Genomic DNA, 55,121 nt, shown 5'->3' with positions numbered 1-55,121 from the left:
TGGCCTATCGGTTTTCGCTAAAGCTGGCTTCTGCCGAGATGAGCGAACAGATTTTGCGCGAAATAGCGGATGAGGCGTTTGCGGCAGATGAAAAGCTTGGTCAATATGCGCGTGCCGATATTACCGCTGTCCTAGACCGCGATCCCGCATGCAATCGTTACTTGCAACCTTTGCTTTTCTTCAAAGGATATCAAGCTGTTCAGGCCTACCGGATTGGCCACTGGCTTTGGCAACAAGGTCGGCGCGATCTGGCCTATTTTGTACAAATGCGGGTTTCCGAGGTATTTGGCGTCGACATTCATCCTGCGGCAAAACTCGGCCGTGGCTTGATGATCGACCACGCCCATTCAATCGTGATTGGCGAAACGGCTGTTGTTGGTGACAATGTTTCGATGCTGCATTCCGTAACGCTTGGCGGGACAGGCAAGGAAGATGGCGACCGCCATCCGAAAATCGGCAACGGCGTATTGATTGGTGCAGGGGCCAAAATTCTTGGGAATATCCGGGTCGGGAATTGCTGCCGAATCGCGGCGGGGTCGGTCGTTCTTCAAGACATTCCAAATTGCAAAACCGTCGCCGGGGTGCCTGCCCGAGTGGTCGGAGAGGCGGGCTGCGACCAACCCGCCGTGATGATGGACCAGATGTTCGAACGCGAAGCCTGAAAGAACTTACAATTCAACTAAAAAGGCCGGGCAATTTCTGCCCGGCCTTTTGTCATTTTAACGCGGCAATGTCATGCCAGCATCGACATCGGGTTTTCCAGATTTTCGATAACAGCTTTCAGGAAAGCTGCACCCAAAGCCCCATCAATGACCCTGTGATCGACGGATAGCGTCATCGACATCACCGTCGCCACCACAATCTCGCCGGCCGCATTGACGACGGGCTTTTTCACACCCGCCCCGACGGCCAAGATAGACCCGTGCGGCGGGTTGATGACGGCATCAAAATTCTCAACGCCCATCATGCCAAGGTTTGAAATCGCAAAGCTGCCGCCTTGATATTCATGCGGCGCCAGTTTTTTGGTTTTTGCGCGGCCCGCCAGATCCTTCATCTCGGCCGAAAGCGCAGACAAGGATTTTTGATGTGCATCGCGCAGCACAGGTGTGAACAAACCGCCCTCAATCGCGACAGCCACAGCCACGTCCGAAGGTTTCAACTTCAATATCCGGTCACCCGCCCAAACGGCATTGCAGTCAGGAACGGCTTGCAAAGCGTTTGCGCAGGCTTTGATGATGAAGTCATTGACAGACAGCTTTACCCCACGCCCTTCCAACTGCTTGTTCAGCGTGGCGCGGAACTGCATCAGTGCATCCAACTGCACATCGCGGCGCAAGTAGAAGTGTGGGATGGTTTGCTTGGCTTCGGTCAAGCGGGCGGCAATGGTCTTGCGCATGCCGTCCAGCGCAACCTCGGTATAATCGCGGTCTGCGAACATCTTTTTGACCGTATCCGCCGTGGCACCGGTTGCAATTGCAGGTGCTGCCTTTACGGGCGCAGGCTCTGCCGAAACTGCCGCCGCAGCTCCGGGTTTCGCACCCTCAACATCGGCCTTAACAATACGACCATGCGGGCCAGTACCGGAAATGCCTGTCAAATCAATGCCTTTCTCGGCAGCAATCCGGCGGGCAAGGGGGGATGCAAACACGCGCGCACCAGCGCCTTTGGCAGGTGCAGGTGCAGTGGCAGCCGTAGGTGCCGCAGGCGTAGGAGACGGTGCAGCCTCTTTGGGCGCAGCATTCGCTTTCGGTGCCGCAGCAGCAGGAACCGCCGACGCATCCTCGCCTTCCTCAACCAGCACCGCAATCGGCGTGTTCACCTTCACACCTGCCGTGCCTTCGGCGACCAGAATTTTACCGACGATACCTTCATCAACGGCTTCAAATTCCATCGTCGCTTTATCGGTTTCAATCTCGGCCATGATGTCGCCGGATTTCACCGTGTCGCCCTCTTTCACCAGCCATTTGGCCAATGTGCCTTCTTCCATCGTGGGCGAAAGCGCGGGCATTAAGATTTGTGTCGCCATGAACTTTCTCCTTACCGGTAGCAGACGGATTTAACGGCCTCGACCACTTCCGCGGTCGTGATCAATGCGTGTTTTTCAAGGTTGGCGGCATAGGGCATCGGCACATCTTTGCCCGTGCAGTTGATCACCGGCGCATCGAGATAATCAAACGCGCGCTCCATGATCGTGGCCGACAGGTGGTTGCCGATAGAGCCGACAGGCCAGCCTTCCTCGACAGTCACGCAGCGGTTGGTTTTTTGCACAGAAGCCAAAACCGTATCGTAATCAATCGGGCGCAGCGTGCGCAGATCAATCACTTCCGCCGAAATCCCGTCTTCGGCCAGCTTGTCCGCAGCCTCTAGCGCATAAGTCATGCCAATGCCAAAAGACACGATCGTCACATCTGTGCCTTCACGCCAGATGCGGGCCTTACCGAATGGAATGGTAAAATCTTCCAGATCCGGCACTTCGAACGACTTGCCATACATGATCTCGTTTTCCAGGAAAATCACAGGGTTCGGGTCGCGAATAGCCTGTTTCAACAAACCCTTAGCATCCGCAGCCGAATAGGGCATCACAACTTTCAGCCCCGGCACCATCGCATACCATGCCGCGAAATCCTGGCTGTGCTGTGCGCCTACCCGCGCGGCGGCACCGTTGGCACCTCGGAACACAATCGGGCAACCCATCTGCCCGCCCGACATATACAGCGTCTTGGCGGCCGAGTTCAGCAAATGGTCAATCGCCTGTAGCGCAAAGTTAAAGGTCATAAACTCGACAATCGGGTTCAGCCCAGCAAAGGCCGAACCGACAGCGATACCGGCAAAGCCATGCTCGGTGATCGGCGTGTCAACCACGCGGCGCGGCCCGAATTCATCCAGCAAACCTTGGCTGATTTTATAGGCGCCTTGGTATTCGCCCACTTCCTCGCCCATCAGGTAAACCAGCTCGTTCGCACGCATTTCTTCGGCCATCGCCTCGCGCAAGGCTTCACGCACGGTCATGGTTTTCATCTTTGTGCCTTCGGGCCAATCGGGCGAGGCGTTGGATTTCACAGCAACGGGCGCCGCAGCTGGCGCGGCTGCTGGCTTTGCGGCTTCGGGTTGGGACGTTTCCGCTGGGGCAGGTGCCGCCACATCGTCCGCGCTTTCGCCTTCCTCAACCAAGACAGCAATCGGCGTGTTCACCTTAACATTTGCCGTGCCTTCGGCGACCAAAATTTTGCCAACAATACCTTCATCGACGGCTTCAAATTCCATCGTCGCTTTGTCGGTTTCAATCTCGGCCATGATCTGGCCGGATTTTACTTCGTCGCCCGCTTTGACCAGCCATTTGGCCAAGGTGCCCTCTTCCATCGTGGGCGAAAGGGCCGGCATCAGGATTTGCGTTGCCATATGTCTGTTCCCCCTCAGGCGTAAATATCTGTCCAGAGCTCTTCCAACGCGGGCTCTGGGCTGTTTTTGGCGAATTCGGCACTTTCATTGACGATCGCCTTAATCTCTTTGTCGATGGCTTTCAGATCGTCATCCGAGGCATGGCCGCCTTGCACCAACAAGTCACGAACGTGGTCGATCGGGTCTTTCTCATCGCGCATCTTTTGCACCTCTTCACGGGTGCGGTACTTTGCCGGATCCGACATCGAGTGCCCGCGATAGCGGTAGGTGTTCATTTCCAGAATATAGGGGCCTTCACCCGCGCGGCACACGGCAACTGCCTTTTCGGCAGCCGCTTTAACAGCCAGCACATCCATGCCGTCCACCGCTTCGCCTTTAATGCCATAGGCAGCGCCGCGTTCCCACAAAGACGGTGATTTGGTTGACCGCTTCATGCTGGTGCCCATGGCGTATTGGTTGTTTTCAATCACAAAAACCACCGGCAGGTTCCAAAGCTCGGCCATGTTATAGGTCTCATAGACCTGGCCCTGGTTGGCAGCACCATCGCCGAAATAAGCAAAGGAAACGTTGTCATTACCCAAGTATTTGTCGGCAAATGCCAGCCCTGCGCCCAAAGGCACCTGTGCGCCAACAATTCCGTGCCCGCCGTAGAAATGCTTCTCTTTCGAGAACATGTGCATCGAGCCGCCCTTACCCTTGGAATAGCCGCCCTCACGCCCTGTCAATTCGGCCATCACGCCTTTCGGGTCCATGCCACAGGCCAGCATATGGCCGTGGTCGCGGTAGGATGTAATGCGCTTGTCGCCTTCTTTGGCAGCGGCCTCAATGCCCACGACAACAGCCTCTTGGCCAATGTACAAATGGCAAAACCCGCCAATCAGCCCCATGCCATACAATTGGCCTGCCTTTTCCTCGAATCGACGGATCAACAGCATCTCACGGTAAAATCCCATGAGTTCTTCTTTGGATGTATTTGATTTTGTGGGTTTCTTTGCCGCAGCCATGAAACGCAACCTCCCGCATCTGTGAAAGTAGTTCAGTGTTAAACTACCTAGGGCGATACGGAAAAACAAGGCGGAATTGGATAGGCCAAAGCAAATGCGCCGCAAACGGCGGCGCTTTGGTCAGTGTAAAGAGCAATGGATTAGCGAATGACGATCTCATCCGCGCGCAGATAGCCCAGCACATCTCTTGCCTGTTCATCCAGCAGATCAAGGTCAAGATAGGTGTCTGACAGGCGCAACGTCAGGTTTTGCATTTTGGCAAGCTCGACCTTGAGCGCATCGCGCTGCGCGACCAACGCACGTTCTTCGGCACGCAACTGCACTTGCCGGAACACGCCGTAATCGCCCTGCACCGCAGCAAAGGTAAAATAGCCCCCAAGAATAACCGCCAAGGTCATCAGCAAAAGCGAAGCTATCGCGGGGCGTTGTTTTTGGGTGTGCATCGGGCGCCTCTCACCCCTCTGCAATGGGGGTTTTAGGCAATATGACACAAGTGATTCGCAAAGGGAATCCCCCACAAGCGGGAAATTCCCATATTTTTAGGCCTTTTAGCCAGCAATCGATGCCGCGTGAATGCTATCGATCGCTTGAACCAGAATTGCATCAAATTCCGCGTCGGTCTGGTTTGCATTCAGTCCTTCCGACAAGGCGCGGCTAAAGCTGGCAATAACACCACTGTTCTGCGCAAGGATTTTGTTTGCCTCGGCACGGTTATACCCGCCCGAAAGCGCCACCACCTTCATCACTGCCGGATGATCCACCAAAGGTTTGTAAAGATTGGCTTTTGTCGGCAAGGTCAGCTTTAGCATCACTTGCTCACCCTTGGGCAGTTTGTCCAAATGGCGCAAGATCGCTGCGAGCAGCAGATCTTCTGCCTCGGCTTTGTCGGCGATCGAGATGGTTACTTCGGGTTCCAGGATCGGCATCAACCCTGCGGCTTTTACCTCGGCGCCAAGTGCGAATTGCTGGGCGACCAGCGCCTCAATCCCGGCGGCATTTGCGGCGTTCACGACCGAACGTTCTTTGGTGCCAAAAATCCCGGCTTTGACAGCACGCGCAAGCAGCGCCTGCAGGCCCGGAATAGGTTTCAGCATTTGCACGCCGTCAGCTTCAGCCTCTAGCCCTTTGTCGATTTTCAAGAACGGGACGACACCGCGTTTTTCCCACAGGTAGTTTGCGGTAGGGATGCCGTCGATGTCACGATCCATGGTTTGTTCAAACAGAATGGCAGCAATAACTTTATCACCCGTAAACGCCGGCGATTTAATAATCCGTGACCGCATTTGGTGGATCAGGTCGTACATCTCGCTTTCCGAGCTGTAGGCGCTTTCTTCAACGCCATAGAGGCGCAGAGCTTTGGGGGTGGAACCGCCACTTTGGTCTAGTGCCGCGATAAAGCCTGCGCCACGCTGCATTTGTTCGGTCTGTTTGCTGTTTGGCATCTCGTTAACCTCATGTCCCTTGTTTTAGGGGGCCAAAGCCCCGTTAACAAACGGCATAGCGGTATGCGGAACGTCGATCAATTATGTTGGCGCTAACAGTCTGAAATTACGCTTAAACCACCGTTCTTCTGCGTCAAATTGCGGAAAATATGGCCAGTATTTGCTGCCCAAGCCCTTGCAGGCACAGCACTTTCAAATCACAGGCGCATTTTGGTGATTTGAGGCGTGTATTGGTCATGCCTAATTTCCGCGCAGTCATGACCCTAACAAATCAGAACCGCGCGGCAGGTGTTGCGGCTTTGCGCCTCTACTCTTGTATCAAAGATAGGGGCGCAAAGTATCAGCCTTTCAGGGCCGCAACGCCCGGCAGGTCTTTACCTTCCATCCACTCAAGGAATGCGCCGCCTGCGCTGGAGATATAGGTAAACTGATCGGCCACACCGGCCTTGTTCAGTGCAGCCACGGTATCGCCACCCCCTGCAACCGAGATCAACGCCCCTTCGGCAGTCAAGGCGCCTGCCTTTTGCGCCGCTGCATTGGTCGCCGCATCAAAGGGTTCAATCTCAAACGCGCCAAGCGGACCGTTCCAGATCAGCGTCCGCGAGGCGCTGAACACTTCGGTAATATTGGCCACCGTGGCAGGCCCCGCATCCAGGATCATCGCATCCGCAGGGCATTCCGTCACGGGCAGAACCTCGGACGCCGCACCCGCCTTGAATTCGCGCGCAACAACGATGTCTTTGGGCAGGTGAATGGCACAGCCCGATTGGTCAGCTTTGGCCAAAATCGCCAATGCCGTTTCGGCCATATCGCGTTCAGCAAGGCTTTTGCCAACCTCGATCCCTTGGGCGACCAGAAACGTGTTGGCCATACCGCCGCCGATAATCAGGTGGTTCACCTTGGTCACCAGATTGCCCAGCAGGTCAAGTTTTGTCGAAACTTTGGCCCCACCCACAACGGCCACAACTGGGCGCTGCGGTGTGCCAAGTGCGGCCTCAAGCGCCGAAAGTTCGGCTTGCATCAATCGGCCGGCACAGCTTGGCAGCAGGCGGGCGATGCCTTCGGTGCTGGCATGGGCGCGGTGGGCGGCGGAAAAGGCGTCGTTCACATAAACCTCGCCCAAGGCCGCCAGACTTGCCGCCAGCATCGGGTCGTTTTTTTCCTCGCCCGCGTGGAAACGGGTGTTTTCCAGCAAGACCACCTCATTGTCGCCCATCTCGGCAATCGCTATTTTTGCGGGCCCGCCGATGCAATCGCTGGCAAAAGTGACCTTAATGCCGGGCAGGGCGGCTTGCAGCGCGGGGACAACCTGGCGCAGGCTCATTTCCGGCACGACCTTGCCTTTGGGGCGATCGAAATGCGCCAACAAAACCGGCTTGCCGCCTTTGGCCAGAATATCGGTGATCGTCGGCACGATCCGTTCAATTCGGGTGGCATCGGTGACTTTGCCGTTTTCCATCGGTACGTTCACATCAACCCGCACCAGTGCGACCTTGCCGGCCAAGTCCATGTCATCCAGCGTCTTCCAAGCCATAACAGCCTCCACAGTTTCATTTGCTTCCTTCGACCCTATCCCAAAGGCTTCGTCAATGGTTAGCCCTTTCCAACCGCGCTTTGGATGATTAAGTTGCGCCTCAGCAAATTATAGGAGCGCCAGATGGCTGATATCAAAGACCCGGAAAACACAATCTTGATGGAATTGAAGGGCGGCACCGTCACGATCGAACTGCTGGCCGATGTGGCGCCCAAGCATACCGCCCGCATGAAAGAGCTGGCACGTGCCGGTGCTTATGACAACGTTTGCTTTCACCGCGTGATTGACGGCTTTATGGCCCAGACCGGCGATGTTGAGCATGGCGATATGGAAGACGGTTTCAACCTGCGCCGCGCGGGTACGGGTGGGTCTGATCTGCCCGATCTTCCGGCCGAATTTTCCAAGCTGCCGCATGCGCGCGGAACTTTGGGTGCGGCGCGGTCCAGCAACCCGAACTCGGCCAACAGCCAGTTCTTCATCAACTTCAAAGACAATGATTTCCTGAACGGGCAATACACGGTTTATGGCCGCGTGATTTCGGGCATGGAGCATGTTGACGCGATCGTTCGGGGCGAGCCGCCAGCGACGCCGGATCGTATGATCTCGGTCAAGGTGGCCGCAGATGCGTAAGGAAACCTTGGTCGCAGGCGGTTTCTTCGCGCTTGGTTTGGCGGTTTTGGGTGGCTATGCCCTGTCTCAATCCGCGACGCCAGCGATGGCGCAGGCTGTGGATGGGCCGGGCCCGAACCTTGTGATTGAGGTTGCGGGGGAGGCGAAGGGTGAGGTTGTCATCGATTTGCTGCCCGATCTTGCGCCGAAACATGTGGCCCAGATCACGGCTTTGGCCGAGGCTGGCAATTATGATGGTGTGGTGTTTCACCGCGTGATTGATGGCTTCATGGCCCAGACGGGTGACGTCAAGTTTGGCAAAAAGGGCGGTGATACGTCGCGGGCTGGGATGGGGGGCTCGGATTTGCCGAACATTCCGGCAGAGTTTTCCCAGGAAACCTTTGACCGTGGTGTCGTCGGGATGGCCCGCAGCCAGAGCCCTGATTCTGCGAACAGCCAGTTTTTCATCATGTTCGCGCCGGGTCCGTTTTTGGACGGGCAATACACGGTCGTGGGCCGCGTGATTTCTGGCATGGACGTGGTTGATAAAATCAAGCGCGGCGCGGGTGGAAATGGTGAGGTTTCCGACCCCGACCAGATGGAAAAAGTGACCGTCGTGAAATAAAACTCTGGCCCGCCTTGCAAGTTGCGGGGCGGGCCGGGTTCAGGGATGAAATTGCGGGATGACCGCGCGCGGACAAAACGCTATCCTGTTGATATCACACTGTATTCGCAGGGCAATTTACCAAATATTAACCTGCGAACCCGCGTGATTTAGGGGTGGTCGAACCGGCCAAGATCGGTGTTTTTGTTCAGCGCTGTTGCGGCAAAAACGCGGCCGTTCATGACGCCCCAAACCCCTGCACCCAACACTTGCGCGGCGATGATTGCGCCGCCGATGTTGAACTCGGCATCCGATCTTTGCAAGGAAAAGGGCCGCATGGCCCCGCTAAGTACCACCGTTTTACCGGCAACCGACGGCGCCAGAAACCGCGCGGTTTCGCCCATTGTGCCGGTGCCGTGGGTCACGACGATGGCTGTTTCGGGGGCGCGCAAAATGGCCTGCAAAATAGCATCACGGTCGGCGTCATCAAAATAGAGACTGTCTTTCAGCATCAACAGCTCGACAGTTGGAAAATGGCATCGCGCGGTTTTCAACAGTTCGGGCAGATGGGTGGTGCCATCGGGGGCAAAGCCAAGCCCCTCGGTCTGGGTGTCATGGATCTTATCCAACGTGCCGCCGGTGACGATGATGCGCAGTTTTTCCAAGGGTGTTTCCTTTTGGCTATGTCTGCGCCCGTGTAGCCGGCCACGCGGTGATAACGCAATAACTACTGGCCCGTGGCGTGGAATTGCGCCAAGCTTGGGGGCAAGAATAGACCTGAGGATGTTTGAATGCCCGATCTGCCGCTGTTTGCGTTTGACAATAGTTTTGCCCGCGAAATGCAAGGGTTTTTCGTGGAATGGCAAGGCGATAAAGTGCCAGAGCCGCAGGTTTTGCGGCTGAACCGCGGGCTTGCCGAACAGCTGGGGCTGGATGCGGACGCGCTGATGGGCGCAGGTGCCGTGCTGGCGGGGGCAGAGGTGCCTGCGGGGGCGCAGCCACTGGCGATGGCCTATGCGGGGCATCAGTTTGGCGGGTTTTCACCGCAGCTGGGTGACGGGCGGGCGCTGTTGCTGGGCGAGATTTTGGACAAGCAGGGCAAGCGGTTCGATCTGCATTTGAAGGGATCAGGCCGCACGCCGTTTTCGCGCGGCGGTGATGGCAAGGCAGTGCTGGGGCCAGTGTTGCGCGAATATCTGTTCGGCGAGGCAATGGCGGCTTTGGGCATTGCGACCACGCGGGCGCTGGCAGCGGTGACCACGGGCGAGCAGATCATGCGCGATGGCCCGCAGCAGGGTGCGGTTTTGGCGCGGATTGCGGCGTCACATCTGCGGGTGGGGACGTTTCAGTTTTTTGCCGCGCGGGGCGAATTGGACCGTGTGCGGCAGCTTGCCGACTATGCGATTGCGCGGCATTTTCCGCAGGTTGCGACCAGTGATGCACCCTATTTGCGGCTGTTCGAGGCGGTGGTCGATGCGCAAGCGGCCTTGGTGGCAAAATGGGCTTTGGTGGGGTTTGTGCATGGGGTGATGAACACCGACAACACCTCTATTTCCGGTGAGACGATTGATTATGGCCCTTGCGCGTTCATCGATGCCTATGATCCGGCGAAGGTGTTCAGCTCGATCGACCGTAACGGGCGCTATGCCTATGGCAACCAGCCTGCGGTGCTGCATTGGAACCTGTCAAAGCTGGCCGAGACGTTGATTGATCTTGTTAATCCGGCAGATGGTGATGCAGCGATTGCGGTGCTGACGCAGGCGCTGCACCGCTTTCCCGTGCTCTATGAGCAGTATTGGTTGGCGGGGATGCGGGCCAAGTTGGGGTTGCAGGGCGAGGTGCCCGAGGATTTGGCGCTGGCGCAGGATTTGCTGCATGCAGCCGAGGGGCAGGGCGTGGATTTTACCGGCCTGTTCAGGGATTTGGCCGAGGTGCAGCGCGGCGATGAGGTTGGCGTCTTTGCCGCCCCGTCGGTTTTTGGCGATTGGTTGCTGCGGTATAAGGCGCGGTTGGTGCTTGGGGCGGCGGGTGCCGATGCGATGGATGCGGTGAACCCGGTTTATATTTTGCGCAACCATCTGGTAGAGGCCGCGTTGGCCGATGCAGCCCGTGGCGATATGGCGGCGTTTGACCGTTTGCTTGCTGTGGTGGTGCGCCCGTTTGAGGTGCAAGCCGGAGCAGAGGCCTATGCCGCGCCGGCCCCTGCCGAATTTGGCGCGCATGTCACCTATTGCGGGACATGAAACTGCGACAGATCAAGGACAGTTTGGCAGCTGGTGCTAAGGCTGGGGTATATTTGGAATGAGAGAGGAACCAAGATGATCGACAAGCAGAAGTTGCAGACCGTGATGTTGGCGTTGACCGAGGCCGAACTGGCCCAGGCCCATGTAAAATATGAGCAATTCTTGGCCGAGGCGCGGCTGGACCGGTCAGAGGTAATCGAGCGCGACGAGCAGGCGCAGGCTGAGACGGCGGCGGATCTGGCCGAGGCGTTTGATGACCGCGAGCATCAGGCCGAGCTGAAGGTTGCGGCGCTGAAGGCGCTGGATTTCGGGCCGAAAGATGTGGTCGAGCCGGGGGCTGTGGTGCGCTTTGGCGATCGGTTTCTGGTGGTGTCGGTTTCGACTGCCGAGTTTGAGTGTGGCGGTCGGCGTTGCATTGGCATTTCGCCCGCCGCGCCGATTTACAAGGCGCTGGAGGGGAAAGCGCAAGGTGAGGATTGCGTCTTTCGCGGCCGCACCTTGCATATTCACGAGCTGTATTAAAGGCGGCGCATGACCTCGGCCGCGATCTGGAAGGACCGGATGCGGGCAGCGGGGTCGTGGATCATGCCGGTCAGGATTACCTCATCCGGTTGGTGCCGGGTGAGGAGGGTGGCCAGTTGGCTTTGCACGGTATCAGGCGCGCCGGTGGCCGAGCATGACAGGGCGTGGCGTACTTGGGCCAGTATGGCGGGCGCGACCTGTGTTGTGATGTCCTGGACAGGGCGCGGCAGTTTGCCCGGCGTGCCGCTGCGCAGGCGGGCAAAGGCGAGTTCTTGCGAGCTGCGCAGAAACTGGGCCTCGGCATCGGTTTCGGCGGCGCAAACGCCGATGGCCATCATCGCATGGGGTTTGTCCAGATGCGTTGAGGGGCGGAAGGTGGCGCGGTAGGTGGCCAGCGCGTCCGACAGTTGGGCCGGTGCGAAATGTGAGGCAAAGGCGTAGGGCAGGCCGAAATAGGCCGCCAATTGCGCGCCATAGAGGCTGGAGCCGAGAATCCAGACCGGAACATGGGTGCCTGCACCGGGAACGGCCATAACGCTGGCATCGGGGGCCGGGTCATCCAGATAGCCGATCAGTTCCTGTACATCGGCGGGAAAGCTGTCATCCGGCGCCATGTGGCGGCGCAAGGCGCGGGCGGTGGCCATATCGGTGCCGGGCGCGCGGCCAAGGCCTAGGTCGATACGGTTCGGGTAGAGCGTGGCGAGGGTGCCGAATTGCTCGGCTATGACCAGAGGCGCGTGGTTAGGCAGCATGATGCCACCTGCGCCGACGCGGATGGTTTTGGTGGCGGCAGCGACATGCGCGATCACAAGGCTGGTCGCGGCGCTGGCGATGCCGGGCATATTGTGATGCTCGGCCAGCCAGAAGCGGTTATAATCGGCGGCCTCGGCGGCTTGGGCCAAGGTCACGGAATTGGCCAACGCGTCGGCGGCGGTATGGCCCTCGGGGATGGGCGACAGATCAAGCAGGGAATAGGGGGTCATCAATGGCTCCTTTCGCCTTGAGCTATGCGCGCGGGCGAAAGGTTCCAAGGGGTTAGAGACCTTTTACCAGCGCATCAATCGCCTTAAGGCTGGTCAACAGCGTACCGAGTTCGGCCAAAGGCACCATGTTGGGGCCATCCGAGGGTGCGATGTCGGGGTTGTCATGGGTTTCAATGAACACACCGGCCACGCCTACGGCGACAGCGGCGCGGGACAGAACCGGCACAAATTCGCGCTGCCCGCCGGATGAGCCACCTTGACCACCCGGTTGTTGCACCGAATGGGTCGCGTCAAAGATTACCGGTGCGCCGGTTGAGGCCATAACCGGAAAGCTGCGAAAATCGGTGACGAGTGTGTTATAGCCAAAGGACACCCCGCGCTCGGTCAGCAAGACATTCGAATTGCCCGAACCGGTAACTTTGGCCAGCACATGCTTCATATCCCAAGGCGCCAGAAACTGGCCCTTTTTGATATTGATCACGCGGTCGGTCAGGGCTGCGGCGACCAGAAGGTCGGTTTGACGGCATAGGAACGCAGGGATTTGCAGGATGTCGCAAACCTCGGCCGCCTCGGCGCAATGGCTGGGCTCATGCACGTCTGTCAGGGTCGGCATGCCGTAGGTTTCCTTGATCTCGGCAAAAACCTCGAAAGCCTTGGTTTTGCCGATACCGCGTGCGCCACCCAGACTGGTGCGGTTGGCCTTGTCATAGCTTGCCTTGAACACGGCTTTGACGCCGACCGAGCGGGTGATTTCATCAATTGCGGCGGCCATTTCCAGCGCGTGGGCGCGGCTTTCCATTTGGCAGGGGCCAAGGATAAAGGCCACAGGCCCCGCGTTGTCAAAGCTGACATTTCCGGCGGTGACGGTTGTGTTCGCGTCCATCTGTTTCCCCTTATCAGTGGTCATTATGCGGCTTGCATGTAACGGGGCCATTTACCGCCGCTGCCGCAGGGCTGGCAACCCCTTAGCCACCCATTGACGCAGCATGGGGTTTGTGCTTATTAATTGAACAAGTGTTCAGTTTGCGGGGAGGCGACGATGTTCACAGGCTCTATGCGCTTTGATTTGGGCGAGGATGTTGCGGCCTTGCAAGCTATGGTGCATCGCTGGGCGCAAGAGCGGGTAAAACCGATGGCGGCGGCGATTGATGCGGGCAACTTGTTTCCGGCAGAGCTGTGGCGCGAGATGGGCGATTTGGGCCTGTTGGGCATTACGGTGCCCGAGGCCGAAGGCGGGGCAGGGATGGGCTATCTGGCGCATGTGATTGCCGTTGAGGAAATCGCGCGGGCCAGTGCAAGTGTGGCGCTGTCCTATGGCGCGCATTCGAACCTGTGTGTGAACCAGATCAAGCTGAACGGCACGCCAGAGCAAAAGGCCAGATATTTGCCGCCGCTGATTGCTGGCACCAGTGTCGGGGCGTTGGCGATGTCTGAGGCGGGGGCGGGGTCGGATGTGGTTTCAATGGCGCTGCGGGCCGAGAAGCACGACGGGTTTTACCGGCTGACAGGGCATAAGTACTGGATCACCAATGGGCCCGAGGCAGATGTGCTGGTGGTCTATGCCAAGACCGACCCCGAGGCCGGAAGCAAAGGCATTACGGCGTTTATCATCGAGAAATCCATGGCCGGATTTTCTACCAGCCCGCATTTTGACAAGCTGGGGATGCGTGGGTCCAACACGGCCGAGCTGATCTTTGACGGGGTAGAGATGCCTTTTGCCAATGTGCTGGGGGCCGAGGGCAAAGGTGTGCGGGTGCTGATGTCGGGCCTGGATTATGAGCGCGTGGTGTTATCGGGCATAGGTACGGGGATTATGGCGGCCTGTCTGGATGAGGTGGTGCCTTATTTGCAAAGCCGCGAGCAGTTTGGCCAAAAGATCGGGCGTTTTCAGCTGATGCAGGGTAAGGTTGCCGATATGTATACGGCGATGAACTCGGCGCGGGCCTATGTTTACGCGGTGGCGCGGGCCTGTGACCAAGGGCTTGTGACGCGGGCCGATGCGGCGGCCTGTGTGCTTTATGCGTCCGAGCAGGCGATGGTACAGGCGCATCAGGCCGTGCAGGCGCTGGGCGGGGCGGGGTTTTTGGCCGATAGTGCTGTTAGCCGGTTGTTCCGTGATGCCAAGCTGATGGAGATAGGCGCCGGCACAAGCGAGATCCGGCGTATGTTGATTGGGCGGGAGGTGCTGGGCGAATGAAGCTGATCGGGATTTTTGTATTGCTGGCAGGGGCAGCGCAGGCGCAGGATTTTGCGCCGGTTGTTAACCCTGCCGCTGTCGAGGGGTGTTTTTATCAGGCGCTGCGCGACGGTGCGACGGCTGACTGTATCGGTGCGGCTGCGGGGGTTTGTATGGAGCAGCCGGGTGGGTACACGACACTGGGGTCAAGCGAATGCGTGAATGCCGAAACCCAAGTTTGGGATGGCTATCTGAACCGCGAATATAAGGCGCGCATGGCCAGCATAACCGCCGACCAAAAGACCGCCTTGCGCAGCGCACAGCGGGCATGGATTGCGTTTCGCGATGCCGATTGCGCCTTGCAATACCAGATGTTCATCGACGGCTCGATCCGGTCCAACATTTATACCGGCTGTATGCTGGATATGACGGCGCGTCGGGCCTTGGCCTTGCGGGATTTGGGGGGGATGTGATGCGCCTGAAATCGGGCTTTTTGCCCAATACCGATGCTGCCCGCGCCAACCGTAGCGCCCATCTGGCGATGCTGGATACCGTGGCACTGGCCGCAGCGCTTGCCGCCGCCGGGGGGGGTGCCAAGTCGCTGGAGCGTCACATCGCACGTGGCAAGATGCCGCCGCGCGAACGGGTGGCGAATTTGCTGGATGTGGGTAGCCCGTTCCTTGAGGTCGGCGCGACGGCGGCGCATGGGCTGTACGGGGGGGATGCCCCTTGTGCCGGGCTGATAGCCGGTGTCGGGCGGGTGATGGGCCAGGATGTGATGGTGGTCTGCAATGATGCCACGGTCAAAGGCGGCACCTATTACCCGATGACGGTTAAAAAACACCTGCGCGCGCAAGAGATCGCCGAGGAAAACCACCTGCCTTGTGTCTATCTGGTTGATAGCGGCGGGGCGAACCTGCCCAATCAGGATGAGGTTTTCCCCGATCGTGATCATTTCGGCCGGATTTTCTATAATCAGGCGCGGATGTCGGCCAAAGGGATTGCGCAGATTGCGGTGGTCATGGGGTCTTGTACGGCTGGGGGGGCCTATGTGCCTGCGATGTCGGATGTGACGATCATCGTGCGCGATCAGGGGACGATTTTTCTGGCAGGCCCGCCCTTGGTCAAGGCCGCCACGGGTGAAGTGGTCAGCGCCGAAGACCTTGGCGGCGGTGATGTGCATACGCGGCTGTCGGGCGTGGCCGATTATCTGGCCGAAGATGACGCCCATGCCTTGGCGCTTGCCCGCCGCGCGCTGGGCAACCTGAACCGCGCCAAACCTGCTACCGTGCAATGGCAAGCAGCCGAAGATCCTGCCTATGACCCCGAAGAAATCCTCGGCCTTGTGCCGCCCGATCTGCGCACGCCATATGATATACGTGAACTGTTGGCCCGTGTTGTCGATGGGTCCAGATTTGATGAATTCAAGGCGCGGTTTGGTGAAACGCTTGTCACGGGGTTTGCGCATATAAAGGGCTGTCCTGTCGGAATTATCGCCAATAACGGGGTGCTGTTTTCGGAATCCGCCGTCAAAGGCGCGCATTTCGTGCAATTGTGCAGCCAGCGCAACATCCCGCTGGTGTTCTTGCAAAACATCACCGGCTTTATGGTGGGCCGCAAATACGAATCCGAAGGCATCGCCCGCCATGGCGCCAAGCTGGTGACAGCTGTGGCCACCACCAACGTCCCCAAAATCACTATGATTGTCGGCGGTTCCTATGGCGCAGGCAATTACGGCATGGCAGGGCGCGCCTACAGCCCGCGTTTCCTGTGGTCATGGCCCAATTCCCGCATCTCGGTTATGGGCGGCGCGCAGGCGGCAGGGGTTCTGGCGACGGTAAAACGTGACAGCATCGAACGTCAGGGGGGCAGTTGGTCGGCCGCCGAGGAAACAGCGTTCAAGCAACCCACGATCGACATGTTCGATCACCAATCCCACCCGCTCTACGCCTCGGCCCGCCTTTGGGATGACGGTATCATCGACCCCCGCAAAACCCGCGAAACCCTCGCGCTCTCGCTGCAAACCAGTCTTAACGCCCCGATACCCCCCACCAATTTCGGCCTCTTCCGCATGTAACCCTATCATCTATCTACAAATATCCCACGGGGGTCCGGGGGTGTGAAACCCCCGGCTCTGCCCTCGGGTTCGGGGTGTGAAACCCCCGCTACCTGCAACAAGTGAGACATTGATGTTTGACAAAATCCTGATCGCCAACCGTGGCGAAATCGCCTGCCGGATCATCCAGACTGCCCAAAGGCTTGGGGTGTTAACGGTTGCGGTCTATTCCGATGCAGATGCCGGTGCCAAACATGTGGAAATGGCCGATCAGGCGGTGCATATCGGCGGTCCGGCCCCGCGTGACAGCTATCTGCGCGGAGACGTGATTATTGCGGCAGCCAAGGCTACGGGGGCGGTGGCCATTCACCCCGGCTATGGCTTTCTCTCCGAAAACCCCGATTTTGTTGACGCGGTCGAGCGTGCGGGTCTGGTGTTCATCGGCCCTTCGGCGCAGGCGATCCGCGCCATGGGCCTGAAAGATGAGGCCAAGCGCCGGATGCAGGCGGCGGGGGTGCCGGTTGTACCAGGTTATCTGGGCGACAGTCAGGACCCGGCGCATCTTGCGGCCGAGGCTGCGAAAATCACCTATCCGGTTCTGATCAAAGCTGTGGCAGGTGGCGGTGGCAAAGGCATGCGCAAGGTTCTGGCCCCGCAGGATTTCCTGCAGGCGCTTGCCTCGGCCCGCAACGAGGCGATGACGGCCTTTGGCAATGATGCGGTTTTGCTGGAAAAATACGTCGAAAAACCCCGCCATATCGAGGTGCAGGTTTTTGGCGACGGCACAGATGCTGTGCATTTGTTCGAACGCGATTGCAGTTTGCAGCGCCGCCACCAAAAGGTGATCGAGGAAGCCCCGGCGCCGGATATGCCTGCGGCCATGCGCCAAGCCATGGGTGCGGCGGCGGTACGGGCCGCGCAGGCGATCGGGTACAAAGGCGCAGGTACCGTTGAATTTATCGTTGATGCCAGCGCGGGCCTGCAGCTTGACCGGTTCTGGTTTATGGAAATGAACACGCGTTTGCAGGTTGAACACCCCGTGACAGAGGCAATAACCGGTGTGGACTTGGTCGAATGGCAGTTGCGTGTTGCCAGCGGTGAAAGCCTGCCGTTGCGCCAAGGCGATCTGCACATCAATGGCCACGCGTTTGAGGCCCGGCTATATGCCGAGGATGTGCCTGCCGGCTTTTTGCCTGCCACGGGGCGGTTGGACCATCTGGCCTTTCCCGCCAATGCCCGTGTTGATAGCGGGGTGCGCAGCGGCGATAGCATCAGCCCTTGGTATGATCCGATGATTGCCAAGATCATTGTCCACGGCCCCACGCGCGCGATTGCGCTGGCCCAGCTTGGCCGTGCCTTGGCGCAAACGCAGGTGGCAGGGTCGGTGACCAATCTGGCCTTTCTGGGGGCGCTTGCCCGCCATGACGGTTTTCGCAAAGGAGATGTGGACACGGGTCTGATTGAACGGGATTTGGCGGCCCTGACCCGTGTTCCCGTGGCCTCATTGGCGCATTCTGCCTTGGCGGTGCTGGCAGCGGCCAATCTGCCAATGGCGGCGCAAACAGGGTTTTCGCTATGGGCGCCTTTGGTTTGCAGTATGCAGCTGACCCATCAGGCACAGACGATCACGGCCCGTATCGCGGTTTTGGGCCCGAACCATGCACGGGTGACGTTGGACGGGAAAACGGTTTCTGCCACGCGCGGCGACAAGGGCTGGCAGGTTGAGGGTTCACCTTTTACGCCAGTCGAAGTTGCGGCGGATAAGATTTATGTTTTCGCGCCCGAGGGGCAGTATGTCTTTGCGCCGGTTGATCCTTTGGCGCGCGATGTTGCCGGGGCTGCTGCGGGCAATGCGGCGCTGGCCCCGATGCCGGGTTTGGTCAAGGCGCTGTGTGTGAGCGCGGGCCAGACGGTTGCAGCGGGTGACCGCCTGGCCGTACTGGAAGCGATGAAGATGGAGTACAGTCTTACCGCCGCGCGTGCAGGCGTGGTGGCCGAGGTTCTGGTGCAGGAAGGCGATCAGGTAGAAGCAGGGGCCGCGTTGATTTTGCTGGAAAGTGATGACTGAGATCGGCCAACGTAAGTGCCCCAACGATTGGAAAATGTGATCCATGCCCGGTTTTGTCGAGATATATGAGGTAGGCCCGCGTGATGGCTTGCAAAACGAAAGGGCGATTATTCCGCTGGCGCAGAAGGTTGCGCTGATTGATTTGCTGTCCAAAGTTGGCTTTCGCCGGATCGAGGTGGCAAGTTTTGTGTCACCGAAATGGGTGCCGCAAATGGCTGACAGTGCAGCTGTGATGGCTGCGATGACGCGGGCGCCAAAGGTGCGCTATGCGGCGCTGACGCCCAACATGCAGGGCTATGCGGCGGCAAAGGCGGCAGGGGCGGATGAGGTGGCAGTGTTTGCCTCGGCCTCGGAAGGGTTTTCGCGGGCCAATCTAAATGCCTCGATTGCCGAAAGCATGGCGCGGTTTGCGCCTGTGGCTGCGGCGGCACAGGCGGACGGTTTGCCGTTACGGGGCTATGTGTCTTGTGTGACCGATTGCCCCTATGACGGGGCAACCGCGCCAATGGCCGTGGCGCAAACCGTGGCGGCGTTGCGGGATTTGGGCTGCCATGAGGTAAGCCTTGGCGACACGCTGGGGCGGGGCAGGCCCGAGGCGGTGGATGCTATGCTGGCGGCGGTACTGAACGAGATGCCAGCGCGGCAGTTGGCGGGGCATTTCCATGATACCAATGGCGGGGCCTTGGACAATATCGCTGTGTCGCTGGCACGGGGGCTGCGGGTGTTTGATGCGGCTGTCGGCGGCTTGGGGGGGTGCCCCTATGCGCCGGGGGCAGCGGGGAATGTGGCGACCGAGCGGGTTGCCGCGTTTTTGGCCGCGCAAGGCTATGTGACAGATTTGGACGGCGCCGCCTTGCAGCAGGCCGCCGAGATGGCCCGCGCGATGCGCAGCCCGCAAACGGCACAGGAGTAAGCGATGAAATTTCAGACAATTCAGCAAGCGATCGACCGGCGCGGTGTGGCGACGCTGACGCTGGTTCGGCCGGACAAGCGCAATGCGATGTCGGCGCAGATGATTGACGAGCTGACGCAGGCAGCACTTGCATTGGGGGCCGACCCTGCGGTGCGGGTGGTGGTACTGGCCGCAGCAGGCGACAGTTTTTGTGCGGGCGGCGATCTGGGCTGGATGCAGGACCAGATGGCCGCCGATGATGCGACCCGCGCGGCCGAGGCACGCAAGCTGGCGATGATGCTGGCGGCGTTGAATGACATGCCCAAGCCGTTGATCGGGCGGGTTCAGGGGCAGGCCTATGGCGGGGGTGTCGGGTTGATCTCGGTCTGTGACGTGGCGATTGGGGTGCATACCGTGCGGTTTGGCCTGACAGAAACCCGGCTGGGGCTGATTCCCGCGACGATTGGCCCCTATGTTGTGGCGCGCATCGGTGTGGCAAATGCGCGGCGTGTTTTTGCCTCGGGGCGGCTTTTCGACGCAGATGCGGCGATGCGGATGGCGCTTTTGGCCGAAGTCGTTGCGCCAGACGCGCTTGATGCGGCAATCGAGGCCGAGGCGGTACCTTATCTGGCCTGCGCGCCGGGGGCTGTGGCCGAGGCCAAAGCCTTGCTGCGCAAGCTTGCACCCAGCCCGACGCCCCAGGATATAGAGGCAAGTATCAATGCACTGGTGGCCCGTTGGCAAAGCGATGAGGCGGTTGCGGGGATTGCGGCTTTCTTTGCCAAGGAAAAGCCGGGATGGGCGCAATAGCTGCCGATCTGGTGGCCTTGATGCAAGTTGGTGCAGGTTAACACATTTCGCATTTGCAATCTGTGAATTTCGCTTCGCCTTCGGTTGACCCCGGCATAGCAGCGGAGTAAACGAAACCGTGAGAGTCCTCTGCCCAAAGTCGGGTGGAAGCCTGCATGTCGCCAGCGATAGGAGCATCTAGTGGACCACCTACTCCGGGAATACTTGCCCATTATCATTTTTCTTGCCGTGGCAATCGGCCTTGGGCTTGTCCTGATTCTGGCAGCTGTGGTGCTTGCCGTGCGCAACCCCGACCCGGAAAAGGTCTCGGCCTATGAATGCGGGTTTAACGCGTTTGACGATGCGCGGATGAAATTTGACATCCGTTTTTACCTCGTCTCGATCCTGTTTATCATCTTTGACCTTGAAGTGGCGTTCCTGTTCCCTTGGGCAGTCGCCTTTGGCGATATCTCGATGGCAGCCTTTTGGTCGATGATGGTGTTCTTGGCGGTTCTGACCGTCGGATTTGCTTATGAATGGAAGAAGGGGGCGCTCGAATGGGAGTGATGGCCGGTGCAAATACTGCGGGCGCTGATCTTGAGGTTTCGACCCAAGCGCTGAATGCCGAGTTGCAGGATAAGGGCTTTTTGCTGACCTCGACCGAAGATATCATCAACTGGGCGCGGACGGGTTCGCTGCACTGGATGACATTCGGTTTGGCCTGCTGTGCGGTTGAAATGATGCATGTCGCCATGCCGCGCTATGATGCCGAGCGTTTTGGCTTTGCGCCCCGCGCATCACCGCGCCAGTCGGATGTTATGATCGTGGCCGGCACGCTGACCAACAAAATGGCGCCTGCGCTGCGCAAGGTTTATGACCAGATGCCCGAGCCACGCTATGTGATCTCGATGGGGTCTTGCGCCAATGGCGGTGGCTATTACCACTATAGCTATTCTGTGGTGCGGGGCTGTGACCGGATTGTTCCGGTTGATATTTATGTGCCGGGATGCCCGCCAACAGCCGAAGCCTTGCTGTACGGTATCTTGCAGCTGCAACGCAAAATCCGCCGTACCGGCACGCTGGTTCGCTAAGGGGAGAGAGACATGACCGAAGCCCTGACCGAACTTGCCGCCCAGCTGGAACTGCGCCAACCTGATGCGATCGTTTCAACCGCCATTATCAATGGCGAGCTGACGGTTGTTGTTGCGCCGCGCGCGCTGGTGCCCTTTGTTGATTTTCTGAAAACCGACAGCAGCTGCAAATTTTCGACGCTTGTCGATATTACCGCCGTTGACCACCCCGAGCGGGTGGGGGCGCGGTTTGACGTGGTTTACCATTTCTTGTCGATGTATCAAAACCACCGTATCCGCGTTAAAGCGGCGGTGCGTGAAGACGAAATGGTGCCGTCGATCACATCTGTTCACCCTTCGGCCAATTGGTTTGAGCGTGAAGTCTATGATATGTTTGGCATCCTGTTTTCGGGCCACCCCGATTTGCGCCGGATCTTGACGGATTACGGGTTTCGCGGCCACCCGCTGCGCAAGGATTTCCCGACCACGGGCTATACCGAAGTGCGCTATGACGAGGCGCAAAAGCGCGTGATATATGAGCCGGTCAAGCTGGTACAAGAATACCGCCAGTTCGATTTCATGAGCCCGTGGGAGGGCGCGAAATACGTGCTGCCGGGCGATGACAAGGCCAAGGGCTGAGCGGGTGAGCAAGGAACCAACCATATTGTTTTGTGTGGGGGCAACGAAATCGGGCACCAGCTGGTTGTTCGATTATCTTGCCGACCATCCGGAATGCCATGTGCGCTCGATCAAAGAGCTGCACTATTTCGACACGCTCGAATCCAAGGCATTCCGGCAGCAATTGGTGGTGCAGCGCAACCAGATGGCGCGCTTGCGTGACCGGCTAGGGGTGGCGAAAGGTGCCCAGCATCGCCGTGCGGCGGACAAGATGCAAGATGTGCTGGATTGGCATAAGGTGTTGAAAGAGCGGGCAGAAAATACTGCCAACTATCTTGGCTATCTGACTTGGGGCATGGACCGCCATTCCTTGGTTGCCGATGTGACGCCTGCCTATGCCTTGCTGCCGATCAAGCGGTTGAAGCAAATGGCACGCCTGTCAAAAGAGACGCGGTTCATCTATGTGATGCGCGACCCCGTGGCGCGGCTATGGAGCCATGTGCGGATGCTGTCACGCCGGGTTTGCGACAGTGCTGACGCGCTGGCCTCGACCTGCAATGTGATGATGGAGCGGGTGCTGCAAGGCCAGAAAAGCAGCATGACCGAACGCGGCGATTACGAGGGCGCGATACGGCGGCTGAATGCGGCGGTTGATCCGGCCAAGCTGTTGATCATGTTTATGGAAGAGCTGTTGACGCCGGCCGGTGTGGCCCGTGTTTGCGCGTTTTTGAATATAGACTATAAGGCTGCAAATTTTGCGCAGCCGGTGCATGTTGGCGTATCTGTTGCGATGTCGCCAGAGCATAGAGACCGTGCGCGCGCATATCTGCGCCCGCAATATGAATTTGTCGCCCGCCATTTTTCGGACCTACCCGAGAATTGGCGCAGGAACATGGGTGAGGCTAGGCTATGATGGATGGCAACTTCAACGACGCGCTGACAGGCGAGCAGAAGATCCGCAATTTCAACTTGAACTTTGGCCCGCAACACCCTGCTGCGCATGGTGTTTTGCGGCTTGTGCTAGAGTTGGACGGAGAGATTGTCGAACGCTGCGACCCGCATATCGGCTTGCTGCACCGTGGCACCGAAAAGCTGATGGAAAGCCGGACCTATCTGCAAAACCTGCCGTATTTTGACCGGCTGGATTATGTGGCGCCGATGAACCAGGAACATGCCTGGTGCTTGGCGATTGAAAAGCTGACCGGTGTCGAGGTGCCGCGCCGTGCGCAGTTGATCCGCGTGCTGTTTTCGGAAATCGGCCGCGTTTTGAACCACTTGCTGAACGTGACGACGCAGGCGATGGACGTTGGCGCGCTGACGCCGCCGCTCTGGGGTTTTGAAGAGCGTGAAAAGCTGATGGTGTTTTATGAGCGGGCTTGTGGTGCGCGTCTGCACGCCGCCTATTTCCGCCCCGGTGGTGTGCACCAAGACCTGACGCCCGATCTGATCGAAGATATGGACGTTTGGGCACAGGAATTCCCGCGCGTTTTGGACGATATTGACGGGTTGCTGACCGAAAACCGTATCTTCAAGCAGCGCAACGCCGATATCGGTGTTGTGTCCGAGCAGGACATCCTTGATTGGGGTTTCTCGGGGGTGATGGTGCGTGGTTCGGGCCTTGCCTGGGATTTGCGCCGCGCGCAACCCTATGAATGCTATGATGAATTTGAGTTTAAGGTGCCGGTTGGCAAGAATGGCGATTGCTATGACCGCTATCTGTGCCGGATGCAGGAAATGCGCGAAAGCACCTCGATCATCCGTCAGGCGCTGGCCAAGCTGCGCAAAGAACCGGGCGATGTGCTGGCGCGGGGCAAAATCACGCCGCCGAAACGCGGTGAGATGAAAACCTCGATGGAAGCGCTGATCCATCACTTCAAGCTGTATACCGAAGGGTTCCACGTGCCTGCCGGTGAGATTTATGCCGCTGTTGAGGCGCCGAAGGGCGAGTTCGGCGTCTATCTGGTCGCAGATGGCAGCAACAAACCTTACCGCGCCAAGATCCGCGCACCGGGCTTTTTGCACCTGCAAGCGATGGATTACATTTGCAAAGGCCACCAACTGGCCGATGTGGCCGCGATCATCGGTACGATGGACGTGGTATTCGGAGAGATTGACCGCTGATGGACCTGACAAGCGCAACCAGTGCAAAGGCTTGGGCCGGGGTCGCCGTATTGGGCGGCGTCGTGGCTATGGGCTTGCGTGATCGGGTTGCGGGGCTTGGCTTTCTGACCCATCGGTTCGGGGTGACATCTGACCGCAATTTGGCGCTTGCCGGTGCCGCTCTCTATGCCCGCTCGGGTGAACTTTATATGAAACATCTCAGCAGTGGTGGGGCGGCGCTTGGTGCGTTTGCCCTATGCGTTGCCGCGCTGAAAACCAACGGAGCCGCATGATGCTGCGTCGCTTGCACAAAGAACAGCCTGCTACTTTCGCCTTTACGCCCGCCAATCTGGAATGGGCGCAGGGGCAGATAACGAAATACCCCGAGGGGCGGCAGGCGAGCGCGATTATTCCGCTGTTGTGGCGTGCGCAAGAGCAAGAGGGCTGGCTGACACGCCCCGCGATTGAACATATCGCCGATATGCTGGGCATGGCCTATATTCGCGCGTTGGAAGTGGCGACGTTCTACTTTATGTTCCAATTGCAACCTGTTGGTTCTATTGCGAATATCCAGATTTGCGGCACCACGTCCTGCATGATTTGCGGCGCCGAGGATCTGGTTGCTGTCTGCAGAGAACTGATCAATGAAAAGCCGCATACATTGTCGGCGGATGGCAAGTTTTCGTGGGAAGAGGTGGAATGCCTTGGGGCCTGCACCAATGCGCCGATGGCCCAGATCGGCAAGGATTATTACGAAGACCTGACACCCGACAGCCTGCGCGACCTGATCGCGCGCTTTTCCAAAGGCGAGGTGCCGGTTCCCGGCCCGCAGAACGGGCGCTATGCCTCTGAACCTTTGGCCGGTTTGACCAGCCTGAAGGACTATGAGGCGGGTCGTAAACAGTATAACGCCAGCGTGCAGGCGGCCGTTGATATTGGCGAAACCGTCAAGCGGATTGACGGGACCGAGGTGCCGATTTTGACGCCTTGGCTGGGTAAATCGGGCGGCAAGCCTGCCAAAGCGGCCAAGGCCGAGCCGAAGCCGGCAAAAGCTGCGCCAGCGGAAAAAGCCAAGGTCGCGGCTAAGGAAACCAAGGCTGCACCTGCAGCCAGTGAGGCAAGCGTCGGGTCCAAACCCGAAGGTCTGGCTGCCGCGCGCGATGGCAAAGCCGATGATTTGAAGCAAATCAAAGGCATCGGGCCGAAGCTGGAAATTCTGTGTAACAGCCTTGGCTTTTACCATTTTGACCAGATCGCGAATTGGACCGAGGCCGAAGTGGCCTGGGTTGATGAAAACCTTGAAGGCTTTAAAGGCCGCGTGACCCGCGATACCTGGGTTGAGCAGGCCAAGATTTTGGCGGCGGGTGGCGCGACCGAGTTTTCGAAACGTGTCGATAAAGGCGGGGTATACTGAAGGTGAAAGCTGCGCCCAGCAAAACAGAGATCCAGAACGCGCGGGATTCGCGTTTGGTGGCGATTGTGCTGGTTGGCACAATGGCGCTGTGGTTGGGGGCGCAGTGGTTGGGCGGGCATTTCGGGTGGGAAACGCGCTTTGTTTTCCTGTTTGATATGCTGGCCTTTGCCGCTTTCCTTTGGACGATGGTTGTAACGTATAGAATTTGGCGTCGGCAAAAAGCCGCGTCCGAGAAAAATTGAGGGCATGACATGCTGAAAGATCAAGATCGGATCTTTACCAATCTTTACGGGATGCATGACCGCACCCTTGCTGGCGCCAAAAAGCGTGGGCATTGGAACGGCACGGCAGGGTTTATCGCCAATGGCCGCGGCTGGTTGGTGGACCAGATCAAGGCGTCTGGCCTGCGGGGCCGTGGCGGGGCGGGCTTTCCGACCGGTCTGAAATGGTCGTTCATGCCCAAGGAATCGGATGGTCGCCCGTCTTATCTGGTGATCAACGCCGATGAGTCCGAGCCTGGCACCTGCAAAGACCGCGAGATCATGCGCCATGACCCGCATACGCTGATCGAAGGCGCGATGATTGCCTCTTTCGCGATGGGGGCGAATGCCTGCTACATCTATATTCGCGGCGAATATATCCGCGAGAAAGAGGCGCTGCAGGCCGCGATTGACGAATGCTATGACGCAGGCCTGATTGGTAAGAACGCCTGTGGTTCGGGGTTTGACTTTGATTGCTATGTGCATCACGGGGCAGGCGCCTATATCTGCGGCGAAGAAACGGCGCTGCTGGAAAGCCTTGAGGGCAAAAAGGGTATGCCGCGGATGAAGCCGCCATTCCCTGCGGGGGCAGGCCTTTATGGTTGCCCGACCACTGTGAATAACGTGGAATCCATTGCTGTTGTGCCAACCATTCTGCGCCGTGGCGCGGATTGGTTCGCCGGTTTTGGCCGCCCGAACAATGCGGGGACCAAGCTGTTCGGTATTTCGGGCCATGTGGTGAACCCCTGTGTCGTCGAAGAAGCGATGTCTATCAGCTTGCGTGAACTCTTGGACCGTCACTGTGGTGGCGTGCGGGGCGGCTGGAAGAATATCAAGGCGGTTATTCCTGGCGGGTCTTCGGTGCCGATGCTGAACGCGGCGCAATGCGATGATGCGATCATGGATTTCGACTGGCTGCGTGAGCAGCGCTCGGGCCTTGGCACAGCGGCGGTGATCGTAATGGATCAATCGACCGATGTGATTAAGGCGATCTGGCGGTTGTCAAAGTTCTATAAGCACGAGTCTTGCGGCCAGTGTACGCCTTGCCGCGAAGGCACGGGCTGGATGATGCGCGTGATGGACCGTTTGGTGCGGGGCGAGGCCGAGGTTGAGGAAATCGACATGCTGTTGTCGGTGACCAAGCAGGTTGAAGGCCACACGATTTGCGCATTGGGTGATGCGGCGGCTTGGCCGATCCAAGGCCTCGTGCGGCATTTCCGTGAGGAAATCGAAGACCGCATCAAGGCGCAGAAAACCGGTCGCATGGGGGCTATGGCTGCCGAATGATGCACACGGCTTACCCTTTGACACTTGGCGCGCTGGCCCTTTCGGCCTGCGTTTCCACGCCCGCCCCGGTGGCGCGTGGGCCGATTGTGTTGGACGGGGTAAGCTATGCTGTGGCGAAACGGCCGACGGGGGCGATTGAAGTGGCGCGTATCGGTCGGCCCTTTGAAAACTGGGAAGGTGCCGAGGCGCGGCGCGCGGCTGACCGCTTTTGTGTAAGCCGCGCCAAAAGCTCTATCCGTGACCGTTTTCAGGGTGACACTTGGTTGATCGTGGAGGGCTGCGCATGATGCAGCTTGCCGAATTGAACATCGGCCGCTTGCTGGCCCCGACCGATGACCCGCGTGTGGCCGATTTTATGGCGGGCCTTGATAAGATTAACGGGCTTGGCAAACGGATGCCGGGCTTTGTCTGGATGATGGAAGGCTCGGGTGAGCCGGGGACGGGGAATACCGATACGGCGATTGGTGGTGACCCGCAGTTTGTTTCAAACCTGACGGTTTGGGATGATGTGGCGAGCCTTGAGAGTTTTGTCTGGAAAACCGTCCATAAACAGTTTTATGACCGGCGGGCCGAATGGTTCGAGGTTTTGGGAAAGATGCATTTTGTGATGTGGTGGGTGCCTGCGGGCCACCGCCCGACACTGGACGAAGCGCTGGAGAAGCTGGCGTATAAACAAGAACATGGCGATAGTGATGCGGCCTTTGGCTGGTCCTATTTGAAAGAGGCACAGGCGTGGAAAACCCACGGATGCGCTGAAGTTGCTGCGGAGTAATGGCATGTCCAACCTGAAGAAGATCATAATTGACGGCATTGAGGTTGAGGTGGAAGGCGCGATGACGCTGATCCAAGCTGCCGAAGTGGCGGGCGTGGAAATTCCGCGCTTTTGCTACCATGAGCGGCTGACCATCGCAGGCAACTGCCGGATGTGTCTGGTTGAGGTTGTTGGCGGCCCGCCAAAGCCTGCGGCAAGCTGTGCGATGCAGGTCAAAGACTTGCGCCCCGGCCCGGAAGGCCAGCCGCCTGTGGTGAAAACCAACTCGCCCATGGTGAAAAAGGCGCGCGAAGGCGTGATGGAGTTTTTGCTGATCAACCACCCGCTGGATTGCCCGATTTGCGACCAAGGCGGCGAGTGTGATTTGCAAGACCAGGCGATGGCCTATGGCGTCGATTTCAGCCGCTACCGCGAGCCGAAACGCGCGTCTGAAGATCTGGATCTGGGGCCGCTGGTGGCCACGACAATGACGCGCTGCATTTCCTGTACGCGCTGTGTGCGCTTTACATCCGAAGTGGCGGGCATTTTGACCATGGGCCAGACCGGCCGTGGCGAAGATGCTGAAATTACAACCTATTTGGGCGCGACGCTGGATAGCAACCTGCAAGGCAATATCATTGATCTTTGCCCCGTTGGTGCGCTGACCTCGAAACCCTATGCCTTTACTGCGCGGCCTTGGGAGCTGACCAAGACCGAAACCATCGACGTGATGGATGCTTTGGGGTCCAACATCCGCGTCGATACCAAAGGCCGCGAAGTGATGCGGATTTTGCCGCGCAACCATGATGGTGTGAACGAGGAATGGATTTCCGATAAAACCCGTTTCGTCTGGGATGGTCTGCGCCGTCAGCGTCTTGATACGCCGTATATCCGTGAAAACGGCAAGCTGCGCAAAGCGGGTTGGGGGGAGGCGCTGCAAGCGGCTGCTGCGGCGATGAAGGGCAAGAAAGTTGTTGGCTTGGTCGGTGATCTGGCACCGGTTGAGGCTGCGTTCAGCCTGAAAACCCTGGTTGAAGGCATGGGCGGCAAGGTTGAATGCCGCACCGATAAGGCGAAACTGCCTGCGGGCAACCGCTCGGCCTATGTTGGCAATGCGGCTATCGAAGATATTGATACCGCCAAGTATATCATGCTGATCGGCACCAACCCGCGCACCGAGGCGCCAGTGTTGAACGCCCGTATCCGCAAGGCCTGGAGCCATGGTTGCAACATTGATCTTGTCGGTCAAGCTGTTGATCTGACGTATGATTATGCGCATAAAGGCACAGACCGCGCGACTTTGGTCAAACTGGCCAACACCAAATGCACGGATGAGATTAAGGCCAATCCTTCGCTGATCATCATCGGGCAGGGCGCCTTGAATGAGGCCGATGGCGAGGCTGTTCTGTCACAGGCGATGAAACTGGCCGAAGACAGCAATTCCAAGCTGTTGGTGCTGCACACGGCTGCCTCGCGCGTTGGTGCGATGGATGTGGGCGCCGTTACCGAGAACGGTTTGACAGATGCGCTGGACGGTGCCGAGGTGATCTATAACCTTGGTGCGGATGAAGTTGAAATCGCGGCAGGTGCCTTTGTGATTTATCAAGGCAGCCATGGTGATCGCGGTGCGCATCGCGCCGATATCATCTTGCCGGGTGCGGCCTATACCGAGGAATCGGGTCTGTTTGTGAACACCGAGGGCCGTCCGCAACTGGCGGCGCGTGCAGGGTTTGCACCGGGTGAGGCCAAGGAAAACTGGGCTGTTTTGCGCGCCTTGTCTGGTGAGCTGGGTGCGGTTTTGCCGTGGGACAGCTTGGCCGCCTTGCGCAAAGCGGTTGTCAAAGCGGCACCGCATTTGGGCGAGATTGACGTGGTGGCCGAAAATGATTGGGTACGCATTCCGCTGCGCGATCCGGGGCAAGCCGATTTCCGCAATGCGGTGCGCGATTTCTATCTGACCAACCCGATTGCACGGTCATCAAGCCTGATGGGCGAGCTTTCGGCGCAGGCCAAAGCACGGGCCGCAAAACCGATGGCGGCCGAGTAACCATGACCCGTATCGCCCAAATCACCCTTTCAGCGCTGGCCATGGCCAGCCTGTCAGGCTGCGTTGGTGCGCAAGGGGATGTGGCCAAACAGGCTGCGTTTACGCCAACCTATGGCGGCATACAAACCGTGCTGCTGGATGGGGATTTGGTGAATTTTCACGTGGCCATGAAGGGCGCGCGGGACAGAGCCGATGTAGATGCCTATGCCCGTTGCGCGGCTGCGCAATATGCGCTGATCCGGGGTTTTGGATTTGCGCGGCATGTGCGCACTTCGGTAGCACAAACGGGTGGTAATTGGCGCGGCGATGCGGTTTACACCATCTCAGCTGCGCTGCCCCGCGGGTCTGCGACGATTGACGCCGAGGTGACGGTCCGCGATTGCGGCGCACAAGGGATACCGACGATATGACGATGACACTGACGAATAAGGCCGAAGGGTAAGGGCGCCATGGATCAATTTCTACAAACCGGCTTGGGAATGACATTGCTGATCATAGCGCAATGCCTTTTGGTCATCGCTTTCGTGATGATTTCACTGCTGTTTCTTGTCTATGGCGACCGTAAGGTTTGGGCCGCTGTGCAAATGCGGCGCGGGCCGAACGTGGTAGGCGCTTGGGGCCTGCTGCAATCGGTGGCCGATGCGCTGAAATACGTGGTTAAGGAAATCGTTGTGCCGGCGGGTGCTGACCGTGCCGTGTTTTTCCTGGCGCCGATGCTGTCTTTTGTACTGGCGGTGCTGGCCTGGGCGGTTATTCCGTTCAACGAAGGCTGGGTATTGTCGGATATCAACGTGGCGATCCTGTTTGTTTTCGCGGTCTCCTCGCTTGAGGTGTATGGCGTGATCATGGGGGGCTGGGCCTCGAACTCGAAATATCCGTTCCTTGGGTCGCTGCGGTCGGCTGCGCAGATGATTTCCTATGAGGTGTCTTTGGGGCTGATCATCATCGGCATCATCATCTCGACCGGCTCGATGAATTTCGGGGCGATTGTGGCGGCGCAGGATGGCGATTATGGGTTGCTGAACTGGTACTGGCTGCCGCATTTCCCGATGGTGTTTTTGTTCTTTATCAGTGCCTTGGCCGAAACCAACCGCCCGCCGTTCGATCTGCCCGAGGCTGAATCGGAACTGGTTGCAGGCTTTATGGTTGAATATTCCTCGACGCCTTACCTGTTGTTCATGGCGGGCGAATATATCGCGATCTTCCTGATGTGCGCGCTGATTTCGCTGTTGTTCTTTGGCGGCTGGTTGTCGCCTATTCCCGGCTTGCCTGATGGTGTGCTGTGGATGGTTGGGAAGATGGCGTTTTTCTTCATCATGTTTGCTATGGTGAAGGCGATTGTGCCGCGCTACCGCTATGACCAGTTGATGCGCATTGGTTGGAAGGTGTTTCTGCCGTTGTCGCTGGGTTGGGTTGTGCTGGTATCGTTCTTGGCGAAATTTGAAGTTCTCGGCGGCTTTTGGGCCCGCTGGGCGATTGGAGGCTGATCATGGTTGAGACCCGCGCACTCGCCAAACGTCCTGTTGATTGGACCCGGGCTACGAAATACTTCCTGCTGTTTGATTTCATCAAAGGCTTTGGATTGGGGTTCAAGTATTTCTTTGCGCCCAAGTCGACGCTGAACTATCCGCATGAAAAAGGGCCGCTTAGCCCGCGTTTTCGGGGCGAGCACGCGCTGCGCCGCTATGCGAATGGCGAAGAGCGTTGCATTGCCTGCAAGCTGTGCGAAGCAGTTTGCCCCGCGCAGGCAATCACGATTGACGCCGAACCGCGCGAGGATGGCAGCCGCCGCACCACGCGCTATGACATCGACATGACCAAATGCATCTATTGCGGGTTCTGCCAAGAGGCGTGCCCGGTGGATGCGATTGTTGAAGGCCCGAATTTCGAGTTTGCCACCGAGACCCGCGAAGAGCTGTTTTACAACAAGGAAAAGCTGCTGGATAACGGCGACCGTTGGGAGGCAGAAATTGCCCGCAACCTTGAAATGGATGCGCCCTACAGATGAATGAAGATCTTAGCAAAATGTTCGCCGCGATGATGGCGCAGGGGCAGGAAATGGCCAAGGCCTTTTCGCCGGCCATGCAAGGCATGGATGTGAAAGGCTTTGAAAAGCTGTTTCCCGCCATGTCGCCTGATATGCTGGAAATGTGGTTTGGCAAAACCTTCAACCCCGAAGGGCTTGACGCGCGGACACGGCTGCTGGTGACGATTGCGGCGCTGACGGTTTTGGGCGCACAGGCCGAGCCGCAGTTGCGCCTGACAATCCGCCAAGCCCTGGCCGCCGGTGCAACACGACGCCATATCGCCGAAGTGATCTGGCAAATGAGTATGTTCGGCGGTTTGCCCGCGATGCATAAGGCGCTGGAGATTGCGCAATCTGTCTTTGCCGAAGATGAGGAGACAAAAGAATGACCGTTGTCGATCTGGCGTTTTACGCCTTTGCCCTGACGGCCCTGACGGCCGGGGTTTTGGTAACCGTCTCGCGCAACCCTGTGCATTCGGTGTTGTGGCTGATCCTTGCGTTTCTGTCATCGGCGGGTCTGTTCGTTCTGCTGGGCGCTGAATTTGTGGCGATGCTGTTGATCATCGTTTATGTCGGCGCGGTCGCGGTGCTGTTCCTGTTTGTGGTGATGATGCTGGACGTCGATTTCGCCGAGCTGAAAGGCGAGATGGCGAAATACATGCCGATTGCGTTGCTGATCGGGGTTGTTTTGTTGATGCAGCTTGGCATTGGCATTGGTGCCTGGGTATCGGCCGACGGGGCAATGGGGCTGCGCAAGGCAGTGACACCGGATATGGCGCAAATCGAAAACACGCGGGCGATTGGCTTGCTGATTTACGACAAGTATCTGATGTTGTTCCAACTTGCCGGCATGATCTTGCTGGTGGCTATGATCGGCGCGATTGTTTTGACCATCCGTCACCGCAAAGACGTCAAGCGCCAGAATGTAATGCATCAGATGTGGCGTGACCCGGCAAAGGCGATGGAACTGAAAGATGTGAAGCCGGGGCAGGGGTTGTAAGGGGCAGTGCGCTGAAGCACACCCTACGCAGATCGCTGGCCGGTGGCCGAGACGACGAATAGAAAAATCGGGCAAATGACCCGGAGGGACGAAAATGGTTGGATTAGAGCATTACTTGGCAGTTGCAGCGGCGCTGTTTGTCGTTGGGATCTTTGGCATCTTCCTGAACCGGAAGAACGTGATCGTTATTTTGATGTCGATTGAGTTGATGCTGCTGTCGGTAAACATCAACCTTGTGGCCTTTTCATCGTTTCACGGTGATCTGGTCGGGCAGATCTTTACTATGTTCGTCCTGACGGTGGCCGCGGCCGAGGCCTCTATTGGCCTTGCAATTCTTGTCACCTTCTTCCGGACCCGTGGCACCATCGACGTCGAAGACGTCAACGTGATGAAAGGCTAAGCTTATGGCAACGATCATCCTTTTTGCGCCGCTTATCGGCGCCCTGATCTGCGGCTTTGGCTGGCGCTGGATTGGTGAGTTTGCAGGCCAGGTTATCACCACGGGCCTTGTGTTTCTGGCGGCGTTTCTGTCGTGGATCATTTTCCTGGGGCATATCGATGTCGTGCAGCATATTACGGTGTTGCGCTGGATTGAATCCGGATCGCTGACCACGGAATGGGGCATCCGTCTGGACCGTTTGACTGCGATCATGTTGGTGGTGATCAACACGGTTTCGGCGCTCGTGCATTTGTACAGCTTTGGCTATATGGCGCATGACGATAACTGGACCCATCACGAGCATTATAAGGCGCGGTTTTTCGCTTATCTGTCGTTCTTTACCTTTGCGATGTTGATGCTGGTGACGGCTGACAACCTTGTGCAGATGTTCTTTGGCTGGGAAGGCGTGGGCGTTGCCTCGTATCTGCTGATCGGCTTTTACTATCGCAAGCCTTCGGCCAATGCTGCAGCGATCAAAGCGTTCGTGGTAAACCGCGTGGGCGACTTTGGCTTTGCCTTGGGCATTTTCGCGCTGTTCTTCCTGACTGACAGCATCCGCATGGATGACGTGTTTGCAGCAGGCCCGATGCTGGCCGAAACGAACCTGCATTTCCTGTGGACCGAATGGAACGCGGCCAACCTGATTGGTGTGCTGTTGTTTATCGGCGCAATGGGGAAATCGGCGCAGCTGTTCCTGCACACTTGGTTGCCAGACGCGATGGAAGGCCCGACACCTGTTTCGGCGCTGATCCACGCGGCGACCATGGTTACGGCCGGCGTTTTTCTGGTTTGCCGCATGTCGCCTATCTTTGAATATGCACCGCAAGCCTTGGCCTTTATCACTGTTTTGGGCGCGTTGACTGCCTTTGTTGCGGCGACGATCGGTCTGGTACAGAACGATATCAAACGCGTGATCGCTTATTCGACGATGTCGCAGCTTGGCTATATGTTCGTGGCCGCAGGCGTTGGTGCCTATCCGGTTGCGATGTTCCACCTGTTTACGCATGCGTTTTTCAAAGCGATGCTGTTTCTGGGTGCGGGCTCGGTTATCCATGCGATGCACCATGAGCAAGACATGCGGAACTATGGCGGTTTGCGTAAGAAAATTCCGCTGACCTTTGGCGCGATGATGATCGGCACTTTGGCGATTACCGGCGTTGGTATTCCGTTGACAGGCTGGTTTGGTTTTGCGGGCTTTGTGTCTAAGGACGCGATTATTGAAAGCGCCTTTGTCGGGTCTCACTTTGCGTTCTGGATGCTGGTGATTGCGGCCTTTATGACAAGTTTCTACAGCTGGCGCCTGATGTTCCTGACATTCTATGGCGCGCCACGTGGCGACCATCATACGCATGACCATGCACATGAAAGCCCGAAAGTGATGCTGATCCCGCTGGGCGTTCTGGCGTTGGGGGCGACCTTCTCGGGGATGCTGTGGTACAGCTCTTTCTTTGGCGATCTGGACAAGGTGCACAGCTGGTTCGGTATGGAAGTGGCGCAGCATGAAGCAGCAGGTGAGGGCAACAGCACCACCGAACATGCGACCGATACCCATGCCGCCACGACCGAGACCCAGGCAGCCCCTGCCGCTGCGGCACATGGCGATATAGTCCATGCCGCACCGAAAGGCGCAATCTTCTTTGGGCCGGATAACCATACGATCCATGAGGCACATTTGTCGCCGGTGTGGGTAAAGGTTTCGCCTTTTATCGCGATGCTGTTGGGCTTTGCCTTGGCGTGGAAATTCTACATCCGCAGCCCCGAGCTTCCGGCCAAACTGGCCAAGCAACAGCGGCCGCTGTACCTGTTCTTGCTGAACAAATGGTATTTCGACGAGCTGTATGACGTTATCTTTGTCCGCCCCGCAAAATGGTTGGGTGCCGTGTTGTGGAAAAAGGGCGATGGCAGCGTTATTGACGGTTCGATCAACGGAATTGCCATGGGTATCATTCCGATGCTGACCCGTCTCGCCGGGCGCGTTCAATCCGGTTACATCTTTCACTACGCATTCGCCATGGTCGTGGGCATCGTTGTCCTTGTCACATGGATGACGCTCTCGGGGGGCGCGCACTAATGGATAATCTTCTTTCCATCATCACGTTTATTCCGGCGGTTGCGGCGGGTATTCTGGCGTTGTTCTTGCGGGGCAATGATGCTGCTGCAAACAACAATGCGAAATGGGTGGCGCTGGTCGCTACCGCGACGACCTTTCTGGTGTCATTGTTCGTGTTGGCCGGTTTCAATTCCGCCGATACAGGCTTTCAGTTTGTTGAGGAATACGACTGGATCCTTGGCCTGAAATACAAGATGGGCGTCGATGGTATTTCGGTGCTGTTCGTCATGCTGACGACATTCCTGATGCCGATCACCATTGCGGCCTGCTGGTCGGTGGAAACGCGCGTCAAGGAATATATGATCGCGTTCCTGTTGTTGGAAACGCTGATGCTGGGCGTGTTCTGCGCACTGGATCTTGTGCTGTTCTACTTGTTCTTTGAAGCCGGGCTGATCCCGATGTTCCTGATTATCGGGATCTGGGGTGGTCAGGCGCGGGTTTACGCGGCGTTCAAGTTCTTCCTCTATACCTTCCTCGGCTCGGTGCTGATGCTGGTTGCGATGATCGCGATGTATGTTGATGCGGGCAGCACGGATATTCCGACATTGCTGGTGCATAACTTTGCGTCAGATACGCTGAATATCGCGGGCTTCCACATTGTTGGCGGCATGCAGACCCTGTTGTTCCTTGCGTTCTTTGCCAGCTTTGCGGTGAAAATGCCGATGTGGCCGGTGCATACTTGGTTGCCCGATGCACACGTGCAGGCGCCTACTGCGGGTTCGGTTGTGCTGGCAGCAATTTTGCTGAAGATGGGCGGTTACGGCTTTCTGCGCTTTAGTTTGCCGATGTTCCCGATTGGCGCGGATTTGCTGAGCCCCTTGGTGCTGTGGATGTCGGCGATTGCGATTGTCTACACGTCACTGGTGGCGCTGGCGCAAGAAGACATGAAAAAGCTGATCGCCTATTCGTCGGTGGCGCATATGGGCTATGTGACGATGGGGATTTTCTCGGCCAACCAGCAAGGTGTGGACGGGGCGATTTTCCAGATGATCAGCCACGGCTTTATCTCGGGCGCGCTGTTCCTTTGCGTGGGCGTGATTTATGACCGGATGCACACCCGTGATATTAGCGCCTATGGTGGTTTGGTGAACCGGATGCCGCATTATGCGCTGATCTTTATGTTCTTTACGATGGCCAACGTCGGCCTGCCGGGGACATCGGGTTTCGTTGGCGAATTCCTGACATTGGTCGGTATTTTCCAGGTGAACACCTGGGTTGCTGCGGTGGCGACTTCGGGCGTTATTCTTTCGGCGTCTTACGGTCTCTGGCTGTACCGCCGCGTGGTTTTTGGCGATCTGATCAAGGAAAGCCTGAAATCCATTACTGATATGACCACCCGCGAGCGTGCGATTTTTGCGCCGCTGGTGGCAATGACGCTGCTATTGGGCGTGTATCCGAGCCTTGTGACCGATATCATCGGGCCATCGGTAAGCGCGCTTGTGACTGATTACCATGCTGCCATCCCCGCGTCGGGTGATGTGCAAGTGGCCAAGCATTGAGGGACGACAGATGAACCCGACAGATTTTTCAACCGTCCTTCCGGAAATCACCTTGGCGCTATGTGCGATGGGCGCACTTTTGGGTGTGGTTTACACGGGTAAGGATAAACTTGCAGGCAGCCTGAACTGGGCGATGGCGGGCTTGTTCATTCTGCTTGCCTTTTGGATCGGGGTGGGCATCACGGGCGAGCGCACGGCGTTTGACGGTATGTTCAACGACGACCCCTTTGCGCGCTTTGCCAAGGTTACGGTTTTGCTTTCGGCGGCAGCGGTGCTGATTATCAGCCACGATTTTATGACCCGCCGTGGTTTGATGCGGTTTGAATACCCCATTTTGGTGGCGCTTTCGGTTCTGGGCATGATGTTCATGGTTTCGGCCGGTGACCTGATTGCTTTGTACATGGGGCTAGAGCTGCAATCGTTGGCGCTGTATGTTGTGGCCAGTTTCCGGCGCGACAATGTGAAATCGGCTGAGGCAGGGTTAAAGTATTTCGTGCTTGGCTCGCTTTCGTCGGGGATTTTGCTGTATGGCGCGTCGCTGACCTATGGGTATGCAGGCACGACCGATTTTGCGGGCATTCTGTCAACGCTGGGCCATGGCAACATGCCTTTGGGTCTGTTGTTCGGGCTTGTGTTCCTGATTACCGGTTTGGCGTTCAAGGTATCGGCTGTGCCGTTCCACATGTGGACACCGGATGTTTACGAAGGCTCGCCCACGCCTGTGACTGCGTTTTTTGCCACGGCGCCGAAAGTGGCGGCGATGGGGTTGCTGGCGCGGCTGATGTATGATGCCTTTGGGGCGGTTCCGGGCCAATGGGGGCAAGTGATTGCGCTGCTGGCTGTGCTGTCGATGTTTGTCGGTGCGATTGCGGCGATTGGCCAGCGCGATATCAAACGGCTGATGGCCTATTCATCCATCGCGCATATGGGCTTTGCCTTGATCGGCCTTGCCTCGGGCACCGTGATCGGTGTTGAAGCGATGCTGATCTATATGGCGATTTATGTCAGCATGAATGTCGGTACATTCGCGTTCATCTTGTCGATGGAAAGAGACGGTCATGCGGTCACCTCGATTGACAGCTTGAACATGTTGTCGAAAAAGGCGCCGTTGCAGGCTTTGGCCGTGCTTGTGCTGATGTTCAGCCTTGCAGGCGTGCCGCCGATGCTGGGCTTTTTCGGTAAGTTTTACGTGTTGCAAGCGGCGGTGAACGCCGGGATGACATGGCTCGCGATTGCGGGGGCTGTCGCCTCGGTCATCGGTGCGTTCTATTATTTGCGGATCGTGTTCTACATGTATTTCGGCAAAGAGAGCGATGGCATCGACGGGCGTATGGGCACAGTGCAATGGGTGGCCCTGATGGGGTCGGCATTGATCATGGTGTTCGGGGTCGTCAACCTGTTCGGGGTTGAGGCTGTGGCCCAAATGGCGGCGGAAACGCTTGTCCGCTGAACCACTTCCCCTGGGCTGGCCGCAAGGCGTGGCCCGGGTTTTGCTTGATAGCGTTGACAGCACCAATGCGCATGCCGCACGGCTTGCGCCGGCGCGTCCGACATGGATCATGGCGGCTGAGCAAACCGGAGGGCGTGGCCGACGTGGCCGCCCCTGGAGCAGCCCGCGTGGTAATTTTTATGCGACATTGGCCCTGCAACCGGTTGAACCGGCCGAGCAGGTGGCGCTGCGGTCCTTTGCGGCGGCGTTGGCCTTGCGCGATGCTTGTGTCGCCGTGACCGGCTTTGCGACGGGTTTCCAACTGAAATGGCCGAATGATGTACTGCTGAATGGTGGCAAACTGGCCGGGATTTTACTGGAAAGCAGTGGCGTTGGCCAAGGCATCAGCCAGTTGTCGATCGGGATTGGCGTCAATCTGATTGCGGCGCCGACACCAGACCAAGTTGAAACGGGTGCCGTAACACCTGTCAGCCTTTTGGCGGAAACCGGACTGCGGATCAGCCCCGAAAGCTTTTTGACGTCCTTGGCTGTGGCCTATGACCGATGGGAATCCGAGTTCGTCAACAATGGCTTTGCGCCGTTGCGGGCAGAGTGGTTGGCCCATGCGGCCCGTTTGGGCGAGGTCATCACCGCCCGTACCGGTACCCGATCCGAGAGTGGCGTTTTTGAAACCATCGACGCCGCTGGCGCGTTGGTTCTGAAAACCCCGCATGCCCGCCGCGCCATTCCCGCGGCCGAAATTTTCTTTTGACCGAAAGGTAACCCAGATGCTTTTGGCGATCGATTGCGGCAATACCAATACAGTGTTTTCCATCTGGAACGGCACCAAGTTTATCGCGACCTGGCGGTGTTCGACCGACCACAAACGAACGGCAGACGAGTATTACGTACTGCTGACCACGTTGATGACGCTGAACAAGGTTGAGGCCGAGATTACCGAGGCAATCATTTCGTCAACAGTGCCGCGCGTGGTGTTTAACCTGCGGGTGTTGACCGACCGGTATTTCCACTGCCGCCCTTTGGTGGTTGGCAAACCCGATTGCCGGCTGCCGGTTGCGCCGCGGGTTGATGTAGGGACAACGGTGGGGCCGGACCGCCTGGTGAATACGGTTGCGGGGTTTGACCGGCATGGCGGCGATTTGATTGTGGTGGATTTTGGCACGGCCACCACCTTTGATGTGGTTGATCAGGACGGTGCCTATATTGGCGGTGTCATTGCACCGGGGGTAAACCTGAGCCTGCAAGCGCTGTCGATGGCCGCTGCCGCTTTGCCGCATGTCGATGTAAGCCACCCTGCCACTGTCATCGGAAAGAATACGGTGGCCTGTATGCAGTCAGGCGTGTATTGGGGCTATATCGGCCTGGTTGAGGGCATTTGCAAACAGATCCAGCTGGAGCATCCGCGCCCGATGAAGGTTATTGCCACCGGGGGGCTTGCCCCGTTGTTCCAGCAGGGAACAGAAATTTTTGACGCAATCGAGGATGATTTGACCATGCATGGCCTTGTCCTTATTCAAGAACTTAATAAGGAAACCGCATGAAAGCGAACCGTTTAATCTATCTTCCCCTTGGTGGCGCGGGCGAGATCGGGATGAATGCCTATGTCTATGGCTATGGCCCCGAAGATAAGGAACGTCTGATCCTTGTCGATCTTGGCGTGGCTTTTCCCGATATGGATACGACGCCCGGCGTCGATTTGATCATGCCCGACATGACGTGGCTGGAAGAACGCAAAGACCGGCTTGAGGCGATTTTTATCACCCATGCCCATGAAGACCACATCGGCGCAGTTGCGCATTTTTGGGGCAAGTTCAAATGCCCCGTTTATGCGCGCAATTTTACCGCGACCATCGGGCGGTTGAAGTTTGATGAACACGGCCACCCCAAAGACGCGATCACTGTGGTTGAGCCGCGCCCCGATGTTGTAAAGGCGGGGCCGTTTGATGTGCAATTCATTCCGGTCAGCCACTCGATTCCCGAAAGCTCGGGGCTTGTGATCGACTGCGAGGCAGGGCGGATTGTGCATTCCGGCGATTTCAAGCTGGATGAAAACCCGCTGGTGGGCGAGCCTTGGGATGCAAATATGTTCCAGGCGATTGCGCGTGAACGGCCGGTAAAGGCGCTGATGTGTGACAGCACGAACGTGTTTTCATTGCACGCGGGCCGGTCGGAATCGACGCTGCGCGACCCGATCCGTGATCTGATCAAGGCGCAGCGCGGCATGGTTGTGGCGACGACGTTTGCGTCTAACGTGGCGCGGTTGAAAACGCTTGCCGATGCCGCTGTGGCCGCGGACCGGACGGTTTGTTTCCTTGGCCGTTCGATGCGGCGGATGGTTTCGGCGGCGGAAAGCGCAGGCGTGCTAAAGAATTTGCCGCGGACCGTTAGCCCCGAAGAGGCGTTGGACGTGCCGCGCGGCAATCTGATGCTGATCGTGACCGGCTCGCAAGGGGAACGGCGGGCTGCCTCGGCGCAGCTGTCGCGCGGGAAATACCTCGGGCTGGAGATGAAAGAGGGCGATACATTCCTGTTTTCGTCGAAAACCATTCCGGGCAATGAGCGTGGCGTGATTTCGGTGATGAACGCGTTTTCGGAAATGGGCGTGAATGTGGTGGATGACAGCGGCGGGTTGTACCATGTTTCCGGCCATGCCAACCGGCCTGATCTGGAAACCGTGCACCGCGTGCTGAACCCTGAAATTGTGATACCGATGCATGGCGAACACCGCCATTTGCGCGAACATGCCCGTATTGCGATGGCGGCCGGCCGGATGTCGGACGTTGTGACCAATGGCATGATGATTGACCTGACCAAGGATGCGCCCGAGGTTGCCGAGTATATCGAGGCCGGTCGGACCTATCTGGATGGTTCGGTGATGATCGGGGCGCGCGATGGTGTGGTGCGTGACCGTATCCGCATGGCGCTGAACGGCCATATCATGGTGACGCTGCTGCTGGATGAGGCCGACGAGCCGCTTGGCGATGCCTGGGTCGAGGTGAAAGGCCTGCCGGAAAAAGGCCGCACTGGCGCGATTTTGGCAGATACGCTGGAAGCTGATCTGACTGAATTCGTCGACAAAGCCGGCAGAAAAGTGCTGAGAGATGACGACAAGCTGGATGAAGCGGTGCGCCGTGTGATCCGCCAGATCTGCATGGAAGAGATTGGCAAAAAGCCAGAGGTGACGGTTGTCGTTAGCCGTTTGTCGGATGGCTAAGGCGTTTTTGGGGTAACCCGACAAGGTAAGAAAAAAGGCGCGCAGGGGAAACCTTGCGCGCCTTTTTTATGGATGGAAGGCAAACCGGCAGGGCCAAAGCCCCGCCGGTAAGGGTTATTCGTCGGTGCTTTCGCTGATGTTTTCTTCGGCGACATCATCGGAGTCGTCGCTGCCATCGGTTTGGTTATCTTCCAGACGAAAGCTGCGCAAAATGAAATCTGGGACATGATCGCCCATGCCAATAACGCGATCATTCCCGCCGCCGCGCCGATTGTCATTGCGACTGTCATTACGGGTGTCGCCGCGAGAGTCACTGCGAGAGTCATTGCGGCGGTTGTCGGTGCGGCGATCATCGCTGCGCTCATCGCGAGGGGCGCGGCGGGGTTCTGGCTCGGGCTGTGCCTCGGCAACGACGGGGGCCACGACCTTTTCAACGACTGCCACGGGTTCGGGCGCGGCCTTCACCTTTTCGGCTTTGGGCGTGCGGGTTCTGCTACGGCTGCGCTTTGGTTTTTCAACGCTATCGTCTTCGGCGGCTTTGACAGGGCGATCGGCTTTTACTTCAATCCCTTCGGGCAGCTCGCCGCGCGGAATGGGCTGGCCGACCAGCGTTTCAATTGCTGCCAGATATTTGGCATCTGCAGGGGTCGACAAGGTGAACGCCTTGCCTTCACGGCCTGCGCGGCCTGTGCGCCCGATGCGGTGCACGTAATCTTCGGGATGGCTGGGTACATCAAAGTTGAACACATGGCTGACGGCGGGAATATCCAAACCGCGTGCGGCCACGTCCGAGGCCACCAGCAAATGCACTGTGCCGTCGCGGAACCCTTCAAGCGTGCGGGTGCGCACGGATTGATCTAGATCGCCGTGAATAGGGCTTGCGTTAAACCCGTGTTGTTTCAGCGACTTGGCGACAACATCCACATCCATCTTGCGATTGCAAAAGATGATCGCATTGGTGCAGGACGCACCCTCGGCCCGAATGATCGCGCGCAAAACGGCCCGCTTTTCGGCAAAGCTGCGGTCTTTGCGGCTTGGCTTTACCTCGATCAGCTTTTGCGTGATCGTTTCAGAGGTCGAGTTCTGACGCGCCACTTCGATTTTCACCGCAGCCGAGAGGAAGGTGTTGGTGATCCGCTCGATTTCAGGTGCCATAGTGGCGGAATAAAAGAAGGTCTGGCGGGTAAACGGCGTCAGGCTAAAGATCTTTTCGATATCGGGGATGAAACCCATATCGAGCATGCGGTCAGCCTCATCCACCACCATGATCTGCACGCCTTGCAGCAGCAGTTTGCCGCGCTCAAAATGGTCGAGCAAACGGCCGGGGGTGGCGATCAGCACGTCAACGCCACGGTCGATCAGCTTGTCTTGTTCGCCAAAGGCCACGCCGCCGATCAGCAGCGCCTTGGTCAGTTTGGTGTATTTGGCGTAAACGTCAAAGTTTTCAGCTACTTGTGCGGCCAGTTCGCGCGTAGGCGCCAGAACCAGCGAGCGCGGCATCCGTGCACGGGCGCGGCCTTTGCCCAGCAGCGTAATCATCGGCAGCGTAAAGCTGGCGGTTTTGCCGGTGCCGGTTTGGGCGATGCCCAAGACATCACGGCCTTCGAGCGCGTGAGGGATTGCCTGTTCTTGGATAGGGGTAGGGGATTCGTAGCCTGCTTCGGCCACAGCCTTAAGCACGCGGGGATCCAGCGCGAGGTCAGAGAATTTGGTCATGTGCGTCCTGTGCATGCGGTATCGGACCGCAATAATGAGAAGGGACGCAAAAATTCCGGGCGCCCCGGCGTCTTGGCCCTAAGGCCTGTCTGCAGTTATCGCGAATTCTGCGCTAGGTCAAGTTATGGCCTTGTCTGAGGGTTTTCGGGCAGGTTTTGCTGCAGCCGGATGGCTTTTGCAAAAGCTGCGCAACTGGCGCATCGGGGCATCTTGCAGCAGCGTGTAATAGCGCGCCATGTGGGTAAAAATGGCCGCCTCGCGCAGGTCCATCAATTTCCCGCCTGAGGCGTCGTTTAGCGCGGCCATTCGCATCGCGACCCGCGCCAAAAAGGGCCGCATGCTTGCATCAATTTCAACATTGGTGTTGCGCATGGCCCAATAGCGCGCGCCAACCGCAGGGCTGACCGAGCGTTGTGACATTTTAAGCATAAAACTGGCCACATCGCGGGTGGCATAGTGGTTGATCTGGGCGCAGGTGTTCGGGGCGGTCACAGGGATGATAGGCGGCGATTGCGGCGCGATATGCGGGCGGCTGATGCCGGGTTGCGCGAATTTGGCGGGATGGAACAGGCATTTGCCAGCCTTGGTGCTTTTGGCCTTTTCCGCCATTGCAAAGCGTTCGGTGACCAGCTGCGGGGTTGCGATTTCAAAGCCCGAATTGCCAAAATTGCGGCTGGTGATCTGGATGCAATCGGCATTTGGCACAGCCGATTGCAAATCGATCAGCCTGCCTTGGCCTGCCTTGATGACCAGAAATTCGTCCATATCCAAGGCCATAGCCCAATCGCTGTTGGCATAGGCCGGCAGCTTTGCCGCACGGGCATAGGCCTGCGTTCGGCGGATGGGTTTGGGCGCGCGGTTGTAGAAATACTGTATGGCGCCAATGTCGCGCAGCAGCGACAGGGTTTCATGGCTCAGATCATCGCTATCGTTTTGATAAATGGCGATATCGGTAAAGCCCACCTCTTGATGATGTGCGACCCATTCCAGGAAATAGGGGGCCTGGTTCTGGGCAGTCGTGACCAAAAACGCTTTCATTCCAAGGCTTTCTATTCGGCTTTGCGCGCAGCGATGCGTGCCTGCTTTTTGGCTCGCATTTTGCCGATGCGGCGAAATAACCCACCGGGGTCTTGGTTCAGCTGTTCCAGCAAGCGGCAGGCAAGCGCGCCCATCACCGGTTCGTCCATCGCGCGTTGCCAGACGGGGGCCAGCAGGTTGATATCAAGCCCGCCTGTGGCAAGCGAAAACGGCGTCATACCCAGTGGCAATTCGGCTTTCACGCGGCCTAGACCAAAGGCCTCATCGGGGGTTTTGCCGGAATGCAGGCGTTCGAATTCATACAGTTTCATCATGGAAAACATCATGCCCATTTCACGGCCCAATGCCTGCTCTGATGCTGTGGCGCCATGTTCGCCAAAGGTAATCACGGCCGAGATCAGCCAACGGGTGCTGAGAACGTCCAGCAGATACGGGGTGTGTTCGACCCAGATGCGCCGAAACAGCTGTGGGGCGTGATCGGGAAAGCGGCGCTTGCGCATGTGGGCGATCAGCATGCCGTGCAGCAGCACCAGCTCTGATTGACCGACAAGGTCTGTCCGCAGCTCATGCTCTTTTTCGGCATGACGGCTGGCGCCTTTGGCAAGGGGGGGCGGTATGTCGGGCAGAATTTTCGCCTTGAGCGCCGTTAGATCGACATCGAGCGCGGACAGTTCCTCGCCCGGTTCGGGGCGCATGGGGCCGCGGCGTTTATCCCAATGGGCGATCAGGCTGTCGGGGGCGTTGGGGTAGGTTTTGTCATCGGGCACAGGGTTTTCCGGCAAATGCAGTAATCGGGCGCAGGTGCCAAGCATAGGCTGGCAAGGCCCGATCAGGCAATAAGGCCAAGCAGGATTTTTGCTTGGCCTCAACTTGCGTTTAGACCATCATTTCCTTGGTCGCGGTCAGCTTTAGCTCGGGGTAATCGCGGATGATCCGGTCGATATCCCACTGCAGACGGGTCAGAAACACCGTGTCGCCATCGCTGTCTTGGGCGATATGGCCTTTGTTTATGTTGATAAACTTGTCCATTTCGGCCTTTGGCCCACGCACCCAGCGGGCCGAGGTAAATTGTGACGGTTCAAACCGCACGGGCAGGGAATATTCCTGCTCGATCCGGCTGGCAAGCACGTCAAACTGCAACGCGCCGACAACGCCGACGATATAGCCCGAGCCGATCATCGGTTTGAAAACCTTGGCGGCCCCTTCTTCGGCAAATTGCAGCAGCGCTTTTTCAAGGTGTTTCGCCTTCATCGGGTCGCCTGCGCGTACGCCTTGCAGCAGTTCCGGCGCAAAGCTTGGGATGCCGGTAAAGCGCAAATCCTCGCCCTCGGTCAGCGCGTCACCAATGCGCAGCTGGCCGTGGTTCGGGATGCCGATGATGTCGCCGGCCCAAGCTTCTTCGGCCAATTCGCGGTCGGCGGCCAGAAACAGCACAGGGCTGGAAATGGTCATCACCTTTTTGCTGCGCACGTGGTTCAGCTTCATCCCGCGTTCAAAATGCCCCGAGGCAAGCCGGACAAAGGCCACGCGGTCGCGGTGCTTTGGGTCCATATTGGCCTGCACTTTGAACACAACGCCGGTCACGGCGGTTTCTTCGGGCGCCACTTTGCGGCTGTTGGTGGGTTGTGGCTGCGGCTCTGGGCCGAATTTGCCGATGCCGTCCATCAGTTCTTTGACGCCAAAGGAGTTGATTGCCGAGCCGAACCAGATTGGCGTCATCGAGCCGTTCAGCAGCGCCTCACGGTCCAGTGCGGGCAGCAATTCGCGGGCCATTTCCAGCTCTTCGCGCAGTTTTGCCAGCATATCGGCGGGGATGTGCTGCGCTAGCTTGGGGTCATCCAGGCCCTTGATTTCAATCGTTTCGGCCACGCGGTTACGGTCGGCGCGGTCCATCAGTTCCAAGCGGTCGTTCAGAATGTCATAGCAGCCAAGGAAATCGCGGCCCGAGCCGATGGGCCAGCTGGCGGGGCTGACGTCAATCGCAAGGTTTTCCTGAATCTCGTCGATGATTTCAAAGGTATCGCGGGCCTCGCGGTCCATCTTGTTACAAAATGTCAGGATCGGCAGGTCGCGCAAGCGGCACACCTCAAACAGCTTGCGCGTTTGGGATTCCACACCTTTGGCGCCGTCAATCACCATCACGGCGGCATCCACGGCCGTTAGCGTGCGGTATGTATCTTCGGAAAAATCCGAGTGGCCGGGGGTGTCGACGAGGTTAAAGCGGTATTCGCGGAAATCAAACGACATGGCCGAGGCGGAAACCGAAATCCCGCGGTCTTGCTCCATCTTGATGAAATCCGAGCGCGTGCGCCGTGCTTCGCCTTTGGCGCGCACCTGGCCAGCCATCTGGATAGCCCCACCAAACAGCAGGAACTTTTCGGTCAAAGTGGTTTTGCCGGCATCCGGGTGAGCGATGATCGCAAAGGTCCGGCGGCGGGCGATTTCGGGCGGAAGGGGGGGGCGATTGTCCAACATACGCGGCACATAGCTGCAAATTTGGCGCTTCGCAACAGTTTGCAAGGCGTGTCGGTGCTATCGTTTGTCTTTACTGCGATGCGCTGAGGTCAGGCCCATCGCGGCAAGCTCTTGCGGGCCGGCCTCGACCCCGAAATGCTGCATCTGGCTGAGTTTGGGGAAACGCTGTTTCACCTCGGCGGCCAGTTCGGGCGGAAGGCGCGATACGGTTGCCTCGGACACCATCAGGCTTTCGGCGGGGATGCCCTCGGCATAGATGATTTCATGCGCGTCAAACACGAGGCTGTAGTAATCGACAAAGCCGATTTCGCGCAAAATCACGGTATCGCCGTTCACCAAATGCTTGGCCTGCACCAGAATTTCCGATTTCGGTACGGCTTTGCTTCTGTTGCGCTGGTACAGGAACATGCGGTGATGCTGGCTGACCACAAGATCACCGTTATTGCCCAGTACGCCCGAAGAAATGACCACAGGCGCATAGGCCCCAACGGCCCGCAATGTAACCTGCCCGATCCACAGCAGCGCCTGAGGCCCATGATCGCGGGTCAGAACCCTGTCGCCGACAGCCAGCCGTTCAATCGGTTTTTGGCTGCCATCGCCCAAGGTAATCATGGTGCCACGGGCAAATGAGATGCATAAAAGGTCGCTCAGGCGTTCATCGGGCTGCGGCTCTTCGGCCTGAATCAGGGTGTATTCGATCTGTTCGCCCATCGGGGATAAGGGCAAAACGAAATAGCCGCCCCCATCACCGGCGTCGGCTGCGATATGCAGGGCCAGAAGCTCGACCTTATCGCCGCCCGGGGCCAGCATGGTAAAACGCGCTTCGATTGTCACTTTGGCCCCGGCCGTGCCCAGACTGCTGCCCTGTGCGATGATCTGGCTGTCGCCGCCGCGCGCCAAAAGCAGCTTATGGGGGGCAGCATCCTGCACAAGTTCGTAGATGTCGCCCAAGCAGGCCTCATCAAGGCTGGAGAGGCCTTCGTTCAGGTTTACCCCGATCGTGACGAAAAAATCGTCAGAGGCAAACACCTGACAGAGTTGGCCCGGCAGGTTGGATGACGCTAAGTCTGTATTCAAATCTCTGTCCACCATATCCCGCGCTTAAGTCACAGGCTCTGACTTATGACCTAAATCAACTACTATCAAATCCAAATTTCCAAAGCTAGCGCGGTCGTTTCTGTACTGAATTGCGAAACAATGCGGGTGAGAAGTCTAAACTGTTTCGCTATTGAGAACAATCAAATCGAATCATCGGGCTGCACTTTCGCTTGTTGTGCAGGGCTGATAGCGTTTAGCGAAACTGGTTTAGGGGGCAAGAAAGATGGATCTTGGGATCAAAGGGAAAACAGCGTTGGTCTGCGCGGCATCCAAAGGCTTGGGCCGCGGCTGCGCCGAAAGCTTGGCCGAGGCAGGGGTGAACCTGATTATCAACGCGCGCGGAGATGCGGCGTTGCAGGCTACGGCGGCGCATATCCGTGCAACTTACGGCGTTGAGGTGACGGCGGTTGCCGCTGACATCACGACGGATGAGGGACGGGCGGCCGTTTTGGCGGCGGCTGGTGATGTGGATATTCTGGTCACAAACGCCGGCGGCCCGCCACCCGGCCTGTGGTCGGATTGGTCGCGCGATGATTTTATCAAGGCGCTGGATGGCAATATGCTGACGCCGATTGCGCTGATGCAGGCCCTGTTGCCGGGGATGATTGCGCGCAAATGGGGCAGGGTGGTGAATATTACCTCGGGGTCGGTCAAGGCACCTATTCCGCAGCTTGGTCTTTCCAATGCTGCCCGTACAGGGTTGACCGGCTTTGTTGCAGGCACAGCGCGGCAGGTGGCCGAACATGGTGTGACCATCAACAACCTGCTGCCCGGCATTCACGCAACCGACCGCGCCGACAGTTTGGATGATGGTGTTGCCAAGGCTCAGGGTATCGACCGCGCCGCCGCCACAAAGCAGCGCCAAGCGACGATTCCGGCGCGCCGTTATGGGACTGCGGCCGAATTTGGCGCAGCCTGTGCGTTCCTCTGTTCGGATAAGGCAGGCTTTATCGTTGGTCAAAACCTGCTGCTGGATGGTGGGGCCATCAATGCCACGATCTGAGGCGGCCGTTTGGCAATGCGTGATGTTTCTGTGGGGCGACAAATATGATGTCGCCCTCGTAAACCGCCTTGTCGATGCTGTTGCAAGCCATGCTGCCAGTCAGCCGCGCTTTGTTTTGCTGTCAGATCGGGCGCGGCCGGGGTTGGACCCGCGCGTTGACCTGCGGTTTATCCCCGAGTTCTGGTTGGACCCGGTGTTCAAGCGTGGTGGATGCCAAACCAAGCTGGCTATGTTTGAAACAGGCGTTTTGCAAGAAGACCTGCCGGTGCTGTACATCGATCTGGACACGGTTGTGACGGGCGATCTTGCGCAACTGGTTGCCGCCTTGCCGCGCCCTGACGGGTTGATGCTGTTGCAAAGCGCGATTGTGCCTTTGGGCGCGATTGGGCGCTTGCTCTGGCGTTTGACCAATGGGCGGAAATATGCACGGGGCAATTCATCTCTGGTGGTGTTTCATCCCAAATACCACCACCATGTTGCAAGCAAATTCAAAGAGATGTGGCTAAAAGACCCGTCCTATTGGTATCGCCCGATGATCGCTGACGAGAGGTTCATGAGCTGGGCCTCGCAAGCCACTGTTTCGGCTATTTCAAACCGGTTGGTCGTAAAGTTTCCGACCGAATTCATGTCGCGGGTGCCCTTTTTCAGCTATCTGTGGGCGGTGCTGCCTTGGGTGCGTCTCCGCCGCAATCGCCTTATTGCGGTTACGCTTTGCGGGGTTGAGATAAAACCTGAAAACCTGTTGGAGCTGCCCGACGGCGGCCGCGTGACCGACCCGAAGGGACGGGTTTTGATTTGGTCCGACTTTGTCTTGGGTAAAACCCGTGGGGATATTGTAAAGTTCTATGGCGGCGCAAAATATGGTGAGTAAGATCATTTATCTGTCGCACCCTGAGGTTAAGATTGACCCGCAACGCGCTGTTTCTGATTGGGAAATTTCAAAACAAGGCCGTCGGCGCCTGATCGCGGCAAGCAAGCGCGGCTGGCCGGGACGTGGCTGGCGCATCATCGCCTCGCCCGAGGTGAAGGCGCAGCAAACGGCGGAATTTCTGTCCAATGCCTTTGCGTTGCCGCTGCATACGCATCCTGATATGGGCGAGGTAGACCGCAGTGCCACCGGTTATCTGTCCTTTGACGCGCATGAGGCGCTGGCCGATGCCTTATTTGCGCAGCCTGCGATCGGGCCGCAGGGTTGGGAATCCGCGCAGGCTGCCAGTCAGCGTATTACCAAGGCATTTCAAGAGGTTATGGCCGAAGTTTTAGACAACATGATATTTGTCGGCCATGGGGCTGTTGGCAGCTTTCTGTGGTGTGCGTTGACCAAGACCCCGATCAGCCGCGCGGCCGACCAACGCCGCTGTGGCAGTTTTTGGGCGGGCAGCATGGGGCCAGATGGCTTTGTGCCTGTGCACCCGTGGCAGGCGTTGGAAACGGCTGCGGCAAAGTAGCCCCGCCAAAGCCTTGCCCCGCGCGGCGGGGACTGCTAACTCAATTCTGATTGATTTGATAAGGTAAAGGCCACCCGCCCATATGCCCGCCAATACGCCGAGATTAGAAGTCACCAACCTGTCGCGCCGTTTTGGCGCGCGCGATGTCGTGAAGGGGCTTTCGTTAACCGTGGCGCCGGGGCAGGTGACCTGCCTGTTAGGGCCGTCAGGCTGCGGCAAATCCACGACGTTGCGGATGATTGCGGGGGTGGAAAAGCCCGATAGCGGCACGATCAAGATGGATGGTCAAATCGTGTATGACGCGCAGCATTATATGCCGCCCGAGGCGCGTGGCATCGGCCTGATGTTTCAGGATTTCGCGCTGTTCCCGCATTTGACTGTGGCGAATAACGTGGCCTTTGGCCTGTCGGGCAGCGGGGCGCAAAAAGCCGCCCGCGTGGATGAGCTGCTGGAACGCGTTAACCTGACCGGCTTTGGCCCCAAGCACCCGCATGAGCTGTCGGGCGGCGAGCAGCAGCGCGTGGCCTTGGCGCGGGCCCTGGCACCGCGTCCGCGCATCATGCTGATGGATGAGCCCTTTTCCGGCCTTGATAACCGCTTGCGCGACGGGATTCGCGACACCACTTTGGAAGTGTTGAAAGATGAAGGCGCCGCCGTTTTGCTGGTCACGCATGAGCCGGATGAAGCGCTGCGCATGGCCGATGAGATTGCCTTGATGCGTGATGGCCAGATTGTGCAGCGTGGCTCACCCTATCATATCTATAACGCGCCGTCTGATCGGGCAGCGGCAGCTTTTTTCAGCGATATCAATGTGATCAAAGGTGTTTCTAAGGGTGCGTTGACGCAAACGCCCTTTGGTGCATTTCTGACGCCGGGCCATGCCGATGGGGGGTCTGTCGAAATTGTGATCCGCCCCCAGCATTTGAAAATTGATTTCGATCGCGCCGGCCGTGGCCCCAACCCGACATCGCAAGACGGCACGCCTGCCCGTGGCATCGTTTCACGCGCGCGGTTTTTGGGGCATGAAAGCCTTGTTGATTTCACGATGGAATTTGACGGATCAAAGCTGACTGCCGCCGTGCCGGGGGTGTTCTTGCCCAAAGTTGGCACGCCTTTGTGGCTGATGATCCGGCGTGACCGCTGCTTTGTGTTCAAGGCTTGATTAACCCAGATCCTTGGTATCCGGTACCAACCCGGCCTGAGGTAACAAGGTTGCCACTTTGAACCGCAGCGCCCGTGCCGCTTTTGCGCGCGCGCCATCCTTGCCCGCGACATAGGCCAACCCATCCATCAAGGCCTCTAGCTCGTCTTGCGTCAGCATAATGGGGGGCAGCATCAAGGGCGATCGCAGGATATAGCCTAAACCGCGTTCACCCTCGACCGGGATTCCGGTGGCGGCCATCATCGCCATATCGCGCCAGATGGTGCGGGTTGATACCCCCAAATCCTGTGCAAGATCGGCGGCCGTGTGTAGCCTGCCATCGCGCATCCGCTGGATAAGATCAAAGATACGTTGGTCGCGGCTCATCAGGTTTTTCCGGTCGGTTAGGGCTTTGGCAACTGACAAAATACTGTCAGCAGCGCGCGGCGTAAAGCCGAATCCCCCTTTGATCTGCCGCAGCTTCGGCCTAAACGGAAAGACGTAACGTTCCGGGCCGCAGCCGTGGCCCGCTAGGGGAGAATAGGCATATGCTTAACAATATTGGTATTCCGGGCCTTCTTTTGATCGCCGTTGTCGTCCTCGTGCTGTTTGGCCGTGGCAAGGTTTCGTCGTTGATGGGCGAAGTGGGCAAAGGCATCAACGCGTTCAAAAAGGGCGTGAAAGAAGAGACCGAAGAGTTGGAAAACAAAACCGCAGATGACGCGGTTGATGTGACGCCAAAGAAAAAAGACAAAGCCTGAACGCAGCTTTGCTAGGGAAATGACCCATGTTTGATATCGGCTGGTCAGAGCTTTTGATCATCGGAGTGGTGGCGCTGATCGTGATCGGCCCCAAAGATCTTCCGGATATGTTCCGCACCCTTGGCCGGTTTACCGCCAAGGCCAAAGGCATGGCGCGCGATTTTTCCCGCGCAATGGAATCGGCGGCGGATGAGGCTGGCGTCAAAGATGTGGCGAAAGACCTGCGCAATGTGACCTCGCCCAAATCTATGGGTTTGGATGCGGTAAAGTCGGCGGCCAGCAAATTTGAAAGCTGGGACCCGATGAAGGCGGCCAAATCGGCAGCGCCCAAGCCGGACCCGGCAGCGCCGAAGCCACCAGCGCCCGACGCTGTGCCCAAAGGCCCGGCGACCCAGGCCCTGGCAGATGCGCAAGCCGCCAAACGTGCAGAATTGGTCGCAAAAGCAGAGCCTGCTGCTGCGGCAGTGGCGGAACCGGCGGCCAAGGCCAAGCCTGCGCCACGCAAGGCTGCGGCTAAGACTGCGGCTAAGGCAACAGAAAAACCGGCTGTCAAAAAGGCCAGCGCGGCAAAACCTTCCGCCAAAAAACCTGCGACAAAGAAGCCAGCTGTAAAGAAGCCAACTGTAAAGAAGAGTGACGCATGAGCGCCGACGATATTGATGACAGCTCTGCCCCGTTGATCGAACATCTGGCCGAGCTGCGCAGCCGCCTGATGATCTCGCTTGGTGCGTTTGTGGTGGCGATGGTGATTTGCTTTACCATCTGGAACCCGATTTTTCACTTTCTGACGCAACCTATCTGTATTTCTTTGGCCGAACGCAGCCAGGAATGCCATCTTGTGCTGATCAAGCTGCAAGAAGGCTTTTTTGTTGCGATGCGGATTTCGATCTTTGGCGGCTTTGTTCTGTCCTTTCCGGTTATCGCCACGCAGATGTGGCGGTTTGTGGCGCCTGGCCTGTACAAAAGTGAAAAAGGCGCATTCCTGCCTTTCTTGATTGCATCGCCCGTGATGTTTTTCCTTGGTGCGGCCTTTGCCTTTTATGTCATTATGCCAATGGCTTATTCGTTCTTTCTGGGCTTTCAGGAAATGAATGCCGACCCATCGACCGCCAAAGATGCCGGCATCTTGTTCCAAGGCTCGATGGAAGAGTATCTGTCGCTGACCATCAAGTTCATTATCGCTTTTGGCCTTAGCTTCCAGCTTCCTGTTTTGTTGACGCTGATGGGTAAGGCGGGGCTGGTTTCGGCGGCGGGCCTAGGGGCCGTGCGCAAATATGCGGTTGTCGCCATTCTGGTGCTGGCCGCTATTGCGACGCCGCCGGATGTGCCGTCACAGGTTATCTTGTTCAGCGTGATCTATGGGCTGTATGAGATTTCGATCCTGCTGGTGCGTCGTGTGGAAAAGCAGCGTGAAGCCGATCTGCGCGCCCAAGGCCTTTGGGTTGAAGAAGACGACTATGAAGAGGACGATAGCGGCGAAGAGGTTAAGTAATGGATAACGCTGCCTTGATCCGCATCGCTGACGCGTTAGAGCGCCTTAGCCCGCCGCCGTTGCCGGCACCCGATTTTGACGCCGCCAGCGCCTTTATCTGGCACACCGGGCCAGAGCGGCTGGACCCGGTTGCGGATGTGTCGCGGGTTGATCTGGGCCTGCTGATTGGTATCAACCGCGCGCGTGACATATTGCACGAGAATACGTTGCATTTTGCCAAAGGTTTGCCTGCCAACAACGCCCTGTTGTGGGGCGCCCGTGGGATGGGAAAATCTAGCCTTGTCAAGGCGATACATGCCGATATTAACGCGCATTATCCGGTGATACTGGTTGAATTGTCGCGCGAAGATCTGCCCAGCGTTACCGCCTTGCTGCGCCATCTGCGTGCGGCCCCTGACCGCCGGTTTATCCTGTTTTGCGATGACCTGAGCTTTAGCCATGATGACCAGCATTACAAATCGCTAAAGGCGGTGCTGGATGGCGGGATTGAAGGGCGGCCGGAGAATGTGATTTTCTATGCCACTTCGAACCGACGCCACCTGATGCCGCGCGATATGATCGAGAACGAGCGCTCTACCGCAATCAGCCCGGGTGAGGCGGTTGAAGAAAAGGTGTCGCTGTCAGATCGTTTTGGCCTGTGGTTAGGGTTTCATCCCTGTACGCAGGATGAGTATCTGGCAATGATTGACGGCTATTGCGCAGCGCATGGTTTGACTGTGGCGCCTGATACATTGCGCGCCGAGGCGATTGAATGGCAAGCAACGCGCGGGTCGCGGTCGGGGCGTGTGGCCTGGCAGTTCTTTACCGATCTGGCCGCGCGTCATGGCGTAACGATTTAGGGCCAAGTTTCGATAGATGCTGGACGCGGCCATGATCTGCGGGCAGCGTATAGTTTGATTTAGAGGCCGCCCTGCTGGTGCAGGGCGGCCTTATGTTCACTCGACCAAAGACATCGGATCGATAGCATCAACGCCTTTTCTGACCTCGAAATGCAAGAAAGCCGGGGCTTTTTGAACGACAGCGATCGTTTGGCCTTTTTTAACGGTATCGCCTTTTTTGACTTTGGGTGCATCGATGCCCGCATAGACGGTCAGAACATTTCCGTCATGGCGGATCACCAGGATCGGCACCTGATCGGTATCTTTTGTCAGCGCCACAACCTGGCCATTGGCGGCGGCGGCAACAGGTGTGCCTGCTGGCGCACTGATGTCGATACCCTCGCTTTTGCCTTTGGTGAATGGGCGGATAATTTTACCGGCAACAGGCAACATGAACTTTGACGAAGACGCGGCGGTGCGGGTTTTGCCCAGATCTGGCGAGGCTGGTGTGTCCTTTGCCTTGGA

Annotated in this window: 59 protein-coding genes (2 of these 59 only partly in view); 43 read left to right on the top strand and 16 right to left on the bottom strand. The window is 57.9% G+C overall.

Going from position 1 to position 55,121, the window contains the following annotated elements; genetic code table 11:
- Positions 1–662, top strand: the 3' portion of a protein-coding gene (gene cysE / locus AKU79_RS05950; protein WP_050522633.1) for a serine O-acetyltransferase. It extends 148 nt beyond the left edge of the window; the window shows 662 of its 810 coding nt (coding positions 149–810); the start codon falls outside the window, past its left edge; it ends in the stop codon at positions 660–662.
- Positions 663–733: 71 nt separating this feature from the next.
- On the opposite strand, the gene AKU79_RS05945 is transcribed toward cysE, so the two are convergent.
- The 6 genes from AKU79_RS05945 to AKU79_RS05920 form a co-directional block, all read right to left on the bottom strand.
- A complete protein-coding gene (locus AKU79_RS05945) occupies positions 734–2,026 on the bottom strand; it encodes a pyruvate dehydrogenase complex dihydrolipoamide acetyltransferase (RefSeq protein WP_050522632.1) in 1,293 nt (430 codons plus the stop codon).
- 11 nt (positions 2,027–2,037) lie between these two features.
- Positions 2,038–3,399: a pyruvate dehydrogenase complex E1 component subunit beta gene (locus AKU79_RS05940; protein ID WP_050522631.1), complete on the bottom strand. Its 1,362-nt coding sequence runs from the start codon at positions 3,397–3,399 to the stop codon at positions 2,038–2,040.
- Between the two features lie 14 nt (positions 3,400–3,413).
- Positions 3,414–4,403, bottom strand: coding sequence for a pyruvate dehydrogenase (acetyl-transferring) E1 component subunit alpha (gene pdhA, locus AKU79_RS05935; protein WP_050522630.1), 990 nt, complete (start codon positions 4,401–4,403; stop codon positions 3,414–3,416).
- Positions 4,404–4,543: 140 nt separating this feature from the next.
- Entirely contained in the window at positions 4,544–4,846 is a 303-nt protein-coding gene (locus tag AKU79_RS05930) for an FtsB family cell division protein (protein ID WP_050522629.1), read from the bottom strand.
- Between the two features lie 105 nt (positions 4,847–4,951).
- On the bottom strand, positions 4,952–5,845 hold the full coding sequence (locus AKU79_RS05925) for a fructose bisphosphate aldolase (RefSeq protein ID WP_050522628.1): 894 nt from the start codon (positions 5,843–5,845) through the stop codon (positions 4,952–4,954).
- A gap of 340 nt (positions 5,846–6,185) precedes the next feature.
- Positions 6,186–7,379, bottom strand: a complete 1,194-nt coding sequence (locus AKU79_RS05920; protein ID WP_050522627.1) for a phosphoglycerate kinase — start codon at positions 7,377–7,379, stop codon at positions 6,186–6,188.
- A gap of 123 nt (positions 7,380–7,502) precedes the next feature.
- Between AKU79_RS05920 and AKU79_RS05915 the strand changes: the two genes are divergently transcribed.
- Together AKU79_RS05915 and AKU79_RS05910 are read left to right on the top strand one after the other, a co-directional pair.
- Positions 7,503–8,009, top strand: a complete 507-nt coding sequence (locus AKU79_RS05915) for a peptidylprolyl isomerase (protein WP_050522626.1) — start codon at positions 7,503–7,505, stop codon at positions 8,007–8,009.
- Positions 8,002–8,613: a peptidylprolyl isomerase gene (locus AKU79_RS05910; protein WP_050522625.1), complete on the top strand. Its 612-nt coding sequence runs from the start codon at positions 8,002–8,004 to the stop codon at positions 8,611–8,613. Before AKU79_RS05915 ends, AKU79_RS05910 begins: the two co-directional genes overlap by 8 nt.
- 149 nt (positions 8,614–8,762) lie before the next feature.
- On the opposite strand, the gene AKU79_RS05905 is transcribed toward AKU79_RS05910, so the two are convergent.
- Positions 8,763–9,257, bottom strand: coding sequence for an asparaginase domain-containing protein (locus AKU79_RS05905; RefSeq protein WP_050522624.1), 495 nt, complete (start codon positions 9,255–9,257; stop codon positions 8,763–8,765).
- A 126-nt stretch (positions 9,258–9,383) separates the two neighbouring features.
- Here AKU79_RS05905 and AKU79_RS05900 point away from each other — a divergent pair, with 126 nt between their 5' ends.
- Together AKU79_RS05900 and AKU79_RS05895 are read left to right on the top strand one after the other, a co-directional pair.
- Positions 9,384–10,835, top strand: a complete 1,452-nt coding sequence (locus tag AKU79_RS05900) for a protein adenylyltransferase SelO (protein ID WP_050522623.1) — start codon at positions 9,384–9,386, stop codon at positions 10,833–10,835.
- 75 nt (positions 10,836–10,910) lie between these two features.
- Positions 10,911–11,357: a hypothetical protein gene (locus tag AKU79_RS05895; protein WP_050522622.1), complete on the top strand. Its 447-nt coding sequence runs from the start codon at positions 10,911–10,913 to the stop codon at positions 11,355–11,357.
- Here the strand turns inward: AKU79_RS05895 and AKU79_RS05890 are convergent.
- Positions 11,354–12,340, bottom strand: coding sequence for an LLM class flavin-dependent oxidoreductase (locus AKU79_RS05890; RefSeq protein ID WP_050522621.1), 987 nt, complete (start codon positions 12,338–12,340; stop codon positions 11,354–11,356). The two genes, AKU79_RS05895 and AKU79_RS05890, sit on opposite strands and share 4 nt — an antisense overlap.
- Before the next feature lie 52 nt (positions 12,341–12,392).
- Positions 12,393–13,223 carry a 3-deoxy-8-phosphooctulonate synthase gene (kdsA, locus tag AKU79_RS05885; RefSeq protein ID WP_050522620.1) on the bottom strand — a complete coding sequence of 277 codons (831 nt, stop codon included), beginning with the start codon at positions 13,221–13,223 and terminating at the stop codon, positions 12,393–12,395.
- Between the two features lie 156 nt (positions 13,224–13,379).
- On the opposite strand from kdsA, the gene AKU79_RS05880 reads away from it, so the two are divergent.
- From AKU79_RS05880 to AKU79_RS05735, 30 genes are all read left to right on the top strand, one after another.
- The gene (locus AKU79_RS05880) at positions 13,380–14,537 is read left to right on the top strand and encodes an acyl-CoA dehydrogenase family protein (protein ID WP_050522619.1); all 1,158 of its coding nucleotides are present in this window, start codon (positions 13,380–13,382) and stop codon (positions 14,535–14,537) included.
- Complete coding sequence (locus AKU79_RS05875) at positions 14,534–14,989, top strand: lysozyme inhibitor LprI family protein (protein WP_050522618.1); 456 nt, start codon at positions 14,534–14,536, stop codon at positions 14,987–14,989. Before AKU79_RS05880 ends, AKU79_RS05875 begins: the two co-directional genes overlap by 4 nt.
- Positions 14,989–16,593: a carboxyl transferase domain-containing protein gene (locus tag AKU79_RS05870; RefSeq protein ID WP_050522617.1), complete on the top strand. Its 1,605-nt coding sequence runs from the start codon at positions 14,989–14,991 to the stop codon at positions 16,591–16,593. The genes AKU79_RS05875 and AKU79_RS05870 overlap by 1 nt, the downstream gene beginning before the upstream one ends.
- A 112-nt stretch (positions 16,594–16,705) precedes the next feature.
- The gene (locus AKU79_RS05865; protein WP_050522616.1) at positions 16,706–18,640 is read left to right on the top strand and encodes an ATP-binding protein; all 1,935 of its coding nucleotides are present in this window, start codon (positions 16,706–16,708) and stop codon (positions 18,638–18,640) included.
- A 43-nt stretch (positions 18,641–18,683) separates the two neighbouring features.
- Entirely contained in the window at positions 18,684–19,553 is an 870-nt protein-coding gene (locus AKU79_RS05860; protein ID WP_050522615.1) for a hydroxymethylglutaryl-CoA lyase, read from the top strand.
- 3 nt (positions 19,554–19,556) lie between these two features.
- Entirely contained in the window at positions 19,557–20,342 is a 786-nt protein-coding gene (locus AKU79_RS05855) for a crotonase/enoyl-CoA hydratase family protein (protein ID WP_050522614.1), read from the top strand.
- Positions 20,343–20,522: 180 nt separating this feature from the next.
- Positions 20,523–20,888 carry an NADH-quinone oxidoreductase subunit A gene (locus tag AKU79_RS05850; protein ID WP_050522613.1) on the top strand — a complete coding sequence of 122 codons (366 nt, stop codon included), beginning with the start codon at positions 20,523–20,525 and terminating at the stop codon, positions 20,886–20,888.
- Positions 20,879–21,412 (top strand): NuoB/complex I 20 kDa subunit family protein, encoded by a 534-nt coding sequence (locus AKU79_RS05845; protein WP_082223943.1) that lies wholly within the window; start codon positions 20,879–20,881, stop codon positions 21,410–21,412. Before AKU79_RS05850 ends, AKU79_RS05845 begins: the two co-directional genes overlap by 10 nt.
- 12 nt (positions 21,413–21,424) lie before the next feature.
- A complete protein-coding gene (locus AKU79_RS05840; RefSeq protein ID WP_050522611.1) occupies positions 21,425–22,030 on the top strand; it encodes an NADH-quinone oxidoreductase subunit C in 606 nt (201 codons plus the stop codon).
- Between the two features lie 4 nt (positions 22,031–22,034).
- The gene (locus AKU79_RS05835) at positions 22,035–22,922 is read left to right on the top strand and encodes a sulfotransferase (RefSeq protein ID WP_050522610.1); all 888 of its coding nucleotides are present in this window, start codon (positions 22,035–22,037) and stop codon (positions 22,920–22,922) included.
- Positions 22,922–24,130 (top strand): NADH-quinone oxidoreductase subunit D, encoded by a 1,209-nt coding sequence (locus AKU79_RS05830; protein ID WP_197087247.1) that lies wholly within the window; start codon positions 22,922–22,924, stop codon positions 24,128–24,130. Before AKU79_RS05835 ends, AKU79_RS05830 begins: the two co-directional genes overlap by 1 nt.
- Positions 24,130–24,402, top strand: coding sequence for a hypothetical protein (locus tag AKU79_RS05825; RefSeq protein WP_050522608.1), 273 nt, complete (start codon positions 24,130–24,132; stop codon positions 24,400–24,402). Before AKU79_RS05830 ends, AKU79_RS05825 begins: the two co-directional genes overlap by 1 nt.
- Complete coding sequence (nuoE, locus tag AKU79_RS05820; RefSeq protein WP_050522767.1) at positions 24,402–25,523, top strand: NADH-quinone oxidoreductase subunit NuoE; 1,122 nt, start codon at positions 24,402–24,404, stop codon at positions 25,521–25,523. The genes AKU79_RS05825 and nuoE overlap by 1 nt, the downstream gene beginning before the upstream one ends.
- Positions 25,524–25,525: 2 nt before the next feature.
- On the top strand, positions 25,526–25,765 hold the full coding sequence (locus AKU79_RS05815; RefSeq protein WP_050522607.1) for a DUF5337 domain-containing protein: 240 nt from the start codon (positions 25,526–25,528) through the stop codon (positions 25,763–25,765).
- 9 nt (positions 25,766–25,774) lie between these two features.
- Positions 25,775–27,070, top strand: a complete 1,296-nt coding sequence (gene nuoF, locus AKU79_RS05810) for an NADH-quinone oxidoreductase subunit NuoF (protein WP_050522606.1) — start codon at positions 25,775–25,777, stop codon at positions 27,068–27,070.
- Positions 27,067–27,357 carry a hypothetical protein gene (locus AKU79_RS05805; RefSeq protein WP_050522605.1) on the top strand — a complete coding sequence of 97 codons (291 nt, stop codon included), beginning with the start codon at positions 27,067–27,069 and terminating at the stop codon, positions 27,355–27,357. The genes nuoF and AKU79_RS05805 overlap by 4 nt, the downstream gene beginning before the upstream one ends.
- Positions 27,357–27,842, top strand: a complete 486-nt coding sequence (locus AKU79_RS05800) for a DUF3291 domain-containing protein (protein WP_050522766.1) — start codon at positions 27,357–27,359, stop codon at positions 27,840–27,842. The genes AKU79_RS05805 and AKU79_RS05800 overlap by 1 nt, the downstream gene beginning before the upstream one ends.
- 4 nt (positions 27,843–27,846) lie before the next feature.
- A complete protein-coding gene (gene nuoG / locus AKU79_RS05795) occupies positions 27,847–29,868 on the top strand; it encodes an NADH-quinone oxidoreductase subunit NuoG (protein ID WP_050522765.1) in 2,022 nt (673 codons plus the stop codon).
- Between the two features lie 2 nt (positions 29,869–29,870).
- A complete protein-coding gene (locus tag AKU79_RS05790) occupies positions 29,871–30,278 on the top strand; it encodes a hypothetical protein (RefSeq protein ID WP_050522604.1) in 408 nt (135 codons plus the stop codon).
- Positions 30,279–30,317: 39 nt separating this feature from the next.
- Complete coding sequence (gene nuoH / locus AKU79_RS05785; RefSeq protein WP_050522603.1) at positions 30,318–31,355, top strand: NADH-quinone oxidoreductase subunit NuoH; 1,038 nt, start codon at positions 30,318–30,320, stop codon at positions 31,353–31,355.
- Between the two features lie 2 nt (positions 31,356–31,357).
- Positions 31,358–31,876 (top strand): NADH-quinone oxidoreductase subunit NuoI, encoded by a 519-nt coding sequence (nuoI, locus tag AKU79_RS05780; protein WP_050522764.1) that lies wholly within the window; start codon positions 31,358–31,360, stop codon positions 31,874–31,876.
- Positions 31,873–32,283, top strand: a complete 411-nt coding sequence (locus AKU79_RS05775) for a carboxymuconolactone decarboxylase family protein (protein WP_050522602.1) — start codon at positions 31,873–31,875, stop codon at positions 32,281–32,283. Before nuoI ends, AKU79_RS05775 begins: the two co-directional genes overlap by 4 nt.
- Positions 32,280–32,894 (top strand): NADH-quinone oxidoreductase subunit J, encoded by a 615-nt coding sequence (locus AKU79_RS05770; RefSeq protein WP_050522601.1) that lies wholly within the window; start codon positions 32,280–32,282, stop codon positions 32,892–32,894. Before AKU79_RS05775 ends, AKU79_RS05770 begins: the two co-directional genes overlap by 4 nt.
- A gap of 94 nt (positions 32,895–32,988) precedes the next feature.
- Positions 32,989–33,294 (top strand): NADH-quinone oxidoreductase subunit NuoK, encoded by a 306-nt coding sequence (gene nuoK / locus AKU79_RS05765; protein WP_050522600.1) that lies wholly within the window; start codon positions 32,989–32,991, stop codon positions 33,292–33,294.
- 4 nt (positions 33,295–33,298) lie between these two features.
- Positions 33,299–35,404 carry an NADH-quinone oxidoreductase subunit L gene (gene nuoL / locus AKU79_RS05760; protein WP_050522599.1) on the top strand — a complete coding sequence of 702 codons (2,106 nt, stop codon included), beginning with the start codon at positions 33,299–33,301 and terminating at the stop codon, positions 35,402–35,404.
- On the top strand, positions 35,404–36,942 hold the full coding sequence (locus AKU79_RS05755; protein WP_050522598.1) for an NADH-quinone oxidoreductase subunit M: 1,539 nt from the start codon (positions 35,404–35,406) through the stop codon (positions 36,940–36,942). Before nuoL ends, AKU79_RS05755 begins: the two co-directional genes overlap by 1 nt.
- A 10-nt stretch (positions 36,943–36,952) precedes the next feature.
- A complete protein-coding gene (gene nuoN, locus AKU79_RS05750) occupies positions 36,953–38,392 on the top strand; it encodes an NADH-quinone oxidoreductase subunit NuoN (protein ID WP_050522597.1) in 1,440 nt (479 codons plus the stop codon).
- A gap of 28 nt (positions 38,393–38,420) precedes the next feature.
- Positions 38,421–39,143 carry a biotin--[acetyl-CoA-carboxylase] ligase gene (locus AKU79_RS05745; protein ID WP_156209496.1) on the top strand — a complete coding sequence of 241 codons (723 nt, stop codon included), beginning with the start codon at positions 38,421–38,423 and terminating at the stop codon, positions 39,141–39,143.
- Positions 39,144–39,159: 16 nt separating this feature from the next.
- A complete protein-coding gene (locus AKU79_RS05740; protein ID WP_050522763.1) occupies positions 39,160–39,933 on the top strand; it encodes a type III pantothenate kinase in 774 nt (257 codons plus the stop codon).
- A complete protein-coding gene (locus tag AKU79_RS05735; protein WP_050522595.1) occupies positions 39,930–41,606 on the top strand; it encodes a ribonuclease J in 1,677 nt (558 codons plus the stop codon). Before AKU79_RS05740 ends, AKU79_RS05735 begins: the two co-directional genes overlap by 4 nt.
- 114 nt (positions 41,607–41,720) lie before the next feature.
- Here the strand turns inward: AKU79_RS05735 and AKU79_RS05730 are convergent, their stop codons facing one another.
- The 5 genes from AKU79_RS05730 to AKU79_RS05710 all read right to left on the bottom strand — a co-directional run bounded on the left by AKU79_RS05730 (position 41,721) and on the right by AKU79_RS05710 (position 47,912).
- Positions 41,721–43,322: a DEAD/DEAH box helicase gene (locus AKU79_RS05730; RefSeq protein ID WP_050522594.1), complete on the bottom strand. Its 1,602-nt coding sequence runs from the start codon at positions 43,320–43,322 to the stop codon at positions 41,721–41,723.
- Between the two features lie 117 nt (positions 43,323–43,439).
- Positions 43,440–44,360 (bottom strand): glycosyltransferase family 2 protein, encoded by a 921-nt coding sequence (locus AKU79_RS05725; RefSeq protein ID WP_050522593.1) that lies wholly within the window; start codon positions 44,358–44,360, stop codon positions 43,440–43,442.
- Positions 44,361–44,371: 11 nt separating this feature from the next.
- Entirely contained in the window at positions 44,372–45,172 is an 801-nt protein-coding gene (locus AKU79_RS05720; protein WP_050522592.1) for a hypothetical protein, read from the bottom strand.
- Between the two features lie 64 nt (positions 45,173–45,236).
- A complete protein-coding gene (locus AKU79_RS05715) occupies positions 45,237–46,835 on the bottom strand; it encodes a peptide chain release factor 3 (protein WP_050522762.1) in 1,599 nt (532 codons plus the stop codon).
- Positions 46,836–46,892: 57 nt separating this feature from the next.
- A complete protein-coding gene (locus AKU79_RS05710) occupies positions 46,893–47,912 on the bottom strand; it encodes a Hint domain-containing protein (RefSeq protein WP_231580104.1) in 1,020 nt (339 codons plus the stop codon).
- A gap of 244 nt (positions 47,913–48,156) precedes the next feature.
- Between AKU79_RS05710 and AKU79_RS05705 the strand changes: the two genes are divergently transcribed.
- The 4 genes from AKU79_RS05705 to AKU79_RS05690 all read left to right on the top strand — a co-directional run bounded on the left by AKU79_RS05705 (position 48,157) and on the right by AKU79_RS05690 (position 51,546).
- A complete protein-coding gene (locus AKU79_RS05705; protein ID WP_050522590.1) occupies positions 48,157–48,936 on the top strand; it encodes an SDR family oxidoreductase in 780 nt (259 codons plus the stop codon).
- Entirely contained in the window at positions 48,923–49,807 is an 885-nt protein-coding gene (locus AKU79_RS05700) for a hypothetical protein (protein WP_050522589.1), read from the top strand. The genes AKU79_RS05705 and AKU79_RS05700 overlap by 14 nt, the downstream gene beginning before the upstream one ends.
- A complete protein-coding gene (locus AKU79_RS05695; RefSeq protein ID WP_050522588.1) occupies positions 49,782–50,384 on the top strand; it encodes a histidine phosphatase family protein in 603 nt (200 codons plus the stop codon). The genes AKU79_RS05700 and AKU79_RS05695 overlap by 26 nt, the downstream gene beginning before the upstream one ends.
- A gap of 82 nt (positions 50,385–50,466) precedes the next feature.
- Positions 50,467–51,546, top strand: a complete 1,080-nt coding sequence (locus AKU79_RS05690; RefSeq protein WP_050522587.1) for an ABC transporter ATP-binding protein — start codon at positions 50,467–50,469, stop codon at positions 51,544–51,546.
- Here the strand turns inward: AKU79_RS05690 and AKU79_RS05685 are convergent, their stop codons facing one another.
- A complete protein-coding gene (locus AKU79_RS05685; protein ID WP_050522586.1) occupies positions 51,547–51,912 on the bottom strand; it encodes a helix-turn-helix transcriptional regulator in 366 nt (121 codons plus the stop codon).
- A gap of 161 nt (positions 51,913–52,073) precedes the next feature.
- On the opposite strand from AKU79_RS05685, the gene tatA reads away from it, so the two are divergent.
- From tatA to AKU79_RS05665, 4 genes are read left to right on the top strand one after another with little or no spacing between them, the layout of a single operon-like run.
- A complete protein-coding gene (gene tatA, locus AKU79_RS05680) occupies positions 52,074–52,286 on the top strand; it encodes a twin-arginine translocase TatA/TatE family subunit (protein WP_050522585.1) in 213 nt (70 codons plus the stop codon).
- Between the two features lie 26 nt (positions 52,287–52,312).
- Complete coding sequence (tatB, locus tag AKU79_RS05675) at positions 52,313–52,930, top strand: Sec-independent protein translocase protein TatB (RefSeq protein ID WP_082223940.1); 618 nt, start codon at positions 52,313–52,315, stop codon at positions 52,928–52,930.
- A complete protein-coding gene (tatC, locus tag AKU79_RS05670; RefSeq protein WP_050522584.1) occupies positions 52,927–53,778 on the top strand; it encodes a twin-arginine translocase subunit TatC in 852 nt (283 codons plus the stop codon). The genes tatB and tatC overlap by 4 nt, the downstream gene beginning before the upstream one ends.
- On the top strand, positions 53,778–54,617 hold the full coding sequence (locus tag AKU79_RS05665) for an ATP-binding protein (RefSeq protein WP_050522583.1): 840 nt from the start codon (positions 53,778–53,780) through the stop codon (positions 54,615–54,617). Before tatC ends, AKU79_RS05665 begins: the two co-directional genes overlap by 1 nt.
- 96 nt (positions 54,618–54,713) lie before the next feature.
- Here the strand turns inward: AKU79_RS05665 and AKU79_RS05660 are convergent, their stop codons facing one another.
- Positions 54,714–55,121 carry the 3' end of a peptidoglycan DD-metalloendopeptidase family protein gene (locus AKU79_RS05660; protein WP_082223939.1) on the bottom strand. It continues 795 nt past the right edge of the window, so the window shows 408 of its 1,203 coding nt (coding positions 796–1,203); the start codon falls outside the window, past its right edge; the stop codon is at positions 54,714–54,716.

It is taken from the genome of Pseudorhodobacter wandonensis (assembly GCF_001202035.1).
GTDB classification, from domain to species: domain Bacteria; phylum Pseudomonadota; class Alphaproteobacteria; order Rhodobacterales; family Rhodobacteraceae; genus Pseudorhodobacter; species Pseudorhodobacter wandonensis.
Note: the sequence above shows the minus strand (reverse complement) of the source record. Positions and strands in the feature narration are given on the sequence as shown.

What these genes read in the sequence shown, in the direction of transcription:
- tatC (WP_050522584.1), top strand. Translation starts at nt 52,927, where the DNA reads ATGAGCGCCGACGATATTGATGACAGCTCTGCCCCGTTGATCGAACAT.
- AKU79_RS05735 (WP_050522595.1), top strand. Translation starts at nt 39,930, where the DNA reads ATGAAAGCGAACCGTTTAATCTATCTTCCCCTTGGTGGCGCGGGCGAG.
- tatA (WP_050522585.1), top strand. Translation starts at nt 52,074, where the DNA reads ATGCTTAACAATATTGGTATTCCGGGCCTTCTTTTGATCGCCGTTGTC.
- AKU79_RS05900 (WP_050522623.1), top strand. Translation starts at nt 9,384, where the DNA reads ATGCCCGATCTGCCGCTGTTTGCGTTTGACAATAGTTTTGCCCGCGAA.
- AKU79_RS05790 (WP_050522604.1), top strand. Translation starts at nt 29,871, where the DNA reads ATGACCCGTATCGCCCAAATCACCCTTTCAGCGCTGGCCATGGCCAGC.
- AKU79_RS05755 (WP_050522598.1), top strand. Translation starts at nt 35,404, where the DNA reads ATGGATAATCTTCTTTCCATCATCACGTTTATTCCGGCGGTTGCGGCG.
- AKU79_RS05705 (WP_050522590.1), top strand. Translation starts at nt 48,157, where the DNA reads ATGGATCTTGGGATCAAAGGGAAAACAGCGTTGGTCTGCGCGGCATCC.
- nuoI (WP_050522764.1), top strand. Translation starts at nt 31,358, where the DNA reads ATGGTTGAGACCCGCGCACTCGCCAAACGTCCTGTTGATTGGACCCGG.
- AKU79_RS05860 (WP_050522615.1), top strand. Translation starts at nt 18,684, where the DNA reads ATGCCCGGTTTTGTCGAGATATATGAGGTAGGCCCGCGTGATGGCTTG.
- AKU79_RS05770 (WP_050522601.1), top strand. Translation starts at nt 32,280, where the DNA reads ATGACCGTTGTCGATCTGGCGTTTTACGCCTTTGCCCTGACGGCCCTG.
- AKU79_RS05840 (WP_050522611.1), top strand. Translation starts at nt 21,425, where the DNA reads ATGACCGAAGCCCTGACCGAACTTGCCGCCCAGCTGGAACTGCGCCAA.
- AKU79_RS05700 (WP_050522589.1), top strand. Translation starts at nt 48,923, where the DNA reads ATGCCACGATCTGAGGCGGCCGTTTGGCAATGCGTGATGTTTCTGTGG.
- nuoK (WP_050522600.1), top strand. Translation starts at nt 32,989, where the DNA reads ATGGTTGGATTAGAGCATTACTTGGCAGTTGCAGCGGCGCTGTTTGTC.
- AKU79_RS05730 (WP_050522594.1), bottom strand. Translation starts at nt 43,322, where the DNA reads ATGACCAAATTCTCTGACCTCGCGCTGGATCCCCGCGTGCTTAAGGCT.
- pdhA (WP_050522630.1), bottom strand. Translation starts at nt 4,403, where the DNA reads ATGGCTGCGGCAAAGAAACCCACAAAATCAAATACATCCAAAGAAGAA.
- AKU79_RS05895 (WP_050522622.1), top strand. Translation starts at nt 10,911, where the DNA reads ATGATCGACAAGCAGAAGTTGCAGACCGTGATGTTGGCGTTGACCGAG.
- AKU79_RS05715 (WP_050522762.1), bottom strand. Translation starts at nt 46,835, where the DNA reads ATGTTGGACAATCGCCCCCCCCTTCCGCCCGAAATCGCCCGCCGCCGG.
- AKU79_RS05830 (WP_197087247.1), top strand. Translation starts at nt 22,922, where the DNA reads ATGGATGGCAACTTCAACGACGCGCTGACAGGCGAGCAGAAGATCCGC.
- nuoE (WP_050522767.1), top strand. Translation starts at nt 24,402, where the DNA reads ATGCTGCGTCGCTTGCACAAAGAACAGCCTGCTACTTTCGCCTTTACG.
- kdsA (WP_050522620.1), bottom strand. Translation starts at nt 13,223, where the DNA reads ATGGACGCGAACACAACCGTCACCGCCGGAAATGTCAGCTTTGACAAC.
- AKU79_RS05940 (WP_050522631.1), bottom strand. Translation starts at nt 3,399, where the DNA reads ATGGCAACGCAAATCCTGATGCCGGCCCTTTCGCCCACGATGGAAGAG.
- AKU79_RS05880 (WP_050522619.1), top strand. Translation starts at nt 13,380, where the DNA reads ATGTTCACAGGCTCTATGCGCTTTGATTTGGGCGAGGATGTTGCGGCC.
- nuoG (WP_050522765.1), top strand. Translation starts at nt 27,847, where the DNA reads ATGTCCAACCTGAAGAAGATCATAATTGACGGCATTGAGGTTGAGGTG.
- AKU79_RS05875 (WP_050522618.1), top strand. Translation starts at nt 14,534, where the DNA reads ATGAAGCTGATCGGGATTTTTGTATTGCTGGCAGGGGCAGCGCAGGCG.
- AKU79_RS05920 (WP_050522627.1), bottom strand. Translation starts at nt 7,379, where the DNA reads ATGGCTTGGAAGACGCTGGATGACATGGACTTGGCCGGCAAGGTCGCA.
- AKU79_RS05825 (WP_050522608.1), top strand. Translation starts at nt 24,130, where the DNA reads ATGGACCTGACAAGCGCAACCAGTGCAAAGGCTTGGGCCGGGGTCGCC.
- AKU79_RS05870 (WP_050522617.1), top strand. Translation starts at nt 14,989, where the DNA reads ATGCGCCTGAAATCGGGCTTTTTGCCCAATACCGATGCTGCCCGCGCC.
- AKU79_RS05855 (WP_050522614.1), top strand. Translation starts at nt 19,557, where the DNA reads ATGAAATTTCAGACAATTCAGCAAGCGATCGACCGGCGCGGTGTGGCG.
- nuoN (WP_050522597.1), top strand. Translation starts at nt 36,953, where the DNA reads ATGAACCCGACAGATTTTTCAACCGTCCTTCCGGAAATCACCTTGGCG.
- AKU79_RS05910 (WP_050522625.1), top strand. Translation starts at nt 8,002, where the DNA reads ATGCGTAAGGAAACCTTGGTCGCAGGCGGTTTCTTCGCGCTTGGTTTG.
- AKU79_RS05845 (WP_082223943.1), top strand. Translation starts at nt 20,879, where the DNA reads ATGGGAGTGATGGCCGGTGCAAATACTGCGGGCGCTGATCTTGAGGTT.
- AKU79_RS05740 (WP_050522763.1), top strand. Translation starts at nt 39,160, where the DNA reads ATGCTTTTGGCGATCGATTGCGGCAATACCAATACAGTGTTTTCCATC.
- AKU79_RS05915 (WP_050522626.1), top strand. Translation starts at nt 7,503, where the DNA reads ATGGCTGATATCAAAGACCCGGAAAACACAATCTTGATGGAATTGAAG.
- AKU79_RS05865 (WP_050522616.1), top strand. Translation starts at nt 16,706, where the DNA reads ATGTTTGACAAAATCCTGATCGCCAACCGTGGCGAAATCGCCTGCCGG.
- AKU79_RS05930 (WP_050522629.1), bottom strand. Translation starts at nt 4,846, where the DNA reads ATGCACACCCAAAAACAACGCCCCGCGATAGCTTCGCTTTTGCTGATG.
- AKU79_RS05690 (WP_050522587.1), top strand. Translation starts at nt 50,467, where the DNA reads ATGCCCGCCAATACGCCGAGATTAGAAGTCACCAACCTGTCGCGCCGT.
- AKU79_RS05800 (WP_050522766.1), top strand. Translation starts at nt 27,357, where the DNA reads ATGCAGCTTGCCGAATTGAACATCGGCCGCTTGCTGGCCCCGACCGAT.
- AKU79_RS05775 (WP_050522602.1), top strand. Translation starts at nt 31,873, where the DNA reads ATGAATGAAGATCTTAGCAAAATGTTCGCCGCGATGATGGCGCAGGGG.
- tatB (WP_082223940.1), top strand. Translation starts at nt 52,313, where the DNA reads ATGTTTGATATCGGCTGGTCAGAGCTTTTGATCATCGGAGTGGTGGCG.
- AKU79_RS05685 (WP_050522586.1), bottom strand. Translation starts at nt 51,912, where the DNA reads ATGAGCCGCGACCAACGTATCTTTGATCTTATCCAGCGGATGCGCGAT.
- AKU79_RS05695 (WP_050522588.1), top strand. Translation starts at nt 49,782, where the DNA reads ATGGCGGCGCAAAATATGGTGAGTAAGATCATTTATCTGTCGCACCCT.
- nuoL (WP_050522599.1), top strand. Translation starts at nt 33,299, where the DNA reads ATGGCAACGATCATCCTTTTTGCGCCGCTTATCGGCGCCCTGATCTGC.
- nuoF (WP_050522606.1), top strand. Translation starts at nt 25,775, where the DNA reads ATGCTGAAAGATCAAGATCGGATCTTTACCAATCTTTACGGGATGCAT.
- nuoH (WP_050522603.1), top strand. Translation starts at nt 30,318, where the DNA reads ATGGATCAATTTCTACAAACCGGCTTGGGAATGACATTGCTGATCATA.
- AKU79_RS05665 (WP_050522583.1), top strand. Translation starts at nt 53,778, where the DNA reads ATGGATAACGCTGCCTTGATCCGCATCGCTGACGCGTTAGAGCGCCTT.
- AKU79_RS05805 (WP_050522605.1), top strand. Translation starts at nt 27,067, where the DNA reads ATGATGCACACGGCTTACCCTTTGACACTTGGCGCGCTGGCCCTTTCG.
- AKU79_RS05925 (WP_050522628.1), bottom strand. Translation starts at nt 5,845, where the DNA reads ATGCCAAACAGCAAACAGACCGAACAAATGCAGCGTGGCGCAGGCTTT.
- AKU79_RS05720 (WP_050522592.1), bottom strand. Translation starts at nt 45,172, where the DNA reads ATGCTTGGCACCTGCGCCCGATTACTGCATTTGCCGGAAAACCCTGTG.
- AKU79_RS05890 (WP_050522621.1), bottom strand. Translation starts at nt 12,340, where the DNA reads ATGACCCCCTATTCCCTGCTTGATCTGTCGCCCATCCCCGAGGGCCAT.
- AKU79_RS05945 (WP_050522632.1), bottom strand. Translation starts at nt 2,026, where the DNA reads ATGGCGACACAAATCTTAATGCCCGCGCTTTCGCCCACGATGGAAGAA.
- AKU79_RS05725 (WP_050522593.1), bottom strand. Translation starts at nt 44,360, where the DNA reads ATGAAAGCGTTTTTGGTCACGACTGCCCAGAACCAGGCCCCCTATTTC.